General features: G+C 65.8%; 52 protein-coding genes and 1 other RNA gene (2 of these 53 cut by a window edge). 27 read left to right on the forward strand and 26 right to left on the reverse strand.

Features of this window, described 5'->3' with window-relative positions; all coding sequences use genetic code 11:
• Together hyi and gcl are read right to left on the reverse strand one after the other, a co-directional pair.
• Window positions 1–47, reverse strand: partial view of a hydroxypyruvate isomerase gene (gene hyi / locus A3CW_RS0118490; RefSeq protein WP_028204893.1) — the 5' end (the start) only. Its footprint begins 751 nt before the window's first position; 47 of the gene's 798 nt are visible here — the first part of the coding sequence; the start codon lies at window positions 45–47; the stop codon falls past the left edge of the window.
• 126 nt (window positions 48–173) lie between these two features.
• Complete coding sequence (gcl, locus tag A3CW_RS0118495; protein ID WP_028204894.1) at window positions 174–1,958, reverse strand: glyoxylate carboligase; 1,785 nt, start codon at window positions 1,956–1,958, stop codon at window positions 174–176.
• A gap of 225 nt (window positions 1,959–2,183) precedes the next feature.
• Here gcl and A3CW_RS0118500 point away from each other — a divergent pair, with 225 nt between their 5' ends.
• The 10 genes from A3CW_RS0118500 to A3CW_RS0118545 all read left to right on the forward strand — a co-directional run bounded on the left by A3CW_RS0118500 (window position 2,184) and on the right by A3CW_RS0118545 (window position 10,008).
• Window positions 2,184–3,092, forward strand: coding sequence for a substrate binding domain-containing protein (locus A3CW_RS0118500; protein ID WP_028204895.1), 909 nt, complete (start codon window positions 2,184–2,186; stop codon window positions 3,090–3,092).
• A gap of 102 nt (window positions 3,093–3,194) precedes the next feature.
• Entirely contained in the window at window positions 3,195–4,010 is an 816-nt protein-coding gene (locus A3CW_RS46765) for an RNA polymerase sigma factor (protein WP_081771719.1), read from the forward strand.
• Window positions 4,000–4,926, forward strand: a complete 927-nt coding sequence (locus A3CW_RS0118510; protein WP_028204896.1) for an anti-sigma factor family protein — start codon at window positions 4,000–4,002, stop codon at window positions 4,924–4,926. The genes A3CW_RS46765 and A3CW_RS0118510 overlap by 11 nt, the downstream gene beginning before the upstream one ends.
• Before the next feature lie 206 nt (window positions 4,927–5,132).
• Window positions 5,133–5,504, forward strand: coding sequence for a 30S ribosomal protein S6 (gene rpsF / locus A3CW_RS0118515; RefSeq protein WP_028204897.1), 372 nt, complete (start codon window positions 5,133–5,135; stop codon window positions 5,502–5,504).
• A 46-nt stretch (window positions 5,505–5,550) separates the two neighbouring features.
• A complete protein-coding gene (gene priB / locus A3CW_RS0118520; RefSeq protein ID WP_028204898.1) occupies window positions 5,551–5,850 on the forward strand; it encodes a primosomal replication protein N in 300 nt (99 codons plus the stop codon).
• A gap of 2 nt (window positions 5,851–5,852) precedes the next feature.
• Complete coding sequence (gene rpsR, locus A3CW_RS0118525) at window positions 5,853–6,128, forward strand: 30S ribosomal protein S18 (RefSeq protein WP_027797225.1); 276 nt, start codon at window positions 5,853–5,855, stop codon at window positions 6,126–6,128.
• Window positions 6,129–6,155: 27 nt separating this feature from the next.
• Window positions 6,156–6,608 carry a 50S ribosomal protein L9 gene (gene rplI / locus A3CW_RS0118530; protein ID WP_028204899.1) on the forward strand — a complete coding sequence of 151 codons (453 nt, stop codon included), beginning with the start codon at window positions 6,156–6,158 and terminating at the stop codon, window positions 6,606–6,608.
• Between the two features lie 164 nt (window positions 6,609–6,772).
• Window positions 6,773–8,155: a replicative DNA helicase gene (locus tag A3CW_RS0118535; protein WP_028204900.1), complete on the forward strand. Its 1,383-nt coding sequence runs from the start codon at window positions 6,773–6,775 to the stop codon at window positions 8,153–8,155.
• A 205-nt stretch (window positions 8,156–8,360) separates the two neighbouring features.
• Window positions 8,361–8,987 (forward strand): DUF47 domain-containing protein, encoded by a 627-nt coding sequence (locus A3CW_RS0118540; RefSeq protein ID WP_028204901.1) that lies wholly within the window; start codon window positions 8,361–8,363, stop codon window positions 8,985–8,987.
• 10 nt (window positions 8,988–8,997) lie between these two features.
• Window positions 8,998–10,008 (forward strand): inorganic phosphate transporter, encoded by a 1,011-nt coding sequence (locus tag A3CW_RS0118545; RefSeq protein ID WP_028204902.1) that lies wholly within the window; start codon window positions 8,998–9,000, stop codon window positions 10,006–10,008.
• A 63-nt stretch (window positions 10,009–10,071) separates the two neighbouring features.
• Here the strand turns inward: A3CW_RS0118545 and A3CW_RS0118550 are convergent, their stop codons facing one another.
• The 12 genes from A3CW_RS0118550 to A3CW_RS0118605 form a co-directional block, all read right to left on the reverse strand.
• Window positions 10,072–10,878, reverse strand: coding sequence for an SDR family oxidoreductase (locus tag A3CW_RS0118550; protein WP_028204903.1), 807 nt, complete (start codon window positions 10,876–10,878; stop codon window positions 10,072–10,074).
• Between the two features lie 135 nt (window positions 10,879–11,013).
• On the reverse strand, window positions 11,014–12,138 hold the full coding sequence (locus A3CW_RS0118555; protein ID WP_028204904.1) for a C40 family peptidase: 1,125 nt from the start codon (window positions 12,136–12,138) through the stop codon (window positions 11,014–11,016).
• Between the two features lie 234 nt (window positions 12,139–12,372).
• Window positions 12,373–14,214, reverse strand: a complete 1,842-nt coding sequence (locus tag A3CW_RS0118560; protein ID WP_028204905.1) for a PhoH family protein — start codon at window positions 14,212–14,214, stop codon at window positions 12,373–12,375.
• 399 nt (window positions 14,215–14,613) lie between these two features.
• Entirely contained in the window at window positions 14,614–15,075 is a 462-nt protein-coding gene (locus A3CW_RS0118565; protein ID WP_028204906.1) for a peroxiredoxin, read from the reverse strand.
• Between the two features lie 145 nt (window positions 15,076–15,220).
• The gene (locus A3CW_RS0118570) at window positions 15,221–16,117 is read right to left on the reverse strand and encodes a polysaccharide deacetylase family protein (protein ID WP_028204907.1); all 897 of its coding nucleotides are present in this window, start codon (window positions 16,115–16,117) and stop codon (window positions 15,221–15,223) included.
• A 24-nt stretch (window positions 16,118–16,141) separates the two neighbouring features.
• Window positions 16,142–17,191: a bifunctional UDP-4-keto-pentose/UDP-xylose synthase gene (locus A3CW_RS0118575; protein WP_028204908.1), complete on the reverse strand. Its 1,050-nt coding sequence runs from the start codon at window positions 17,189–17,191 to the stop codon at window positions 16,142–16,144.
• Window positions 17,188–18,144 carry a formyltransferase gene (locus A3CW_RS0118580; protein WP_028204909.1) on the reverse strand — a complete coding sequence of 319 codons (957 nt, stop codon included), beginning with the start codon at window positions 18,142–18,144 and terminating at the stop codon, window positions 17,188–17,190. Before A3CW_RS0118580 ends, A3CW_RS0118575 begins: the two co-directional genes overlap by 4 nt.
• Window positions 18,141–19,247: a glycosyltransferase gene (locus tag A3CW_RS46770; protein WP_245623683.1), complete on the reverse strand. Its 1,107-nt coding sequence runs from the start codon at window positions 19,245–19,247 to the stop codon at window positions 18,141–18,143. Before A3CW_RS46770 ends, A3CW_RS0118580 begins: the two co-directional genes overlap by 4 nt.
• A gap of 189 nt (window positions 19,248–19,436) precedes the next feature.
• Window positions 19,437–20,600 (reverse strand): DegT/DnrJ/EryC1/StrS family aminotransferase, encoded by a 1,164-nt coding sequence (locus tag A3CW_RS0118590; RefSeq protein WP_028204910.1) that lies wholly within the window; start codon window positions 20,598–20,600, stop codon window positions 19,437–19,439.
• Between the two features lie 143 nt (window positions 20,601–20,743).
• Window positions 20,744–21,115 (reverse strand): SMR family transporter, encoded by a 372-nt coding sequence (locus A3CW_RS0118595; RefSeq protein ID WP_028204911.1) that lies wholly within the window; start codon window positions 21,113–21,115, stop codon window positions 20,744–20,746.
• Between the two features lie 126 nt (window positions 21,116–21,241).
• Window positions 21,242–22,933, reverse strand: a complete 1,692-nt coding sequence (locus A3CW_RS46775; RefSeq protein WP_035513262.1) for a glycosyltransferase family 39 protein — start codon at window positions 22,931–22,933, stop codon at window positions 21,242–21,244.
• Between the two features lie 157 nt (window positions 22,934–23,090).
• Window positions 23,091–23,465 (reverse strand): Mth938-like domain-containing protein, encoded by a 375-nt coding sequence (locus A3CW_RS0118605; RefSeq protein ID WP_028204912.1) that lies wholly within the window; start codon window positions 23,463–23,465, stop codon window positions 23,091–23,093.
• A gap of 534 nt (window positions 23,466–23,999) precedes the next feature.
• Between A3CW_RS0118605 and A3CW_RS0118610 the strand changes: the two genes are divergently transcribed.
• The 6 genes from A3CW_RS0118610 (at window position 24,000) to A3CW_RS0118635 (ending at window position 30,379) form a co-directional block, all read left to right on the forward strand.
• Window positions 24,000–25,238: a pyridoxal phosphate-dependent aminotransferase gene (locus A3CW_RS0118610; RefSeq protein WP_028204913.1), complete on the forward strand. Its 1,239-nt coding sequence runs from the start codon at window positions 24,000–24,002 to the stop codon at window positions 25,236–25,238.
• Between the two features lie 49 nt (window positions 25,239–25,287).
• Window positions 25,288–26,619: a homoserine dehydrogenase gene (locus tag A3CW_RS0118615; RefSeq protein WP_028204914.1), complete on the forward strand. Its 1,332-nt coding sequence runs from the start codon at window positions 25,288–25,290 to the stop codon at window positions 26,617–26,619.
• A 10-nt stretch (window positions 26,620–26,629) separates the two neighbouring features.
• On the forward strand, window positions 26,630–28,081 hold the full coding sequence (thrC, locus tag A3CW_RS0118620) for a threonine synthase (RefSeq protein ID WP_028204915.1): 1,452 nt from the start codon (window positions 26,630–26,632) through the stop codon (window positions 28,079–28,081).
• Between the two features lie 298 nt (window positions 28,082–28,379).
• Window positions 28,380–29,606 (forward strand): molybdopterin molybdotransferase MoeA, encoded by a 1,227-nt coding sequence (locus A3CW_RS0118625; protein WP_028204916.1) that lies wholly within the window; start codon window positions 28,380–28,382, stop codon window positions 29,604–29,606.
• Between the two features lie 13 nt (window positions 29,607–29,619).
• The gene (gene moaD / locus A3CW_RS0118630) at window positions 29,620–29,877 is read left to right on the forward strand and encodes a molybdopterin converting factor subunit 1 (RefSeq protein ID WP_028204917.1); all 258 of its coding nucleotides are present in this window, start codon (window positions 29,620–29,622) and stop codon (window positions 29,875–29,877) included.
• Between the two features lie 19 nt (window positions 29,878–29,896).
• Window positions 29,897–30,379, forward strand: coding sequence for a molybdenum cofactor biosynthesis protein MoaE (locus A3CW_RS0118635; protein ID WP_028204918.1), 483 nt, complete (start codon window positions 29,897–29,899; stop codon window positions 30,377–30,379).
• 98 nt (window positions 30,380–30,477) lie between these two features.
• Here A3CW_RS0118635 and A3CW_RS0118640 read toward each other — a convergent pair whose 3' ends face one another.
• Entirely contained in the window at window positions 30,478–31,038 is a 561-nt protein-coding gene (locus A3CW_RS0118640) for a group III truncated hemoglobin (RefSeq protein WP_028204919.1), read from the reverse strand.
• Between the two features lie 210 nt (window positions 31,039–31,248).
• Here A3CW_RS0118640 and A3CW_RS0118645 point away from each other — a divergent pair, with 210 nt between their 5' ends.
• Together A3CW_RS0118645 and clpB are read left to right on the forward strand one after the other, a co-directional pair.
• The gene (locus tag A3CW_RS0118645) at window positions 31,249–31,749 is read left to right on the forward strand and encodes an Rrf2 family transcriptional regulator (RefSeq protein ID WP_028204920.1); all 501 of its coding nucleotides are present in this window, start codon (window positions 31,249–31,251) and stop codon (window positions 31,747–31,749) included.
• A 241-nt stretch (window positions 31,750–31,990) separates the two neighbouring features.
• Window positions 31,991–34,588 carry an ATP-dependent chaperone ClpB gene (gene clpB / locus A3CW_RS0118650; protein WP_028204921.1) on the forward strand — a complete coding sequence of 866 codons (2,598 nt, stop codon included), beginning with the start codon at window positions 31,991–31,993 and terminating at the stop codon, window positions 34,586–34,588.
• A gap of 111 nt (window positions 34,589–34,699) precedes the next feature.
• Here the strand turns inward: clpB and A3CW_RS0118655 are convergent, their stop codons facing one another.
• From A3CW_RS0118655 to A3CW_RS0118665, 3 genes are all read right to left on the reverse strand, one after another.
• Entirely contained in the window at window positions 34,700–35,140 is a 441-nt protein-coding gene (locus tag A3CW_RS0118655) for a YidB family protein (protein ID WP_028204922.1), read from the reverse strand.
• Window positions 35,141–35,265: 125 nt separating this feature from the next.
• Window positions 35,266–35,856, reverse strand: coding sequence for a ComEA family DNA-binding protein (locus A3CW_RS0118660; RefSeq protein ID WP_028204923.1), 591 nt, complete (start codon window positions 35,854–35,856; stop codon window positions 35,266–35,268).
• Between the two features lie 218 nt (window positions 35,857–36,074).
• Window positions 36,075–38,084, reverse strand: coding sequence for a sigma-54-dependent Fis family transcriptional regulator (locus tag A3CW_RS0118665; RefSeq protein WP_028204924.1), 2,010 nt, complete (start codon window positions 38,082–38,084; stop codon window positions 36,075–36,077).
• Window positions 38,085–38,561: 477 nt separating this feature from the next.
• On the opposite strand from A3CW_RS0118665, the gene A3CW_RS0118670 reads away from it, so the two are divergent.
• From A3CW_RS0118670 to lipA, 6 genes are all read left to right on the forward strand, one after another.
• Window positions 38,562–39,629 (forward strand): ATP-NAD kinase family protein, encoded by a 1,068-nt coding sequence (locus A3CW_RS0118670; protein ID WP_028204925.1) that lies wholly within the window; start codon window positions 38,562–38,564, stop codon window positions 39,627–39,629.
• A gap of 49 nt (window positions 39,630–39,678) precedes the next feature.
• Complete coding sequence (locus tag A3CW_RS0118675; protein ID WP_028204926.1) at window positions 39,679–40,455, forward strand: SDR family NAD(P)-dependent oxidoreductase; 777 nt, start codon at window positions 39,679–39,681, stop codon at window positions 40,453–40,455.
• Window positions 40,456–40,523: 68 nt separating this feature from the next.
• Window positions 40,524–41,501 carry a thiamine pyrophosphate-dependent dehydrogenase E1 component subunit alpha gene (locus A3CW_RS0118680; RefSeq protein WP_028204927.1) on the forward strand — a complete coding sequence of 326 codons (978 nt, stop codon included), beginning with the start codon at window positions 40,524–40,526 and terminating at the stop codon, window positions 41,499–41,501.
• Window positions 41,502–41,547: 46 nt separating this feature from the next.
• Entirely contained in the window at window positions 41,548–42,552 is a 1,005-nt protein-coding gene (locus A3CW_RS0118685) for an alpha-ketoacid dehydrogenase subunit beta (protein ID WP_028204928.1), read from the forward strand.
• 4 nt (window positions 42,553–42,556) lie between these two features.
• The gene (locus A3CW_RS0118690) at window positions 42,557–43,678 is read left to right on the forward strand and encodes an acetoin dehydrogenase dihydrolipoyllysine-residue acetyltransferase subunit (RefSeq protein WP_028204929.1); all 1,122 of its coding nucleotides are present in this window, start codon (window positions 42,557–42,559) and stop codon (window positions 43,676–43,678) included.
• Between the two features lie 2 nt (window positions 43,679–43,680).
• Complete coding sequence (lipA, locus tag A3CW_RS0118695) at window positions 43,681–44,679, forward strand: lipoyl synthase (RefSeq protein WP_028204930.1); 999 nt, start codon at window positions 43,681–43,683, stop codon at window positions 44,677–44,679.
• Between the two features lie 44 nt (window positions 44,680–44,723).
• Here the strand turns inward: lipA and A3CW_RS0118700 are convergent, their stop codons facing one another.
• From A3CW_RS0118700 to trxA, 8 genes are all read right to left on the reverse strand, one after another.
• On the reverse strand, window positions 44,724–46,091 hold the full coding sequence (locus A3CW_RS0118700; RefSeq protein ID WP_028204931.1) for an MATE family efflux transporter: 1,368 nt from the start codon (window positions 46,089–46,091) through the stop codon (window positions 44,724–44,726).
• 7 nt (window positions 46,092–46,098) lie between these two features.
• The gene (locus A3CW_RS0118705; RefSeq protein ID WP_028204932.1) at window positions 46,099–47,853 is read right to left on the reverse strand and encodes an ArnT family glycosyltransferase; all 1,755 of its coding nucleotides are present in this window, start codon (window positions 47,851–47,853) and stop codon (window positions 46,099–46,101) included.
• Between the two features lie 321 nt (window positions 47,854–48,174).
• Window positions 48,175–48,438 carry a type B 50S ribosomal protein L31 gene (locus tag A3CW_RS0118710; protein ID WP_028204933.1) on the reverse strand — a complete coding sequence of 88 codons (264 nt, stop codon included), beginning with the start codon at window positions 48,436–48,438 and terminating at the stop codon, window positions 48,175–48,177.
• Window positions 48,439–48,596: 158 nt separating this feature from the next.
• The gene (locus A3CW_RS0118715) at window positions 48,597–49,433 is read right to left on the reverse strand and encodes a M90 family metallopeptidase (RefSeq protein ID WP_028204934.1); all 837 of its coding nucleotides are present in this window, start codon (window positions 49,431–49,433) and stop codon (window positions 48,597–48,599) included.
• 35 nt (window positions 49,434–49,468) lie between these two features.
• Entirely contained in the window at window positions 49,469–51,025 is a 1,557-nt protein-coding gene (locus tag A3CW_RS0118720) for an MFS transporter (protein ID WP_028204935.1), read from the reverse strand.
• Window positions 51,022–51,564, reverse strand: a complete 543-nt coding sequence (locus A3CW_RS0118725; RefSeq protein ID WP_028204936.1) for a MerR family transcriptional regulator — start codon at window positions 51,562–51,564, stop codon at window positions 51,022–51,024. Before A3CW_RS0118725 ends, A3CW_RS0118720 begins: the two co-directional genes overlap by 4 nt.
• Before the next feature lie 162 nt (window positions 51,565–51,726).
• Complete coding sequence (gene rho / locus A3CW_RS0118735) at window positions 51,727–52,989, reverse strand: transcription termination factor Rho (protein WP_027818379.1); 1,263 nt, start codon at window positions 52,987–52,989, stop codon at window positions 51,727–51,729.
• 301 nt (window positions 52,990–53,290) lie between these two features.
• Entirely contained in the window at window positions 53,291–53,617 is a 327-nt protein-coding gene (trxA, locus tag A3CW_RS0118740; protein WP_027818380.1) for a thioredoxin TrxA, read from the reverse strand.
• Window positions 53,618–54,072: 455 nt separating this feature from the next.
• Here trxA and ffs point away from each other — a divergent pair.
• The 3 genes from ffs to A3CW_RS0118750 all read left to right on the forward strand — a co-directional run.
• Window positions 54,073–54,171: signal recognition particle sRNA small type (ffs, locus tag A3CW_RS50590), an RNA gene on the forward strand.
• A 219-nt stretch (window positions 54,172–54,390) separates the two neighbouring features.
• Complete coding sequence (gene dnaX, locus A3CW_RS0118745) at window positions 54,391–56,769, forward strand: DNA polymerase III subunit gamma/tau (protein WP_028204937.1); 2,379 nt, start codon at window positions 54,391–54,393, stop codon at window positions 56,767–56,769.
• Window positions 56,770–56,851: 82 nt separating this feature from the next.
• A protein-coding gene (locus A3CW_RS0118750; protein ID WP_028204938.1) for a YbaB/EbfC family nucleoid-associated protein crosses the window boundary here: on the forward strand, window positions 56,852–56,899 show its 5' portion. Its footprint extends 279 nt past the window's final position; the window shows 48 of its 327 coding nt (coding positions 1–48); it begins with the start codon at window positions 56,852–56,854; the stop codon falls past the right edge of the window.

The raw sequence follows: 56,899 nt of genomic DNA on the forward strand, positions 1-56,899 counted from the left end.
GGCACTTCGTTGAACAGCATGGTGAGGTTCGCGGCGAATTTTGGCATGGTGCTGGGTCTCGCTGGTCGGTCAGTAAAGGAAATCACGCGGTAAATCACGCAGTAAATCAGTCAGGCAGCGCGCCGATGCCGTGCGCGCTGCCCGTGCTGCGGTGAGGCGTTGGTCGAGTGTGCTCAGTCGAGGGCATTCAGCGCGCTGATGGCAGTCGGCGCGTGCTCGGGCTTTTCGGCCAGTTCCTCGAACTCGTTGATCGCGTCGATTTCAGCGCCCATCGAGATGTTGGTCACGCGCTCGAGAATCACTTCGACGACGACCGGCACGCTGTGCTCGGCGGCGAGCGCCTGGGCCTGCTTGAGCGCCGGGGCGATCTCTTCCGGCTTGAACACGCGCAGCGCCTTGCAGCCGAGGCCTTCGGCGACCGTGACGTGATCGACGCCATAGCCGTTCACTTCAGGCGCGTTGATGTTCTCGAAGGCGAGCTGCACGCAGAAGTCCATGTCGAACGCGCGCTGCGCCTGGCGGATCAGGCCGAGATACGAGTTGTTCACGACCACATGCACGTACGGCAGCTTGAACTGCGCGCCCACGGCCAGCTCTTCGACCATGAACTGGAAGTCGTAGTCGCCCGAGAGCGCCACGATCGGGCGCGTCGGATCGGCTGCGCGCACACCGAGCGCGGCGGGAATCGTCCAGCCGAGCGGGCCTGCCTGGCCGCAGTTGATCCAGTTGCGCGCCTTGTACACGTGCAGGAACTGCGCGCCGGCGATCTGCGAAAGGCCGATGGTGCTCACGTAGCAGGTGTCGCGGCCAAACGCCTTGTTCATCTCTTCGTACACGCGCTGCGGCTTGATCGGCGTGTTCTCGAAGTGCGTCTTGCGAAGCATCGTGCGCTTGCGTTGCTGGCAGTCGGCCACCCACGCGCTGCGGTCCTTCAGCTTGCCCGCGGCCTTCCATTCCCTGGCGATTTCGACGAACAGTTCGAGCGCGGCCTTCGCGTCCGAGACGATGCCGAGATCCGGGCCGAACACGCGGCCGATCTGAGTCGGTTCGATATCGACGTGCACGAACTTGCGGCCCTTCGTGTACACCTCGACGCTGCCCGTATGGCGGTTCGCCCAACGGTTGCCGATGCCGAGCACGAAGTCGGAGGCGAGCATCGTGGCGTTGCCGTAGCGGTGCGAAGTCTGCAGACCGACCATGCCGGCCATGAGCGGATGGTCGTCGGCAATCGCGCCCCACGACATGAGCGTCGGGATCACGGGCACGCCCACCGTTTCGGCGAACTGCACGAGCAGGTCTTCGGCTGCTGCGTTGAGCACGCCGCCGCCCGAGACGATCAGCGGCTTGTCGCTCGCGTTGAGCAGTCCGAGTGCGGCTTCGATCTGCTTGCGCGTCGCGCGCGGCTTGTAGACCGGCAGCGGCTCGTACGTGTCGATGTCGAACTCGATTTCGGCGAGCTGCACGTCGATCGGCAGATCGACCAGCACCGGACCCGGACGGCCCGAGCGCATCAGATGGAACGCCTGCTGGAACACACGCGGCACGAGCGCCGGCTCACGCACGGTGACGGCCCACTTGGTGACGGGCTTGGCGATCGACTCGATGTCGACGGCCTGGAAGTCTTCCTTGTAGAGGCGGGCGCGCGGCGCCTGGCCCGTGATCGCGAGGATCGGAATCGAATCGGCCTGGGCCGAGTAGAGGCCCGTGATCATGTCGGTGCCTGCGGGGCCCGAGGTGCCGATACACACGCCGATGTTACCCGGCGTGGCGCGCGTAAAGCCCTCGGCCATGTGCGAGGCGCCTTCGACGTGGCGCGCCAGCACGTGCGTGATGCCGCCGGCCTTTTTCATCGCCGAATAGAACGGATTGATGGCTGCGCCCGGCACGCCGAACGCGGTATCGATGCCTTCTTTCTCGAGCACCAGAACAGCGGCGTCGACGGCTCTCATTTTGGCCATGATTGTCTCCTGAATGTCTCGTATGCGAGGAATGGCGATGTGTTGAGGCCCACTTTAGGGGCGCCGGAAAGGTTTGATAAGATCAGTCCAGGTTGTTTATTCCGAAACAAAAAGTATGGAATGCCGGCGGGATGGGGCTTCCGGCTGCGCCGACGCCTGCGGCGCGCGGCATGGGGCATCACTAAGCGCTGAAGCGCCAAGTGCTGCCGACACAGGAGACAAGCAATGGACCGCTTCAAGCAGATCGAAACCTTCGTGCGCGTCGCAGAAGCGGGCAGCCTCGCGGCGGCGGCGCTCGAGGAAGGCGTCTCGCCGGTGATCCTCGGGCGGCGTATCGACGCGCTGGAAAAGCGCCTCGGCGTGAAGCTCATTTACCGTTCCACGCGGCGGCTCGTGGTGAGCGAGGAGGGCGCGGCCTTTCTCGAACGCTGCCGCGGCCTGCTCGCCGACTGGGACCAGGCCGAAAACGAGCTGTCCGCCGGGCGCCAGGTGGTGAGCGGCCATCTGATCGTTTCGGCGCCGGCGGCGTTCGGGCGCAAGCACGTCGCGCCGCTCGCGCCCGAGTTTCTCGCCGACAAGCCCGAACTCCAGGTGTCGTTCAACCTCACCGACCGCGTGGTCGATCTGGTGCGCGAGGGCTACGACCTGTCGATCCGCATCGGCGGCGCGGTGGACCCGAACTTCGTCGCCGTGAAGCTCGCCACGAACCGGCGCGTGGTGTGCGGCACGCCCGAGTATTTCCGCAAGCACGGGCGGCCGAAAACCCTCGAAGATTTGCCGAACCACAACTGCCTCGCGTTCAACCTGCAGGGCGGCCAGAACCGCGGCTGGTACTTCAGCCGCGGCGGCAAGCTCGTCACCGTGCGCGTGGGCGGCACGCTCGACTGCAACGACGGCGAACTGCTGCACCGCTGGGTGACCGAGAGCCTCGGCCTCGGCTGGCGTTCGACCTGGGAGATCGACGCCCAGCTCGCGCGCGGCGAACTGGAAACGGTGCTCGACGAATACGCGCTGCCCGATTACGACATCCTCGCGGTGTATCCGCAGCAGCGCTACGTGCCGGCGCGCGTGCGCTACTTCATCGACTATCTCAAGGAGGTCTACGCGCGGCCGGGGTACTGGACCGGCGCGTAATGGCGCACTTCGAATTATTTTTCGTTTTCGTGTGCAAAGAGCGGGAATAAACTGGCCCGAGCTTCGGTAGTGCCTGTATGCGGCCACGGTCGCGCAAGCCAAATGAAGAGGCGAGGGGACGACGTGGGCGAAACCGCGTACGAGCAGGATGAGGCCGGGCGCAGCCGCCGCTTTCAGGCGCTGGCGCTGCCGCATCTCGATGCGGCCTACAACCTCGCGCGCTGGCTCTCGCGCAACCCGGGCGACGCGGAAGATATCGTCCAGGAGGCGTTTCTGCGCGCGTTCCGCTTCTTCGACGCGTTTCGCGGCGACGAGGCCCGCCCCTGGCTGCTCGCGATCGTGCGGCGCGTCTGGTACGACGAATGGCGGCGGCGCGCGGGCGCGGAAGAGGTGGCGCCGTTCGACGAGTTGCGCGACGACGCGCCGCTCGAAGGCTGGGAAACGGGCGGCGTCGATCCCGAGACGCTCGCGATCCGTGCCGAAGACGCCCGCCACGTGCAGGACGCGCTCAGGCGCCTGCCGGTGGAGTATCGAGAAGTGCTGGTGCTGCGCGAGCTGGAGGAGCTGGGCTACCGCGAGATCGCCGCGATCGCCGATCTTCCCCTCGGCACCGTGATGTCGAGGCTCGCACGTGGCCGCCGACGGTTGGCGACGCTGCTGGCGGCGTACCGCGGCGGCGAGCGCGACCGGGCAGCGGCGGGTAGTGCAGTCAATGAGACTGCAAACGATTCGGTTGTCCGCGCCCACGGCTGCGCGGACGACAGGGCAGGAGTCGGGGGAAGCAATCAAGCCAGGAGACCATCCGGCCCGGGGGGCGGCGGTCGGTTCCGCGAGGAGCCGGCCGCCGACGGCGGAGCGCCGTTGCGCCCTCGCTCTCACAACGAAGGCCGAACGACGGAGGCGCCCGATGAACTGTAACGAAGCGCGCCCGCTGGTCGACGCGAGCGTCGACCGCGAACTCTCCGCCGCCGACGAATGGCGAGTGCGCGAGCACCTCGCGAGCTGCGAGCCATGCCGCCGTGTCGCCGACGATGCGCAGGCCATCTCTCAAATGATCCACTCCGCGCCATACCACCGCGCGCCGGCCGGGCTTGCTGCGCGTATCGTCGCAGCATTGCCGGCGACGGACGTGCCGCCTGCGAAGGCAGCGCCTTCGCCAACCCCCGCGCGCGACTCGGGCGGCTGGCGCGACTGGCTGCGCAACTGGTGGCCGGGCAGTGGTGGCCGGGAGCGAGGCGATGTGGGCGGGCATGGCTGGGGCGCTGCGTCCGTGAACGCGGGTCCGCGCGCGGCCACGTTCGCGTGGTTCGGCTGCGCGGTGCTGATCCTTTGTGCGCTGGCTGTGATCGCCACGTTGCATCTACGCCGCCCGGCCGCTGAGACGGCCTTCGTCGACGATCTCGTGTCGAGCCACGTGCGGGCCCAGATTTCCGGCCGCGATATCGACGTGATCTCGACGGACCGCCATACGGTGAAGCCGTGGTTCAACGGCCGCATCGACTACGCGCCACCTGTCTTCGATCTGGCGCAGCAGGGCTTCGCGCTGGCGGGCGGACGTCTCGATTATGTGGGGCGCGAACGGGTTGCCGTGCTGGTCTATCACTATGGCAAGCATGTGATCGACGTCTATGTGTTCCCGCCGGGCGCGAGCGGACCGGCCGTCTCGGGCATCGCGCCGCCGGGTTCGAGCGAAGGCTACGCGCTCCGGCGCTGGCAGGCGGCGGGCATGACCTGGTGGGCGGTGACCGACGCCGGCGCGGACGCGCTCGACGGCCTGCGCGCGGCGCTCGACGCGAGGCTCGCGGCGGGCGCGAGCGAGGCGGCAGGCAGCTAGGCTGTCGTCTCACACGAGCGCGGCGGGAGCGCTCCGGGCACTTCTCGCCGCGCAAGTCATTGAAAACACGCCCGATTCATCGCCTCAACGCACGATCTGTCTTGCGTGCGTAGCCCATCCGCGCTACAATCTTCGGCTTCTCACTTGCCACACCGGTTCCGACGCCCGGGTGGCTTATATCCACAAGTAAGCACAAGGAGTGATACATGCGTCATTACGAAATCGTCTTCATCGTGCATCCCGATCAGAGCGAGCAAGTTCCCGCCATGATCGAGCGCTACAAGGGCACGATCACCTCGCACGGTGGTCAGATCCACCGCATCGAAGACTGGGGCCGTCGTCAACTGGCCTACATGATCGAGAAACTCGCGAAGGCTCACTACGTCTGCATGAACATCGAATGCGACCAGACCACGCTCGACGAACTGGAACACGCGTTCAAGTTCAACGACGCTGTTCTGCGTCACCTCATCGTCAAGATGAAGAAGGCCGAAACCGGCCCGTCGCCGATGATGAAGGAAGTGCAGCGCGAAGAAGCCAAGAAGGCGGCTGCCCAGCCGACCGAAGCGCAGGCTTAAGTACACAAGCCATCAGGATTCAAGCTCATTTGCCTGAGTTAGCCCCGTGAACAGGCTGCAGCTTACGGCTAGCGTCGTCGAACGCGAACCGGTGCGGTACACCCCCGCCGGCGTTCCGATCGCAAGCGTCACGTTGCAGCACCGTACGGAGGTCGTCGAAGCCGGCATTCCCCGCTTCGTCGAGCTCACGATGCCCGCGGTGGCGGCCGGCAAGGCCTGCGGTCTCGTGGAAAGCTGTGAGATGGGCGTGGAAGCGCTCTTCACCGGTTTTCTGGCGAAAAAGCACCGCAACGCGCGAACCCTGGTGTTTCACATCACCGAAATGCAAGGCACAGGAAAGGACTAATCATGCCCCGCCCGACTGGTAAGAAATTCGACAAGCGTCGTCAGCAACAAAACCCGCTCTTCAAGCGCAAGAAGTTCTGCCGCTTCACGGCTGCAAACGTCGAACAAATCGACTACAAGGACCTCGACACGCTGAAGGACTTCATCGGCGAAAACGGCAAGATCACGCCGGCTCGTCTGACGGGTACGAAGGCCCACTATCAGCGTCAGCTGGACACGGCTATCAAGCGCGCGCGTTTCCTCGCGCTGATGCCGTACACCGACCAGCACAAGGCCTAATAAGACGACGCGATAAGGAGCAATAGAATGCAGATCATTCTTCTGGAAAAAGTCGTCAACCTGGGTAACCTCGGCGACATCGTCAAGGTGAAGGACGGTTACGCACGTAACTTCCTGATCCCGAACAAGAAGGCACGCCGTGCTACGAAGGACGCAATCGCTGAATTCGAAGTCCGCCGCGCAGAACTCGAAAAGGTCGCCGCTGAAAAGCTGGCAGTAGCGCAAGCCGAAGGCGAAAAGCTCAACGGCCTGACCGTCCAGATCGGCCAAAAGGCCGGCGTGGACGGCCGCCTGTTCGGTTCGGTCACGAACGCGGACATCGCCGCTGCGCTCACGAAGCAAGGCTTCGCAGTGGAAAAGGCGCAAGTGCGTCTGCCGGAAGGCCCGCTGAAGATGGTGGGCGACCACCCGGTGCACGTTGCGCTGCACACCGACGTCCTCGTCGACGTTACGGTGTCGGTGCTGGGCGAGCACGCCTAAGTACCCACGTGCGGCCCTCGCGGGCCGCGCGGTTTGACGCAAGACTCAGGAAGGGCAGGAGCCGCAGGGCTTCTGCCTTTTTTGTTGTGCGCTGCCTGGACGCTCCGCTCGTTGCAAGTTTTCAAGCTTGTTCGAGGCACCCCCATGTCCGATAATTGCCCTCCATGAACGCTCCGAAAGATCCCCAACTCGACTCGCTGAAAGTCCCGCCGCATTCGATCGAAGCCGAGCAATCGGTGCTCGGCGGCCTGCTGCTGGATAACGCGGCCTGGGACCGGATTGCCGACTTCCTCTCGCAAAGCGACTTCTATCGCTACGACCACCGCATCATCTTCGAGCACATTGGCCGGCTGATCGCTGCCACGCGCCCGGCCGACGTGGTGACGGTGTACGAGGCACTCGGCACCTCGGGCAAAGCGGATGACGTGGGCGGCCTCGCGTACCTGAACGCGCTCGCGCAGAACACGCCGAGCGCGGCGAACATTCGCCGCTACGCGGAAATCGTGCGTGACCGTGCGGTGCTGCGCCGGCTCGTTTCCGTCGCCGACGAAATTTCCGCCGACGCCTTCAACCCGCAGGGCAAGGAAGTGCGCCAACTGCTCGACGAGGCCGAGTCGAAGGTGTTCTCGATCGCCGAAGACGGCGCGCGCGGCACCCAGGGCTTCCTCGAGATCGGGCCGCTGCTCACGCAGGTCGTGGAGCGCATCGACACGCTCTACCACACGGCCAACCCGAGCGACGTGACGGGCACGCCCACGGGCTTCGTGGACCTCGACCGCATGACCTCCGGCATGCACGGCGGCGAGCTGATCATCGTGGCGGGACGCCCGTCGATGGGTAAGACGGCGCTCTCGATGAACATCGGCGAATACGTGGCCGTGGAGTACGGCCTGCCGGTCGCGGTATTCTCGATGGAAATGCCGGGCACGCAGCTCATCATGCGTATGCTCGGCTCGGTGGGGCGCCTCGATCAGCACCGCATGCGCACGGGGCGGCTTACCGACGAGGATTGGCCGAAGCTCACGCACGCCGTGCAGAAAATGAGCGAGGCGCAGATCTTCATCGATGAAACGGGTGGCCTGAACCCGATGGAATTGCGCTCGCGCGCGCGGCGTCTGTCGCGCCAGTGCGGCAAGCTCGGGCTCATCATCATCGACTACCTGCAACTCATGAGCGGCTCGTCCACGGGCGAGAACCGCGCGACCGAAATTTCGGAAATTTCGCGCTCGCTCAAGAGTCTCGCCAAGGAACTGGACGTGCCGGTCATCGCGCTTTCGCAGCTCAACCGAGGGCTGGAACAGCGGCCGAACAAGCGTCCCGTGATGTCGGACCTGCGCGAATCGGGCGCTATTGAACAGGATGCGGACGTGATCCTGTTCATCTATCGCGACGAAGTCTACAACCCCGACAGCCCGGACAAGGGCACGGCCGAAGTGATCATCGGCAAGCAGCGTAACGGTCCGATCGGGCCCGTTCGCCTGACGTTCCACGGTCAATACACGAAGTTCGACAACTTCGCCGGGGCGCAGAACTTCTACGCCGAATAACTCGAAACGTTGCGCGGCGTGCGCCAAAGTGGCGCAAACGCCGCGTTGGCGGCTGCCGATCCATGCGGCAGCTCTCGCCTGGCGATACAATGTTGCCGTTTTATGACAGTCATCTCTGTCGCCTATTTTGCCGCCCGATTGCCGCGAAGTGACCACGAAGTCACCGCTTCGTGACGGCAATCCGAGACCAATTTCCGGGATACCAATGTTCGGTCGATTCATGCCCACCGAGGGCAAGTTCTTCGAAATTTTCAATGCGCATGCGAAATGCATCGTTTCCGCGAGCCGCGAACTCGAACTCCTGATCGATAACCTCGCCGACGCCGAGATCCACAAGCAAAACGTGCAGGCCTCCGAAAAGGCCGCTGACAAGCTGACGCACGAGGCGATCGACCTGCTGCACAAGACCTTCATCACGCCGCTCGACCGCGACGAGATCCACAAGCTGATCACGACGATGGACGACTGCCTCGACCTCATGGAGGACGTCGCCACGGCCATTTCGCTCTACGACGTGCAAGCCGTGACGGCCGAGGCGAGCCAGCTGGCGCACGTGGTGACGGCCACGGCCGAGCGCGTGCAGCTGGCGGTGGGCCTCCTCTCCGACATGAAGCAGGCGCGCGAGATCCTGCAGGCCTGCGAAGACATCGACCGCCTCGAATCCGACGCCGACCGCTTGCTGCGCGGGGCCATTTCGAAGCTCTTCCGCGAGGAAGACGACGTCAAGAACCTGATCAAGCTGAAGGCGATCTACGAGCTGCTCGAAGCGATCACGGACAAGTGCGAGGATGTCGCGAACATCATCGAAGGCATCGTGCTAGAGAACGCCTGAGCTCACTGCGATGCAATCGATACAACTCGCTCTCTGGGCGGTCGCGACGCTGGTCGCCATCGCTCTCGTCTTCGACTTCATGAACGGTTTTCACGACGCGGCGAATTCCATCGCCACGGTCGTGTCCACGGGTGTTCTGAAGCCGCAGCAGGCGGTGGCGTTCGCCGCCATGTTCAACGTGATCGCCTATTTCGTGTTCCACCTGAAGGTGGCGCAGACGGTAGGCAAGGGCACCATCGACCCCGATATCGTCGACCACTACGTGGTGTTCGGCGCGCTGATGGGCGCGATCGGCTGGAACGTGCTCACCTGGTACTACGGCATTCCATCGAGTTCGTCGCACGCGCTGATCGGCGGCCTCGTGGGCGCGGCGCTCGCGAAGTCGGGCTGGGCCTCGCTCAACTTCGACGGACTCATGAAGACCGTGGCGTTCATCTTCATCTCGCCGCTGCTCGGATTCGTGCTGGGTTCGTTCTTCATGCTCACGGTGTCGTGGCTGTACTTCCGCACGCCGCCAAGCAAGGTCGACCGGCGCTTCAGGCGCCTGCAGCTGATTTCCGCTGGCCTCTATAGCCTCGGCCACGGCGGCAACGACGCGCAGAAGACCATCGGCATCATCTGGATGCTGCTGATCGCAACGGGCTACTCGGCGATCGGTTCGGACGCGCCGCCTATCTGGGTGATCGGCGGCTGCTATCTGTCGATGGGTCTGGGCACGCTGTTCGGCGGCTGGCGCATCGTGCGCACGATGGGGCAGAAGATCACCAAGCTCAAGCCGGTGGGCGGTTTCTGCGCGGAGGCGGGCGGGGCGCTCACGCTCTTCACGGCTTCGTCGCTGGGCATTCCCGTTTCGACCACGCACACGATCACCGGCGCGATTGTCGGCGTTGGCGCGACGCAGAAGCTCAGCGCGGTGCGCTGGGGCGTGGCGGGCAACATCGTCTGGGCCTGGGTGCTGACCATACCGGCCTCGGCCACGCTGGCCGCGGCCGCGTGGTGGCTTGGTCACCGCTTCATGTAAAAGCTGCGGCGCCTTCGGGCGCCGCAGTGCTTTTGAGGCCTCGCCCGCGCGCTAACGCGCGCTTCAGATCAGCGGCGTGCTGGCCCCATCCATCGGAATGAGCGCGCCCGTGACGTAGCTCGCGCGGCGGCTCGCGAGGAAGAGTGCGACATCGGCAATTTCCTCAGGCTTTGCGTAGCGCCCGAGCGGCACCTTCGATTCGCCGCTCGCCAACGCCTCCTGCGCGCCGACGCCCGTGCGTTGCGCTTCCAGTTGAACGGCCTCCTGCAGCCGCTCCGTAAGCGTGGCGCCGGGGTTGATCGCGTTGATGCGGATGCCGTAGCGCGCGTGGTAGTGCGCGAGGCCCACGGTCGCGAGCATCAACGCCGCGTTGGCCGCGCCGCCCGCGATATGGATGTCGCTCGCGAACTTGCCGCCCATGCCGATGATATTGACGATCGCCCCAGGCTCCATGCTCTCGCCCGACTTGATCCGCTGCACCATGCGCCGCAGCACCTCCTGCTGCGGGTAGATGTAGGGGAAGTATTTCGCCTCCATCGTGGCCCTGAACGCGTCGGCATCGAGCGTTTCCGGGTCGTAGCGGCGTGCCGCGCCCGCGCTGTTGATGAGGATATCGATGGGGCCGACCGCGGTGGAGACTTCTTCGACTACGTCGGCCGCGCTATGCGCTTCGTGCAGGTCTGCGCGCGTGAGGTGCACATGCAGGCCTTCGCCCGCGAGTTGCTCGCGGGCGCGCGCGAGATTGGCGGGGTCGCGCGAGACGATCGCCACGCGCGCGCCTTCCTGTGCAAAGGCGCGCGCGCAGGCAAGGCCAATGCCCTTGCTGCCGCCCGTCACGAGTACCACCTTCTTGCTGAGTCCAAGATCCATCGTCGCCTCGCTGCGCGAAAGTATGAAAACGGTCCCAAAACGATAGCAGAGGCGCGCGGCCCCGCAAACCGCTGCAAGCATGCTTAGCCGTGCGGCCAGGGGCAACGTGCCGCTCAGCGCCGCGGCGGGGCCGCTTTAGTCGCCGCTGTTGGCAAAGCGCGCGATGGGGTCGTCGCTGGACTGGGTCGGGGCCGGCGAGGCCGGGCCGGCTGTCGAGGCGCGTATGACCTGCGCGCCACCCGCGGCCGGCGACGCCGCCTGGATCGGCGTCGAGCCCACCTGGCCGGCCTGGCGCGCCGCTGCGCTTGCCGTGGGCGGCGGGGGCTCGAAGGCGTCGGCGGCGGCGTCGATGGCGTCGCGCGGGGCGCTGGCGGCGGGGCTGGCGGCGTAGGCAGCCGTGTTGTTGCCGGGCGCCACCGCGGGTGCGAGCGCGCCCGCGTCGCGTGCCTGCGTCTGCGCCGCGCCGAGCGAGGCGGGCGGCGGCTCGAATGCGTCGGCCGGGGCGGAGGCCGTGGCAGCCGTCGGCGTGTTGGCCGGCGTTGCCGCATAGGCGGGTTGCGGCGCGGCGACGATGCGGTTCTGGCTCGCGGCCACGGCTCGCGGCGCGGGCTGCGCCGCCGCAGCCGGCGCGACGCTCGCCATTGCGGCCGCCGGTGGCGCGGCGTTCGCGCCAGGCACGCGTTCAGCCGGCGCAGACGCTTCCCAGGTCGGCGTCTCGAAAGGCGTGCGCTTGGGCGCCGCCATGCGGCGAATCCCGTCGAAGCGCTTCGCCCAGTAGGGGTTGGTCAGATAGTCGAGTCGCACCGTGCCGCCGGTCGAAGGCGCGTTAACGAAGCGCAGGTTGCCGACGTAGATCCCGACGTGCGAATGCGGCCGCCCCGTCGTATTGAAGAAGACGAGATCGCCGGCGGCAATCTCGTCGGGCTCGATGGTTTCGCCGCGCGTGCTCATTTCGGCCGTGGTGCGGGGCAAGTCCACCGAGGCCGAGCGCGCTAGCACGTATTTGACGAGACCGCTGCAATCGAAGCCACTATCAGGCGTATTGCCGCCCCAGCGATACGGAATGCCGACGAGCCCCATCGCCTGGATCGAGATTTCCTCGCGGCCCACGCTGTGATCGACGAAATTGGGAAAGCCCGGGGGCCTTGTGCGCCCTCCGTTTTCGCTGGCAGACGAACCGCTGCGCGATACCCTTTGCGGCGCGCTGGAGCACGCGGCAAGCAGGACTACGATCAGAAGCGGAAGCCAGAGTCGACGCATGAAGCGGATGTGGCGCGCGCGACGCTTGCGCCATCGGGAAAACGGATCATGGGCGGATGGTAGCCCGCCCGTCAGGGCTTTCGCAAGAATTCTTCACAACTTACTTGAAGTTCGTGCGCCAACTGTTGTGCGTGGGGGACGCCCGGCCAATAAAAAAGGACCGTATCCGGTTCCCCGGATACGGTCCTCGCCATGTGCATGGGCGCCCCCGGAAGGCGGCGCCCAGCGAATGGATTACAGGATATCGGACGCGTAATCGGCAAGCCGCGAGCGTTCGCCGCGTGCGAGCGTCACGTGGCCGCTGTGCGCCCAGCCCTTGAAGCGGTCCACCACGTAGGTGAGGCCGGAGCTGCCTTCGGTCAGATACGGCGTGTCGATCTGCGCGATATTGCCGAGACACACGATCTTCGTGCCCGGGCCCGCGCGCGTAACGAGCGTCTTCATCTGCTTCGGCGTGAGGTTCTGCGCCTCGTCGATGATCAGATACTTGTCCACGAACGTGCGGCCGCGCATGAAGTTCATGCTCTTGACCTTCAGGCGCGAGCGGATCAGCTCCTGGGTCGCCGCGCGCCCCCATTCGCCGGCGGCGTCATCGGTCTTCTGGAGCACTTCGAGGTTGTCGTCGAAGGCGCCCATCCACGGCTGCATCTTTTCCTCTTCGGTGCCCGGCAGGAAACCGATGTCCTCGCCAACCGGCACGGTCGCGCGCGTGACGATGATCTCGTTGTAGCGCTTCTCGTCGAGCACTTGCGAGAGGCCCGCCGCGAGCGCGACCAGCGTCTTGCCCGTGCCGGCCTGGCCGAGCAGCGTGACGAAGTCGATCTCCGGGTTCATCAGCAGGTTCAACGCGAAGTTCTGCTCGCGGTTGCGCGCCGTGATGCCCCACACGTTGTTCTTGTGGTGGCCGTAGTCGCGCAGCGTCTGCAGGAGCGCCGTCTTGCCGTTGAGCTCGCGCACGATCGCATGGAACGCCGGTTCGCCGTTCTGCGGCTCGAGATAGACGAACTCGTTCACGAGCATCGAGAGGCACTCGGGACCCGTCACGCGGTAATACGTCGTGCCGGTCTTGGTGTCCTGCCAGGACTCCATGCCCTTGGCGTGCTTCGACCAGAAGTCCTGCTGGAGCGCGCGCACGCCCGAGTAGAGCAGGTCCTTGTCTTCGAGAACCTGGTCGTTGAAGTAGTCTTCCGCGGGCAGGCCGAGCGCATGGGCCTTGATGCGCATGTTGATGTCTTTCGACACCAGCACGACGAGGCGGTCCGGCCGGTCACGCTGCAGCGCGCGCACCACGCCGAGGATCTGGTTATCGGCTTTGCCCTGGGGCAGGCCGTCGACCGGATCGATATGCGTGAGCGTGGTCTGGAAGTACAGGCGCCCAAGCGCCTCGCGGCTGCCGAGGCGGCCGAGCGAAATGCCTTCCGAGATCGGGCCCGCGTTGGCGACCAGCTGGTCGAGCGTGCGGCTCACCTGGCGCGCGTTGCGCGCGACTTCCGACATGCCCTTCTTGTGGTTGTCGAGTTCTTCCAACGTCATCATCGGCAGATAGACGTCGTGCTCCTCGAAACGGAACAGGCAGGTCGGGTCGTGCATCAGCACGTTCGTGTCGAGCACGAAGAGCTTCTGGACTTCGGTGCTCTCTTCGGGATGCACGCGTTTTTTCGCCCCGGCGCGCGTGGCGGGCACAGCGGCGCCGCCGGAGGCTTTTGCCGAGGCGGGTTTGCCGCCGCGCGCCACGGGTGTGTCGTCGGCGCCGGTGCGGGCCTCGAGAGGCTGCAGCAGCGCGGCCCTCACTTGCTTGCTGTTGTTGCGCTTGTTCCGCGCGGGCGCCGGGGCGACCGGTTCGAGCGCAGCCAGTTCGGCGCTGGCGCTCGAAAGCGGCACCGTGCGCAAGGTGGTCGCGGCGTTGGCGGCCAGCGTCATCGGCTCGGCGACACTGCCGGGGCCGTATTCTGCAACGTCGGCCGCGTCGTTCTCGCTCGCGGCCTTGCGTGTGCTGCGCGTCGTGCGGGCACGCGCCTTGTATTCTTCGGGCGGCAGCAGGTTGCCGAGCTTGCTGGGGGGAGTAGGCAAAGGCATGGTGTCCCTCGAAAAAATCGGGTCGAGTGGTCGCGGGGTTACCCAGTAAGGCGCGCTTTCGGGCGGTGCGTGCGGGTGCCGGGTAGGCCTCCGCCGTTACTGCGCAAGGTGCGCGCTCAGGTCAGAAAATGCCGGTTCGCCTGGTTTTCGATCAGCTCCTTGACGTTTGCGCGCGCCGGGTCGCAAAGCCGGCACGAACGGGGAGAAAAGCGGGAGGGAACAGCATGGAACAAACAAAAAAGCCGCCGCCCCGGATGACGAGGCAAGCGGCTTCACTTCGGTGTTGTCCCGTTGCCTCGGATACGCATTTCCGGTCATTCCATGACCGGCTGCGAAACCGCCGCAACGCGACGTAAAAAGGGTTGGACAGGCACTCATTGCAGCCCAATATAACGCTCCTCAAAGCGCTTGTACAGCCTCCAGAACTTCGTCGACATGGCCCGGGACCTTGATGCCGCGCCACTCCTGGCGCAGTACGCCGGTCGCGTCGATCAGGAAGGTCGAGCGTTCGATCCCTCGTACCTGTTTGCCATACATTTTCTTCAATTTGATGACGTCGAAGAGCGTGCACAGCGCTTCGTCGGCATCCGATACCAAGGTAAACGGCAGTTCGAGCTTGGCCTTGAAGTTATCGTGCGAGCGCACGCTGTCACGCGACACGCCGACGATCTGCGCGCCGGCCTTTTTGAACTTCGGATAGAGATCGCGGAACTGCAGGCCTTCGGTCGTGCAGCCCGGCGTGTTGTCTTTCGGATAGAAGTACAGCACCACCTTGCTGCCCTTCAGGCTCGACAGCGTGAAGTCGCCGCCGGTAGCGGGGGCGGTGAAGTCCGGAACGGGGTGGTCGACTGCGATGGTCACGTCAGGCACGTGGCTCTCCCTTTGTTATTGGCTGGCATTGCCGCTGCGCACGGTGCCGTTTCGCCGGGACGGCGTGCCGCCCGCGGCGGGGGCGTTGCGCGGGCGAGGGTCCTGGCAGGCACTGAGCGGCGCGCAGGCGGCGGATTCAGTCGGGCTGAACGATCAGCTGGCCGGAGCGGCCGGCGATCTCGCCCCAGGTGACAGGGTACGATGGCAGCGAATCCGGGTCCAGCGTCGCATGATAGTCGCCCATCGTGGCAAACGTGTGGCCTTGCGCGCGCCAGCCGGCGAGCAGCTGCTCGAACACCGGTGCGAGCTTCTGGCCTTCGAGTTCGGCGTGCAGCGTGAAGACCTGGTCGTGCGGGTTGTTTTCGGTACGCTTGAGCATCCATGCCGCAACCGTATCGGTATCGACGCCATCGACGCCGAGCACCTCGTCGAGCGTGGGCAGCGTGGTGGGCATTTGCACGTGATTCAGCGTGCGGCCCGCCACCACCGGACGGTAGGGCGAATGACCGCGCCCGTCGGAGGCGTAGCGCATGCCCCACGTGTCGATCTGCTCGAAGGCGGCCTCGTTCATCTGCCAGCCCGCCGCGCCGTGCGTGACGGGCGGCGTGCCGAAGATGCGCGTGAAGCGGTCGTGGCTCTTCTGCATCTGGCGCGCGGTCCATTGCGCGTCACGCTTGCGCACGTTGTCCTGCCAGTACACGTGATCCCATGTATGGATGCCGCATTCGAAGCCGGCTTCGTGAATCGCGCGCATTTCCGCCGCGGCTTCCACGCCGATGTCGGGGCCCGGCAGCAGCACGCCGTACATCAGCTGCTTCACGCCGTAGTGCTCGACCACCGACGTGCGCGAGACCTTCTTGAGAAAGCCCGGCCGCAGCACGCGGCGCAGCGCCCAGCCCGTGTGATCGGGGCCGAGGCTGAACAGGAACGTGGCGCGCGCCTTGTAGCGGTCGAAGATGCGCGCGAGATTCGGCACGCCTTCGCGCGTGCCGCGCAGCGTGTCGACATCGATTTTCAGGACGATGCGGGCCAAGTGGCGAAGTCCTTTCTCTAGCGCTTAATGTTGCTCGACGAGCGCACGCGCTTCGGCCACGTGGCCGCGGTACGCTTCGAAGATCTTGCGCAGCGCTTCGTCGAACGTCGACTTCGGCGCCCAGCCGAGTTCCTGCTTCGTGTTGTCGATCTTCGGCACGCGGTTCTGCACGTCCTGATAGCCCGCGCCGTAGTACGCGCCCGACGACGTTTCGACGAGTTGCACCTTCTTCGCCATTTCCGCGTATTCCGGGAATTCGGCGGCGAGCGCGAGCATCTTGTGCGCGAGTTCGCGCACCGAGAAGTTGTTGGTCGGGTTGCCGATGTTGTAGATCTTGCCCGTGGCGACGCCGTCCTTGTTCTCGATGATCTTCATGAGCGCTTCGATGCCGTCGTCGATGTCGGTGAACGCACGCTTTTGCGCGCCGCCATCCACGAGGCTGATGTTCTCGCCGCGCACGATATGGCCGAGGAACTGCGTCACGACGCGCGACGAACCTTCCTTCGGCGTGTAGATCGAGTCGAGGCCCGGGCCGATCCAGTTGAACGGACGGAACAGCGTGAAATTCAGGCCTTCCATGCCGTAGCCCCAGATCACGCGGTCCATGAGCTGCTTCGAGCACGCGTAGATCCAGCGCGGCTTGTTGATCGGGCCGTAGGTCAGCGCCGAGGCGTCCGGGTCGAACTGCTCGTCCGGGCACATGCCATAGACTTCCGACGTCGACGGGAAGACGAGGTGCTTGCGGTACTTCACGGCCGAACGCACGATCGGCAGGTTCGCTTCGAAGTCGAGCTCGAACACGCGCAGCGGCTGCTGCACGTAGGTGGCGGGCGTCGCGATGGCGACCAGCGGCAGGATCACGTCGCACTTCTTGACGTGGTACTCGACCCACTCCTTGTTGATCGTGATGTCGCCTTCGAAGAAGTGCATCCGCTCATGCTTGACGAGGTCGCCGAGGCGATCCGTCTGCATGTCCATGCCGAACACTTCCCAGTTCGTGGTTTCGAGGATGCGTTTGGAGAGGTGGTGGCCGATAAAGCCGTTCACACCCAGGATCAGAACTTTTTTGGTCATGGACGGGGGACAGATGAAATGAGTTCGGAGAACGCGGCGGGGCTGATGACGGTCTCCTGACCGTCATGCGCATGCCGCAGTTCGTGGATCGCGATGGCGCGTGCGTCGCCGCAGACGGCGAAAAGCGCATTATCGCTTACGTGGATGCCGGCGGGCAATCCGGCGAGGGGGCGGACCCTTTCGGCGTCTTGCGAGCCGGGGCGCACGAGACGCGCGCGGGCAATCACGAAACGCTCGTTGCCGATGTCGGTGAACGCGCCCGGATAGGGCGGCGCGACGGCGCGGATCAGGTTGTACACATGCTGCGCGCTTTCGCCGAAATCGATGCGGCCGTCCTCGGGCTTGCGCCCGCCGTAGTAGCTGCCCCGGGTGAGATCGTTCGGCAGATGCGGCGCCTCGCCCGCGATCAGCGCAGGCAGCACGCGCCAGAGCGTCTGCTCGGCGGCGACCGTCACCTTGTCGAAGACCTGCGCGGCGGTGTCGTCTGGCAGGATCGGCACCGGGGTTTGCGCGATGATCGCGCCTGCGTCGGGCTTCGCGGCCATTTCATGCAGCGTGGCGCCCGTTTCGGTTTCGCCGTTGAGCACGGCCCAGTTCGTAGGCACGCGGCCGCGGTATTTCGGCAGCAGCGAGCCGTGCACGTTGTACGCGCCGCGCCCGGCGAGGGCGAGCAGGTCCACGGGCAGCATGTGCCGGTAGTAGAACGAGAAGATGAAGTCCGGGCGCGCCGCGGAAACGGCCGCACGCAGTTCGGCGCTCTTCGGGTCGGCGGGCGTGACGACCTCGATGCCATGCTCTTCGGCCACCGACTTCACGCTGCCGAACCAGATGTTTTCAGTCGGGCTGTCTTCATGCGTGACGACGAGTGCAACGTCGACGCCGCCCGCGAGCAACACCTGCAGACAGCGCACGCCCACGTTGTGATACGCGAAGACTACGGCGCGCGGTTTCATTGGCCGGCTCCTTCGTTGGCCGGGTTCGTGGTCGCGGGCCGTGCAGCAGCGCCTGCCGCTCGCGCGGGTTCAGCCGGCTGCGCGAATGCGGCGGCCTGCATGAAATCCTGGCGCGGCGTCTCGGCGACGGCGCGGCCATTGCGCTCCTCGAGGATCGTCTGGATCAGGTAACGCGGACGCGCGCGCACCTGCTGGTAGATGCGGCCGATGTACTCGCCGAGCAGACCGAGCGCGAAGATGATCACGCCGAGCAGGAAGAACGTGATGGCGAAGAGCGTGAACACGCCTTGCACTTCCGCGCCGAGGATGAAGCGGCGAATCAGCAGCAGCAGGAAGAGGCCTGCCGAGCCGAGCGAGAGGATCACGCCGATGAACGAGAGCCACTGCAGCGGCACGACGGAGAAGCCCGTCACGAGGTCGAAATTCAGGCGGATGAGGCTGTAGAGCGAGTACTTCGATTCGCCCGCGAAGCGCTCCTCGTGCGCCACTTCGACCTCGACCGGGTTCTGCGAGAACGTGTAGGCGAGCGCCGGGATGAAGGTGTTGATTTCGCCGCAGCGGTTGATCGTGTCGATGATACGGCGGTTGTACGCGCGCAGCATGCAGCCCTGGTCGGTCATCTTGATGCGCGTGATGCGCTCGCGCAGACGGTTCATCGCCTGCGAGGCCTTGCGCCGCCAGAGGCTGTCCTGGCGCTGCTTGCGGATGGTGCCGACGTAGTCGTAGCCCTCGCGCATCTTCTCGACGAGCTTGCCGATTTCCTCGGGCGGATTTTGCAGGTCGGCGTCGAGCGTGATGACGATCTCGCCGCGGGCCTGCTCGAAGCCCGCGAGAATCGCCATGTGCTGGCCGTAGTTGCCGTTGAGCAGGATCGCGCGCGTGGTATCGGGCCGCGCGCGGAACTGCTCCGCGAGCATCGCGGCCGAGCGGTCGCGGCTGCCGTCGTTGATGAAGATCACTTCGTACGAGGTGCCGAGCTTGTCGAGCGCCGGATACAGGCGCGCGAACAGCGCGGGAAGGCCAGCTTCCTCGTTGTAGACCGGAATGATGACCGAGACTTCCGGCGTGTCCGGGGTCAAGGTGACTTGTTCCGTTTGACTCATGTGTGCGTCGATTCCGTTATTGGATGCTTCGGTTTGCTGCATGCGCAAATCGGCGGCGCGTGCGCTGCGCCGTCCGCCTGCGTTTCCCCTGTGTCGACCAGCGTTGGCGCTTTAGCGCTTATTCTGGTCCCATGCCCGTCAGGGCGGCTCCATCCAGTCCCCGACTTCCGTTACTGCCTGTTTTGCCAGTTACCTGGCAAACTTTGTGCAGATCTCATTCACTGCACTGCACACGCGCGCCACGTCGGCTTCGCTCATCTGCGTGAAGAGCGGCAGCGTGACCGTGCTCGCGCCGAAGCGCTCCGCGTGCGGGAACATGCCCGCCCTGAAACCACGCTCGCGGTAGAGCGTGAAGAGGTGGATGGCCGGGTAATGCACGCCCGAGCCAATCCCGCGCTCCTTGAGTTCACCCATGAAACCGGCGCGGTCGATCGCGAGCTTGTCGAGCGGCAGCGTGATCTGGAACATGTGCCAGTTGCTGTTGGCGAAATCGGCGAGCGGCAGGCCGACACCGAGCTTAACCGCCGCGCCGCCTTCGAAGCCCGCGAAGTAAGCCCGCGCAAGCTCGCGGCGCTGCCGGATGAAGCGCTCGATGTGCTTGAGCTGGCCGAGCCCGACACGCGCCGCCACATCCGTGAGATTGTACTTGCCGCCAAGCACGTCGCAGTCCATACCGTCGAAGCCCGTGCGTGTAATGCCCTGGAGGCGGTACTTCTGCGCGAGCACGGCCTCGGCTTCNTCGTTGAGNACGAGCGCGCCGCCTTCGATCGACGTGAGGTTCTTGTTGGCGTGGAAGCTGAACGAGACGATGTCGCCGATCGCGCCGATGCGCTTGCCGTTCCAGCTCGAGCCGAACGCCTGTGCGGCGTCCTCGATCACGCGCAGCTTGTGCTGGCGGGCGATCGCGTAGAGCCGGTCCATGTCGACGGGCAAGCCCGAGAGATAGACCGGGATGATGGCTTTGGTCTTCGGCGTGATGGCGGCTTCGAGCTTGTCGAGGTCGATGTTGCGCGTGACGGGATCGATGTCGGCGAACACCGGCGTCGCCCCGACTTCATAGACCACATTGCTGGTCGCGACCCATGAGGCGGGCGTGGTGATGACTTCGTCGCCGGGACCCACGCCGGCAATGCGCAAACCGACTTCGAGCGTGGCCGTGCCCGAGTTGAAGGTGCGCACGGGACGGCCGCCGCAGTATTCGGAGAGCGCCGCCTCGAACGCCTGGTTCTGCGGGCCGGTCGTGATCCAGCCCGAGCGCAGCACGTCGGCGACGCCCTGGATGGTTTCCTCGTCGATTTCGGGGCGCACGAACGGCAGGAACGGAAGGGTCGACTGCGGGGATGACTGGGTCATGAGTGCCTTGCTCTTTGTTCGTCAGAAAGTGGGGCCGGGCAGCAGGGCTGCCGCGGCGCATCTTACGAAATGCTTATATGGGCGCAATGCGCCGCACTGCAAGCGGCCTTGCCACGCGCGCCGGAAGCGCGCGCCGCGGCGCGTTAGCTGCGCGCCAGCACGAACACGCCGATCAGGATGATGCCGATACCCACGAGCCGCTGCACGCTCAGCACCTCGCCGAACAGATACCACGCCGCGAACGCGTTGACCACGTAGCCGAGCGAGAGCATCGGGTAGGCGATCGAGACGTCTACGCGCGAGAGCCCGACGATCCACACGACCACGCTGAATACGTAGCAGGTGAGGCCGCCGAGAATCGGCACTTGTGTCGCGAGCTTCAGGCCAATGGGCAAGATGTTCGCACGGCTGAATTCGAAGTGTCCAACGGCATTGACACCCGCTTTCAGCAACAGTTGCGCACACGCGTTGAGGCCGACGCCGGCGAGGATGCAGATGAGGGAAATCGGATTCATCGGAAAGGGTGGTTCAACGGGTTATCGGGTTGGGGCGGGCGCAGGCCCGCGCCGGCGCGGGCCTGCGCGGCCGGCCCAATTATCGCCCATGCGTCAATCGGGGCCAGGAAGGGGGCCAGCAAGCGCTCAGGATTGCGGCTTTTCGACGATCACGCGCCGCGCGTCGCGGGCGATCACCTGCATCGGCAGGCCTTGCGCGGCCAGTTCTTCGTAGCGCTTCACCGGAATCAGCGCGAGCGCATAGCGGTCGGACTTCCAGCGCGCCTCCCAGTCGGCAATGGTCGGCACCCATTTTTGTGGCTCCTCGGAGATGCCGAAGGCCAGCTCGTCGGTGACCTCGACCATCGTCATCGTATGGCGCACGTAGAAGGGCATGGTGTGGTCGAGCACGCCCACCGAGTAGAACGGCGTGTCGGGCGGCAGCTTCGCAATGGCGGCGCGCACCGCGGGCGCGAGCGGCGCGCCGGAACTCAGCGTGCCGAACACGTCGTGGCCCGTGCCCGCAATGGTCGCGAGCAGCAGCCACGCGGTGCCGAGCGCAATCGCCGGCACCCGCGCGCCGGTTTCGGGCGTGCGCTTCGCGCGGTTCAGGCGCAGGCCGACCATGGTGACGACGAAGGCGACCGCGGCCGCGGCGAACACCCACACCTGGAACGCCCGGTAGAGCGCGTTCGGATTGCGCGCGTCGCCAAGCCGCGTGAGCACGAACGAAGCCGCCATCAGCACGACGGCGAACAGCGCGTAGCCCGCGAGGTGCCTGTTCCACTGGGCGCGCGTCATGACCGGCAGATACATGCCGATGATGAGCGCAATGGGCGGCGCGATGGGCAGGACGTAGGAGACGAGCTTCGAGTGCGAGGCGCTGAAGAACAGGAAAATGAACACCGTCCACACGAGCATCAGCATGACGGGCGAGAACCCGTTGGGCTGACTCGGCGCGCGCAGCGCATGGCGCACACTCTGCACGCTCACCGAAAGCCACGGCAGGAAGCCCACCAGCATGACCGGCACGAAGTAGTAGAACGGGCCGGGGCGGTTCTGCGCGGGCGTGAGGTAGCGCTGGAACTGCTGGACGATGAAGAAGAAGTTGAAGAACTCCGGGTTGCGCTGCTGCACGAGGATGAACCACGGCGAAACGATCGCGAAGAACACGATCAGGCCGCTCACGAGATAGAGGCGCTTCCAGAGCGCCCAGTCGCGCGAGACCGCCGTATAGAGCACCAGCACGGCGCCCGGCAGGATCAGGCCGACGAGGCCCTTGGACAGCACCGCCATCGCCATGGCGGCCCAGCACACCCACATCCACAGGCGCGCGTGCGTCGTGGGCAGGTTCGGGCGCTGCGCGAGCAGCAGCGCGCACAGCGTGAGCTGCATCCAGAACGCGAGGCCCATGTCTAGCGTGTTGAAGTGGCCCATCAGGTTCCAGTACGGCGCGCAGGCGAGCACGACCGCGGCGAAGAAGCCCGTGGCGGCGTTGAATACGCGCGCGCCGGTGAAGCCGATCACCAGTACGCCCGCGAAGCCGGTGAGCGCCGTGTAGAGACGCGCCTGCCACTCGCCGATGCCGAACCACGCGAACGTGAGCGCGTTCATCCAGGTTTGCAGCGGGGGCTTTTCGAAGTACTTGTAGCCGTTGTAGCGCGGCGTGATCCAGTCGCCGCTCGCGAGCATTTCGCGCGCCATTTCGGCGTAGCGGCCTTCGTCGCTCGGCAGCAGGTGGCGCCAGCCGAGCGGCAGGAACCAGATCACGGCGAGGGCGAGGATCAGGAGCAGGATCGCGCTGCGGTTGAGCGGTAGCCTCGATGGCGTATCGTTCATGGGTTTCAGCCTGTTCTTGTTGCAGTCGTTGCGGTCGAGGTGCGGAGCGCGCATTGGCCGCGCGCGGCATGCGGGCCAGGTCCGGCGCGCGCTTCACACGCGGCGCGCAAGTGTACTACGCCGCTGCGCGGCGACCTGATGGCAAGCTTAAGGCGCGTCAGCTTTCGATCAGAAGCGCGGCCGCCACGCGGCGGCCTTCGGCCATGAGGATGTTGTAGGTGCGGCAGGCGGCCTTGAAGTCCATCGCCTCGACGCCGATACGCTTCGCGGCGAGCGCCGCAGTCAGGCGCGGATGCGGGAAGCGCAGCCGCTCTCCGCTGCCGAAGACGACCACTTCGGGGTTCAGCGGGAGAAGCATCTCGAAGAGTTCGGGCGTGAGGGCGTCGAACGCCTGCACCGGCCAGGGGGTGACCGGCGATTGGGGCATCACGATGATGCTGCCCGTATGGCGTTCGAGGTTCACTTCGACATAGTCGGCGCCGTAACCGGTCACGGTGTTCAGCGCGGCGCTGGAGTCCTGGTGTAGTTTCAAAACGGGGTTCCGGGGTAAGGGCAGGTCGGGTGCGCAAGCGAGGGGGCGCATATCCTGTGCCGACGCCGGACTCGGCGCGAACGGCTTTGCAGCCCGCCTTGTCACCCGCTTCGCGACCCGCCTCCTGGCCGATTGCGCATTGCGGAAGTTGGTCAAAATCCGCTAAATTATAGCTTTTTAGCCGCCGCTGCGGCGGCGCCCGCGGGTAGACCGCGCCGGCAGGCCGCTACGTGCGCCATCCGCGCATCGGGCGAGGGCAGCCACAAGCTGCCGGGGCGGTATTGGGGGTGGTCGGGTTGGCCAGCGCACGCTTTGTTCCGAAGCGTCGTGTGCACTCCGCACTCCCCTCGCAATCGTGCACGGCTTTTGTCCCGCAGGGGGCTCCCTCCGGCTCCCTTGCCTGTCTTGTCCGCCAAGGCGCCATCCGCCGGCCGGCCAACGGCATTTCAGCCTGTTCCAGCCCTTTTACCGCGTCTGACTCGCCTCTGACGCCCTGACTGATTCTCTGACCGCTTCTCTGACCGATAGCCCGCCGTGAAACCGATTCTCAAATCCAACAAGCTGCAGAACGTTTGCTACGACATCCGCGGGCCGGTGCTCGAGCACGCGAAGCGCCTCGAAGAAGAAGGCCATCGCATCATCAAGCTGAACATCGGCAATCTCGCGCCGTTCGGTTTCGACGCGCCCGACGAGGTCATTCAGGACATGATCCTGAACCTGCCGGGCTCCTCGGGGTATTCGGATTCGAAAGGCGTGTTCGCCGCGCGCAAGGCGATCATGCATTACGCGCAGCAAAAGGGCGTCAAGGGCGTCGAGCTGGACGACATCTACATCGGCAACGGCGCGTCCGAACTGATCGTCATGGCCATGCAGGCGCTCCTGAACGACGGCGACGAAGTGCTGCTGCCCGCGCCCGACTATCCGCTGTGGACGGCGGCGGTGAGCCTCTCGGGCGGCACGCCCGTGCACTACATCTGCGACGAGTCGAACGCGTGGATGCCGGACCTCGACGACATCCGCTCGAAGATCACGCCGAACACGCGCGCGATCGTCGTCATCAACCCGAACAACCCGACCGGCGCGCTCTATTCGGACGACCTGCTGCGCGGGCTCGTGGCGATCGCGCGCGAGCACGGCCTGATCCTGTTCGCCGACGAGGTCTACGACAAGATCATCTACGACGACAAGACGCACACGGCGCTCGGCTCGCTCTCGGAAGACGTGATCACCGTCACGCTCAACAGCCTTTCGAAGAGCTATCGCGCGTGCGGCTACCGCGCGGGCTGGATGTTTCTCTCGGGCATGACGGGGGAAAACCGCCGCCGCTCGAAGGACTACACGGAAGGGCTCGGCATTCTCGCCTCGATGCGCTTGTGCGCGAACGTGCCGGGCCAGTACGCGATCCAGACGGCGCTGGGCGGCTACCAGAGCATCAACGAGCTGATCCACCCGGGCGGGCGCCTGTATCGCCAGCGCGAACTCGCATACAACATGCTCACGGCCATTCCGGGCGTGACCTGCGTGAAGCCGGAGGCGGCGCTGTACATGTTCCCGCGCCTCGACCCGAAGCTCTATCCGATCGAGAACGACCAGCAGTTCATCCTCGATCTGCTCCTGCAGGAGCGCGTGCTGCTCGTGCAGGGCACGGGCTTCAACTGGAAGCAGCCGGACCACTTCCGCGTGGTGTTCCTGCCGAACGTCGACGACCTGACCGATTCGATCAACCGCATCGCGCGCTTCCTCGACGGTTATCGGCAGCGGCACGGCACCTGAGCCAGTCACACGCATTCCCTTTTCAAACACTTGGACGAACACACGCTGCATGGATCCGATCAAAGTAGGTCTCTTGGGCTTCGGCACGGTGGGCAGCGGCACCTTCACGGTACTGCGCCGCAACCAGGAAGAAATCAAACGCCGCGCGGGCCGCGGCATCGAGGTGGCGCGCATTGCCGTGCGCAACCCGGCCAAGGCCACGGTGGCGCTCGGCAGTGAAGCCGGCAGCGTCGAGCTGACGACCGACTTCAATGCCGTGGTCGACGATCCTTCGATTTCGATCGTCGCCGAAATGATCGGCGGCACGACGCTCGCCAAGGATCTCGTGCTGCGCGCCATTGCCAGCGGCAAGCATGTCGTCACGGCGAACAAGGCGCTGCTGGCGGTGCACGGCACCGAGATCTTCGAAGCGGCGCGCGCCAAGGGCGTGATGGTCGCGTTCGAGGCGGCGGTGGCGGGCGGCATCCCCATCATCAAGGCGCTGCGCGAAGGCCTCACGGCCAACCGCATCCAGTACATCGCCGGCATCATCAACGGCACGACGAACTACATCCTCTCGGAAATGCGGGAGCGCGGGCTCGACTTCGCGACCGCATTGAAAGCCGCGCAGGAACTGGGCTACGCCGAAGCCGATCCGACCTTCGACATCGAAGGCGTGGACGCCGCGCACAAGGCCACGATCATGAGCGCGATCGCGTTCGGCGTGCCCGTGCAGTTCGACAAGGCCTACGTGGAAGGCATCAGCAAGCTCGACGCCATCGACATCAAGTACGCGGAAGAACTGGGCTATCGCATCAAGCTGCTCGGCATCGCGCGCCGCACCGATCGCGGCATCGAGCTGCGCACGCATCCCACGCTGATTCCGGCCAAGCGCCTGCTCGCCAACGTGGAAGGCGCAATGAACGCCGTGGTCGTACACGGGGACGCCGTGGGCACGACGCTGTACTACGGCAAGGGCGCGGGCGCCGAGCCAACGGCATCCGCCGTGGTGGCCGATCTCGTCGATGTGACGCGCCTGCACACGGCCGACCCCGAGCACCGCGTGCCGCATCTGGCGTTCCAGCCGGACAGCCTCTCGAACACGCCGATCCTGCCGATCGACGAAGTCACGAGCGGCTACTACCTGCGCCTGCGGGTGGCGGACCAGACCGGCGTGATGGCGGCCATCACGCGCATTCTGGCGGACAGCGGCATCTCGATCGACGCGCTGCTGCAAAAGGAAGCCGAGCAGGTCGACGCGCAAGGCAAGGCGGAAACCGACATCATCCTGATCACGCACGAGACGCTCGAGAAGAACGTCAACGCGGCGATCGCGCAGATCGAAAAGCTCGCGACGGTGAAGTCGCAGGTCACGAAGCTGCGTATGGAAGGACTGAACTAAGGCAAGGGCTATGAATTACGTATCTACGCGCGGCGCGGGCGCCGGCGAGCATCATTCGTTTTCCGACATCCTGCTGGGCGGCCTCGCGCGCGACGGCGGCCTGTATCTGCCGGCCGACTATCCGCGGATCAGCAAGGAAGAACTGGCGCGCTGGCGCGGCCTGTCGTACGCGGATCTCGCGTTCGAGATCCTCTCGAAGTTCGCCGGCGACATTCCGGCCGAGGACCTGCGTGACATCACGCGCCGCACCTACACGGGCGAGACGTACCGCAACGTGCGCCATGGCGAAGACGCGAGCAAGATCACGCCGCTCACCACGCTCGGCGAGGAAAACGGCGCGCAGCTTTCGCTGCTCGAACTCTCGAACGGTCCGACGCTCGCGTTCAAGGACATGGCGATGCAGCTGCTCGGCAACCTGTTCGAGTACGCGCTCGCGAAGGCCGGCCAGGAGCTGAACATTCTCGGCGCGACGTCGGGCGACACCGGCAGCGCGGCTGAATACGCCATGCGCGGCAAGAAGGGCGTGCGCGTGTTCATGCTTTCGCCGCACAAGAAGATGAGCGCGTTCCAGACGGCGCAGATGTTCAGCCTGCAGGACCCGAACATCTTCAACCTGGCCGTGGAAGGCGTGTTCGACGACTGCCAGGACATCGTCAAGGCGGTTTCGAACGACCACGCGTTCAAGGCGCAGCAGAAGATCGGCACGGTCAACTCGATCAACTGGGCGCGTGTCGTGGCCCAGGTCGTGTACTACTTCGCCGGCTACTTCGCGGCGACGACGTCGAACGACGAGCGTGTCTCGTTCACGGTGCCCTCGGGCAACTTCGGCAACGTGTGCGCGGGCCATATCGCGCGCATGATGGGCCTGCCAATCGAAAAGCTCGTGGTCGCGACCAACGAGAACGACGTGCTCGACGAGTTCTTCCGCACCGGCATTTATCGCGTGCGCGGCTCGGCCGAGACGTATCACACGACGAGCCCGAGCATGGACATCTCGAAGGCGTCGAACTTCGAGCGCTTCGTGTACGACCTGCTTGGCCGCGATCCGGCGCGCGTGACGCAGCTGTTCCGCGACGTCGAGGAGAAGGGCGGTTTCGATCTCGTGGCGAGCGGCGACTTCGTGCGCGTGAAGCAGTTCGGCTTCGTTTCGGGCCGCAGCAGCCACGACGACCGCATCGCCACGATTCGCGACATCTACTCGCGCTACAAGACGATGATCGATACCCATACGGCCGACGGCGTGAAGGTCGCCCGCGAACACCTGCAGCCGGGTGTGCCGATGATCGTGCTCGAAACCGCGCAGCCGGTGAAGTTCGGCGAGACGATTCGCGAAGCGCTGGACCGTGAGCCGGAGCGTCCGGCGGCGTTCGAAGGCCTCGAGGCGCTGCCGCAGCGCTTCGAAGTCGTGCCTGCCGACGCCCAGCGCGTGAAGGACTATATCGCCGCTCACACGGCGGACTGATCGACGCGGCCGGGGCCGGATCGGCTCGCGGTCCCGGCGCGTCGACATCGCTTCGGGTCTTACGCGGCGTCGGATCGCCCGAATCCGCCCGCGGCACCACGCCAGCCGATCCTGCGCACCCGCACGGATTGCGCGCCAGGGATATCCACGGCATCAGGCGCAGCGCGCCGGTCGCGCCGCTACAATAACGACAGACCAACCGCTGCTGGCGGCCCCGCCGCCCAAGTCCGAGACGACCTCGATGTCCACGCCTACGTCCCCGTCTTCCGCTGCGCCGGCACCCGTGCCGCGCGCGCCGATGCTCTCCACCGCCGACGCCCTTGCCGCGCTGCTTGCCGCGGCGAAGCCGCTCGCCGGCACCGAAACGATTTCGACGTTCGACGCGTTGAACCGCGTGCTCGCCGCGGACGTCGTCTCGCCGCTCGACGTGCCGCCGATGCATACGAGCGCAATGGACGGCTACGCGGTGCGCGTGGCCGATCTCGCGCAAGGCAGCCGCCATCTGCCGGTTTCGCAGCGCATTCCCGCGGGCCACGCGCCACAGCCGCTCGCGGCGGGCACGGCGGCGCGCATCTTCACGGGCGCGACGGTGCCGCCGGGCGCGGACGCCGTGGTGATGCAGGAGCAGACCGAGGCCGCGCAGGGCGCCGTCACCTTTCTGCACGCGCCCAAGGCGGGCGAATGGATCACGGCGCAGGGCGCCGATATCCGCAAGAACACGGTGATCCTGCCGGCGGGCACGCGCCTCACGCCGGCGGCACTCGGGCTCGCGGCGTCGGTTGGGTGCGCCACGCTGACCGTCGTGCGCCGCGTGAAGGTCGCGGTGTTCTTCACCGGCGACGAACTGACGATGCCAGGCGAGCCGCTCAAGCCCGGCGCGATCTACAACTCGAACCGCTTCACGCTCACGGGCCTCTTGCGCAACCTCGGCTGCGAAGTCACCGACTACGGCATCGTGCCGGATCAACTCGACGTCACGCGCGCAACGCTGCGCGAGGCGGCCGCCGCCCACGATCTCATCCTTACCTCGGGCGGGGTCTCGGTCGGCGAGGAGGATCACGTGAGGCCCGCCGTCGAGGCCGAAGGCCGCATCAACCTGTGGCAGATCGCCATGAAGCCGGGCAAGCCGCTCGCGTTCGGCGCGGTGCGTCGGGTGCAGGGGGCGGCGGACGCGGAAGCCGGCGAGGCGTTTTTCATCGGGCTGCCGGGCAACCCGGTGTCGAGTTTCGTCACCTTTCTGTTGTTCGTGCGCCCGTTCCTGCTGCGGCTCGCGGGCGCGACGCAGGTGAGCCCGCGCGCGCTCTCGCTGCGCGCCGACTTTACCCAGGCGAAGAGCGACCGCCGCAACGAATTCCTGCGTGCGCGCGTGAACCCGGCTGGCGGTCTCGACCTGTTCTCGAACCAGAGCTCGGCGGTCCTCACCTCCACGGTCTGGGGCGACGGTCTCATCGACAATCCGCCCAATCATGCGATCAGCGCCGGCGAGACCGTGCGCTTTATTCCGTTCACCGAATTGCTGTTCTGAAAAGCCTCGAGCGATGAAGATCCAGTTGAAATTTTTTGCGAGTGTGCGCGAGGCGCTGGGCGTCGCGGACGAAACGGTCACGCTGCCGGACGGCATCGCGACAGTCGGCGACGTGCGCGGCTGGCTGCGTACGCGCGGCGGTGTGTGGGCCGAGACGCTGGCGGAAGGCCGCGCGCTGCGCATGGCCTGCAATCACGTGATGACGGATCCGCGCACGCGTATCACCGAGGGCTGCGAAGTGGCGTTTTTCCCGCCGGTGACGGGCGGCTGAGCGCCACAGGAGACTCACGATGCCCGTGCGCGTACAAACGGAAGATTTCGACCTCACTAGCGAGGTGGCGCAGCTGCGCGCGCGCAATCCGGCGATCGGCGCGGTGGCCTGCTTCGTCGGCACGGTGCGCGATCTGAACGACGGCAGCACGATCGCCTCGCTCGAACTCGAGCACTACCCGGGCATGACCGAGAAGGCGCTGGAGGCGATCGTCGGGCAGGCGCAGCGGCGCTGGGCGGGCATCGAGGTGCTGATCGTGCACAGGGTGGGCAAGCTCGCGCCGCTCGACCAGATCGTGCTGGTCGCGACCACCTCGAAGCATCGCGGCGACGCGTTCGCGTCCTGCGAGTTCGTCATGGACTACCTCAAGACCGAGGCGCCGTTCTGGAAGAAGGAAGAGACGGAGCAGGGCGCGCGCTGGGTCGATGCCCGCGAGAGTGACGACACGGCGCTGGCGCGCTGGGGCGTGGCCTCGGGGAATGCTTCGCGGGAATCCAGCTAGTGTTCGACCACCGGAGTGAAGCGACGGATTTAACTCACCCGCGCCCTGTCTAACGCAACTAACCGCCTATTCCGGCCTTTCGCTTGAAGCAGATGCACTCACTCTGCCGGCGTGCTCTCGTCGACATCCATCTGGCGGCCAACGAAACGGGCCGGAAACCGCTCGCCGGTCGGGCGCGTGGGCAAGTCATGGCCGTGCCCGGCGGGGCGCCTGCGCGGCGCTACGCGATCGAGAAGCGCCTGTTGCTCAGGCGGAATCGTGTAATCCCAGCCAAAGCGGCTCAGTTGCAGGCTTTGTGCAATACGCAACGCGGGTTCCATGAACTGCACGGCCGCAGCGGGCTCGTAGCGAGCCTGAACCGTATCGAGGAAAAGATAGAGCCAGCGGCTGAAATGCCGCGGCTCGACGCCGGGCACCGGATCGTGCGCCTGCTGCACATTGCCGCGGTAGTTTTTGGTGCCGAGCACGAGGCTCGACCAGAAGCGGCACATCTTGGGCAGATGTTCGTCCCAGCGCCCGGCGAGCGCGCCGTCGAACACCGGGCCGAGCATGGCGTCGTCGCGCACGCGGTCGTAGAACGCGTAGACCAGTTCACGGATGTTCTCTTCAGTCGGCTGGGCGTGCAGCGCGGCAGCGGGGCGGGTGTCGGGGCGAGTCATTTGGGGCCTGGGTGATACCTGGAGTGCCTGGAGTGTAGTCGGCGGCGAGGCGCCGGCCCGATGCAGCAATGGGCCGCATGCAAGCTGCCAGGCACTGCGAAGCGTCCGTCGAAGTGACAATCATACCCAGTCCGGGCAAAACCTGCATGCTACCTGCATGTTATTGTATGGGTTTCTGTCACCCGCACCACCTCTGTCATTGCGACCGCCATGAGACTGACCGACTACACCGACTATTCGTTGCGCGTGATGCTGTATCTCGCGCTGCGTCGCGACAGCCTGGCCACGATCCAGGAGATTTCGGACGCCTACGGCGTGTCGAAGAATCATCTGATGAAAGTCGTGCAGCGCCTTGGCGAGCTTGGCTGGGTCGACACCGTTCGCGGGCGTAATGGGGGCTTGCGGCTCGCGCCGGCTTCGCTCGATCTGAGCGTTGGCGCGGTGGTCCGTGAGACTGAGAGCGACTTCTCGCTCGTCGGCTGCTTTCCGGATGAGCATGGCGACCGGCGTAGCTGCGTCATCGAGCCGCAGTGCCGGCTCAAGCACGCACTGGCCGCGGCGCGCGATGCGTTTCTCGCGGAACTCGACCGCCATACCATCGGCGAGCTGGCGCAGCCGGCAGGCGAACTGACCGGGCTGCTTGGCCTCGCGCCGATCCAGTTCATGCCGCGCGCGCAGGCGGCTCGACCCGCGCCTTCGCGCGAGCATTGAAGGGCGCGTCAGCGTCACCTCTTCGTTTTTTCTTCTCTTTTGTGCCGCGGCGCGCTGCCTCGCGCGGCTGCGGCCGCCTCGCAAGCTTTCCCCGTTTTCTCGCGCCTCGGCAGGAATTGACGACGGACGCTGCCCGCGCCTGAATCCAAAAAATCGGAAAAAATGACGCCAGAGCGCTTGAAACCGGCGCGTCCCCCCTCAAATTTGGTGACAGTCTAGAAATCTGGAGGTCTCGCATCAAATGAGAATCGACAAACTCACCACCAAGTTCCAGGAAGCCATCGCCGACGCGCAAAGCCTCGCGGTGGGCCACGATAACCAGTACATCGAACCCGTTCACCTGCTGGCTGCGCTCGTCGCGCAGCAGGACGGCTCCGCGCGCTCGCTCATGTCGCGGGCGGGCGTGCAGGTCCAGGCGCTGCAGAACACGCTGAACGACGCCATCAATCGCTTGCCGCAGGTGCGGGGCACCGACGGCAACGTGCAGATCGGCCGCGAGCTCACGGGTCTGCTCAATCAGGCCGACAAGGAAGCGCAGAAGCTCAACGACACCTACATCGCGAGCGAGATGTTCCTGCTCGCCGTTTCCGAGGACAAGGGCGAAGCGGGTCGTCTCGCGCGCCAGCACGGCCTGACGCGCAAGGCGCTCGAAGCCGCGATCGTCGCGGTGCGCGGCGGCGCGCAGGTGCACAGCCAGGACGCCGAGAGCCAGCGTGAAGCGCTCAAGAAGTACACCGTCGACCTGACCGAGCGCGCGCGCTCGGGCAAGCTCGACCCCGTGATCGGCCGCGACGACGAAATCCGCCGCTCGATCCAGATCCTGCAACGCCGCACCAAGAACAATCCGGTGCTGATCGGCGAACCCGGCGTGGGTAAGACGGCCATCGTCGAAGGCCTCGCGCAGCGCATCGTCAACGGCGAAGTGCCCGAGACGCTCAAGGGCAAGCGGGTGCTTTCGCTCGACATGGCCGCACTGCTCGCGGGCGCGAAATATCGCGGCGAGTTCGAGGAGCGCCTGAAGGCCGTGCTCAACGACATCGCCAAGGACGAAGGCCAGACCATCGTCTTCATCGACGAAATTCACACGATGGTCGGCGCGGGCAAGGCCGAAGGCGCGATGGACGCGGGCAACATGCTCAAGCCGGCGCTTTCGCGCGGCGAGCTGCACTGCATCGGCGCGACGACGCTCGACGAATATCGCAAGTACATCGAAAAGGACGCCGCGCTCGAACGCCGCTTCCAGAAGGTGCTCGTCGATGAACCGTCGGTCGAGGCGACCATCGCGATCCTGCGCGGCCTGAAGGAGAAGTACGAGCTGCACCACGGCGTGGAAATCACCGATCCGGCGATCGTCGCGGCGGCGGAGCTTTCTCATCGCTATATCACCGACCGTTTCCTGCCGGACAAGGCCATCGACCTGATCGACGAAGCGGCTTCGAAGATCAAAATGGAAATCGATTCGAAGCCCGAAGCCATGGACAAGCTCGATCGCCGCTTGATCCAGTTGAAGATCGAGCGCGAGGCCGTCAAGAAGGAGAAGGACGAAGCGTCGCAAAAGCGTCTGCAGCTGATCGAGGAAGAGATCGATCGCCTGAGCCTCGAATATAAGGACCTCGAAGAGATCTGGACCACCGAGAAGGCCGCGGTGCAGGGCGGCGCGCAGATCAAGGAAGAGATCGACCGCGTGCGCGCGGAGCTCAATCGCTTCCAGCGCGAAGGCAAGCTCGAGAAGGTTGCGGAACTGCAGTACGGCAAGTTGCCGGAACTCGAAGCGCAGCTCAAGCAGGTGACGCTAGCCGAGGCGAACGAGCAGAACAACCCCACGCGTTTGCGCTTGCTGCGCACGCTCGTGGGCGCCGAGGAAATCGCGGAAGTCGTGTCGCGTTCGACCGGCATTCCCGTTTCGCGCATGATGCAGGGCGAGCGCGAAAAGCTGCTGCAGATCGAAGAGAAGCTGCACGAGCGCGTGGTGGGCCAGGACGAGGCCATCACCGCCGTTGCCGATGCGATTCGCCGCTCGCGCGCCGGTCTCTCGGACCCGAACCGGCCGTACGGCTCGTTCCTGTTCCTCGGGCCGACGGGTGTGGGCAAGACCGAACTGTGCAAGGCGCTGGCGGGCTTCCTGTTCGATTCGGAAGATCACCTCATCCGCATCGACATGAGCGAGTTCATGGAGAAACACAGCGTGGCGCGTTTGATCGGCGCGCCGCCGGGATACGTGGGCTACGAAGAGGGCGGCTATCTGACCGAGGCCGTGCGTCGCAAGCCGTATAGCGTGATTCTGCTCGACGAAGTCGAAAAGGCGCACCCGGACGTGTTCAATGTGCTGCTGCAGGTGCTCGACGACGGCCGCATGACCGATGGCCAGGGCCGCACCGTCGACTTCAAGAACACCGTGATCGTGATGACGTCGAACCTCGGTTCGCACCTGATTCAGGCGATGGCGGGCGAGCCGCAGGAAGCGGTGAAGGACGCCGTGTGGAACGAAGTGAAGCAGCAGTTCCGCCCCGAGTTCCTGAACCGGATCGACGAGGTCGTGGTGTTCCATGCACTCGATCGCTCGAATATCGAGTCGATTGCGAAGATCCAGCTGCAGCGTCTGCGCGAGCGTCTGGAGAAGCTCGACATGGAACTCATGGTGTCGGACGAGGCGCTGGGCCAGATCGCCAAGGTCGGTTACGACCCGCTGTTCGGTGCACGGCCGCTCAAGCGCGCGATTCAGCAGGAGATCGAGAACCCGGTCGCCAAGCTGATCCTCGCGGGCAAGTTCGGACCGAAGGATGTGATTCCGGTCGGCGTGCACGACGGCAAGTTCGTGTTCGAGCGCGTGGTGCACTAAGGCGAGCAGCAAGCCTCGGCTGAGACGCATGCCGGCAGGCGCGCGCTGAGCCGAAACGAAAAGGGCAGCGGAGTGATCCGCTGCCCTTTTTTCATTCCCGCAACGAAGCGCTTATGCCTGCTTGTTGCCGCCGCCGAACAGCGACGCCAGTCCGCCAAGCGTGCCGAGCACACTCTCGGTGTTGATCTGGCCGCCTTGCGGCACTTCGCCAGTCGGCGTGCCCGCGTTGACCACGTGCGGCAGCACCTGGGCGAGCAGGCCGCTCACCTGGTCGGGCTGCATGCCGACCTTCTGGGCGAGACCCGAAACGACATCCGAGCCGAGCACGTTGTGCAGTTGATCCGCCGAAACAGGCTGGTTCTCGCCGTTGCCGACCCACGACTGCACGATGTCGCCGAGGCCGCCTTGCTGGAACTTCTCGATAAGGCCGTTCAGCCCGCCGGGCTGGTTGTTGACGAACTCCATCGCCGCGGCGAGGAGCTGGGCCTGGCCGCCGCCTTGCTGTTGCGACTGCGAACCGAGCAGGGAACCGAGGGTATCTAGCAGACTCATGACGATCTCTCTGAGTGATGGCCGCGACGGGAGACGCGGCCGGTAAATCGGACGGCGCACGCGAAGGCGGCGCCGCGTTTTCGAGGTCCGGTGCCCGGCTTGCGCGCGCCGGACGATGGCGGCAATCAGGCGCCGGAAGCGGCCGCGGCGGAAGCGGCCTTGTCCTTCTTCGACTTCCTGGGCTTTTTCGCCTTCGTATCGGATGCGGTGGCCGGCGCAGCCGCAGCGGAGCCCGCTTCGGGCGCGCTTGCAGCCGCGGCTGCCTTGTCCTTCTTGCTCTTGTGCTTCGACTTGCCCGCGGCCGTCTCCGAGGCGGCTTGCGCCGTGGTCGCGGCCGCCGGCGTCTGCGCCGTCATCGGATTGGCCGTGGTCGCAGCGGGCGCGGCGCTCGTGGCAGCGGCGCTCTTGCCGCTCTTCGCGCTAGCCGTCTTGCCCGCCGGCGGCGCCGAGGAGCCGTTGATCGTGAGCCCTGCCGCCTCGAGGTTTTGCACCGACTTCGGGCCAATGCCCTTGACGCGGCTCGCGAGGTCGTCGGCGTCCTTGAACGGGCCGTTCTTCGTGCGTTCGTCGATGATCGCCTTGGCGTGGACGGGGCCGATGCCCTTGACCGATTCGAGCGCGGTTTCGTCGGCGGTGTTCACTTCCACGGCTGCGGCGAGCACGGCGGACAGCGACAGGCCGATGGCGAGGAACAGCATCAGCAGCTTCTTGAGCATGGCAATCACTCCATTGAGGGCATTTCAGTTAGCCGGGAACGGACGACGCATCCAGCGGAGGGGGCTGCGGTACAAGAATAGGCCAGATGGCATATCCGTGGATCGCGAGCGCTCGATTTATACCGGTCGATGTGTGGCAAGTAAATCGCGCCGCACAATATTTAATACTTCTGTGCAATCTGGCGACGCGAAACGCGGGGTTGTCGGCGCAATCCGGCTCAAACGCGATGAGGCCCGACGATGGCGAGCTTCGCCATGCGCCGGTAGAGCGTCGCGCGCGAGATGCCTAGCGCCTGCGCGGCGGCGTTTGGACGCCAGCGGTGCGCCGTGAGCGCCGCGACGATGCGTGCGCGCTCGTCTTCGTCGGAGAGCGGCGACGTTGGCGGAATGCCGGCTGGGCGGCCGGACGCAGCGGGCGCAGCGAGTTCCGGCAGGCGCGCCGCGAGGTCGGCGCTCAGGTGCCGCGCTTCGACCAGCACGGTGTCGCATACGGCGCATGCGTAGCGCATCGCATTGCGCAGCTGCCGCAGGTTGCCGGGCCACGCGAACGCCGCGAGCCGCACCGCGAGCGTGGCGTCGAGCGCGAGCGGGCGGCCAGCGGCCTGCGCTTCTTCCGCGAAGACCGTGTCGATGAGCATCGCGATGTCGCGCCGCTCGCGCAGCGGCGGCAGCGTGAGCACCGCGCCGCTCAAGCGATAGTAGAGATCGTCGCGGAATGCACCCGCGCTGGCCATCTGCGCGAGGTCCCGGTGCGTTGCGCAGACTACGTCGATGTCGACGCGCACCGGCGTTTCGCACCCGAGCGGCAGGACTTCGCCCTCGGCCAGCACGCGTAACAGGCGGGTCTGCAGCGCGAGCGGCATGTCGCCGATCTCGTCGAGAAAGAGCGTGCCGCCGTCGGCCATTGCGATCTTGCCGCGCGCGCCGTGGCGGCGCGCGCCCGTGAACGCGCCCGGCGCATAGCCGAACAGTTCGCTCTCGATCAGCGACTCGGGCAGCGCCCCGCAATTCACTGCGATGAACGGGCGATTGCGTCGCGCGCTGGCGTCGTGAATGGCGCGTGCGAATACTTCCTTGCCGGCGCCGGTTTCGCCGAGCAGCAGGATCGGCAGGCGCTTGCCCGCCACACGCTGCGCGATGCGCGCGTTTTCGGCCACGCGCGCGTCGGCGCTGCGCAGGAAGGGGCCGAGCGCGCTGCGATCGTATCCGTGCGCGTCGGCGGCGTCGCGCCGCAGCGGCATGGCGCCATGCGCCGCGCTGCCGCCGCTGTGGCCGCTCCGTACGCTGTGTCCGCCGTAACCGTTCGCCCCGAGCGGCGCGCGAATGCGCGCATACAGCATCGAGCCGTTCGCGCGCAGGCGCAGCGCCGCGATGGTTTCGATGCGCCCGATGTCGCGCAACTGCACGTGCGACGAATCGAAGATCTCGTCGATATGACGCGGGCCGTCCAGGCACGGCATGCATTCGCGCGCGCGCCGGTTCGCGGCGACCACGTTGCCGTTCTCGTCGAAGGCGATCAGCAACTCGGGCTGCGCTTCCACGTAATTGCGATTCTGGTGACCGAAGAGTATCCAGCACGACGCGAGACGATGCAGGAAATAGCCGTCTTCGATCAGCGTGGCGCTCTGACGCACGAGCTGGTTGACGATGCGCTGGCTCTCGCGATTGTCGGGCGACTGCACGGCTGAAGCATCGAGTACGCCGATCAGCTCGCCGCCCGGCGCGAAGATCGGCGCGGCGCTGCACGTGAGCGTGGTGAACGCGGCTCGGAAATGGTCGGTCTTGTGCACCGTGATGGGCGCGAGATCGGTGAGCACGTTCGCGATGCCGCAGGTGCCTTCCTCGCTCTCGGACCAGCACGAGCCGATATAGAGCCCCGCGTGCTTGAAGTCGTTGCGGCGCTCGCGGTCGAGGCGGTAGTCGATGGTCACGCCGTGCGCGTCGGTCAGCATCACGCAGTAATCGGCTTCGCGCACCATGTCGTGCAGCCGCGTGAGGCATTGGCCCGAGGCGCGCAGAAAGGACTCCTCGCGATCGCGGATCTCGCGCAGCTCGGCGGCGCTCAGCACGCGCGGGCCGATCACGGAACCGGGGTCCAGCTGATAGCGCTCGAACGAGCGCTGCCACGACGAGACGAGGCGCGGCGAATCGGACGGCGCGGGCAGCCGGCCTTCGACGGCGCCACGCACGCGCTCGGCGTGCCGGGTAGACGCAAGGGCGTAGGGCATGAGCGATTCCAGACGGTGGCGCGCGGTGAGCGTCGGGATAACGTCGGGTTACGTCGGACCGGAAAGCGTTCGGCGGGAGTCTTTTGTAGCACATCCTTTGCGCGCGATCACACCGCAGCGCAGCATGCGAGACGGCTGAGACGAACGTCTCAGCGGCTCGTGTCTCGCATTTCGGTGCGGCGGATGGGAGCGTTCAGTCGCCGCTCAGGCAGGCCACGCGGGGCTGTGCGCGTTTTCCTTCATGCGGACGGCTGACCGTGCGACCGGTGCGTCGCTCATGCGAGACGACGGGTGAGACGCCGCGCGCGACGCAGAGCGTGCCGGCGCCACGGCGTGCATTTGCCGCGCAACCCCGCCACGCGGCCTTCTGCGCGGACGCGACGCTTCGTCGACGTCATTGGCATGACGCTTGCAGAGTCTGCTGGCAAAAGCGGCGCACGGCCATTTACGGTGCGACGCCAACAGGAGACAAGACCCGTGACGACGCCCGTGACCGTAGGCGTGATCGCGAACCCCGCATCGGGTCGCGACATCCGCCGTCTCACTTCCCATGCATCCGTCTTTCCCACGGCCGAGAAGGCGAACATGGTCGTGCGCCTGCTCGCAGGCCTGGGCGCGCTCGGCGTGGCGCGCGTGCTCACCTTGCGCGACAACACCGGCGTGGCCGCGCTGCTCCTGCGCGCGATCGAGACGCACGCGGCCATTGCTGCGCACGAGCCCTGGCCCGAGGTCGTGTTCGTCGATCTGCCGGTGAGCGAAAGTGTTGCCGATACGCACGCCGGCGTCGCTCACATGGTGCGCGAGGAGGTGGCGCTGATCGCGGTGCTGGGCGGCGACGGCACCCATCGCGCCGTCGCGGCGCATTGCTGCGCGACGCCGCTGCTCGCGCTCTCTACCGGCACCAACAACGCCTTTCCCGAACTGCGCGAGGCCACCGTGGCGGGCCTCGCTGGCGCGCTCGTCGCGACCGGCGCGGTGCCGGCCGAGTCGGCGCTCTCGCGCAACAAGCGGCTCGTCGCGCGCTGCGTAGAAGGGCCGTCGCGCGGGCGCGAGGAAATCGCGCTGGTCGACATTTGTGTGGCGCGTCAGCCGTTCATCGGTGCGCGTGCGATTTCGGAAAGTTCGGATATCGAATCACTTTTTCTGACCTTTGCGCCGCCCGACGGTATCGGTCTCTCGTCGATCGGCGGGGCATGGGCGCCGGTCGGGCGCGACGCGGCACACGGCCTGCATATGACGTTCGCTCAGGCGGGCGCGCCTGAGGGCAGCGGCGCGGGCGTGCCGTTGCTCGCGCCGATCGCGCCGGGCCGGGTCGAGCGTCTGACGATGCGCACCTGCCAGCGCCTCGAAGTCGGCGTGGCGCTGCCGCTCGAAGCGGACCACGGCACGCTCGCGTTCGACGGCGAGAGAGAGATCGAACCGGCGCGCGGCGACCGCTATGAAGTGACGCTCGACTGGCACGGTCCGCTGACGGTCGATGTCGCGCGCACGCTGCGTTACGCGGCGTCGCATCAGTTGTTGCGCGAGGCCGCCGCGCGCGCGTAGCGATCTGGCTTGCTTCCTCCACGCTTAACCGAAACAAGGAGACATTGGCATGGACACACCCTTGAAAGGCCAGGTCGCGATCGTGACCGGCGGCGCGCGCGGCATCGGCCGCGGCATTGCGCTCACGCTCGCGCAGGCCGGCGCGGACGTGCTGCTCGCGGATCTGCTCGAAGCACCACTTGCCGCGACTGCGGATGAGATACGGGCTCTGGGCAGACGCGCCGCCTTCGCCAAGGTCGACGTCACCCAGGCCGTCCAGCTCGAAGGGATGGTCTCGCAGGCGCTCTCGGAATTCGGTGGCCTCGATATTCTCGTGAACTGCGCCGGTGTGATTTCCATTAGTCCGGTATCCGAATTAACGGAGCGGGACTGGGACTTCGTAATGGGCGTCAACGCGAAAGGCGTGTTCCTCGGCTGCAAGGCCGCATTGCCGCATTTCCGTACGCAAAAGCGCGGGCGGATCATCAACGTCGCGTCGATCGCGGGCAAGGAAGGGTTCCCGAATCTCGCGCACTACAGCGCCTCGAAATTCGCGGTGGTCGGCTTCACCAACGCGCTCGCCAAGGAAGTCGCGCGCGAGGGCATCACCGTGAATGCGATTTGCCCTGGCATCGTGCGCACGTATATGTGGGACCGGCTCTCCGACGAATGGAAGACCGAAGGCGAGAGCGTCGAAGAGTCCTGGCAGCGCCATCAACTCACGCTGATCCCGCAGGGGCGCGCGCAAACGCCTGAGGACATGGGGCGGCTCGCCCTGTTCTTCGCGACGATGGACAACGTCACGGGCCAGTCGGTGAACGTCGACGGCGGCTTCACTTTTCATTAGGAGCAGTGGCATTCCCCGCAGCGGGCTTTATCCAGAGCGGTACAGCGTCATACACCCAGGAGACAACCATGTCAGTTCAGTTGAACAAGGAGCAGTTGCTCACCGCGTATCGCTCGATGCGCACGATTCGCGAGTTCGAGGAACGGTTGCACGTCGAGTTCGCGACCGGCGATATACCGGGTTTCGTGCACCTGTACGCGGGCGAGGAGGCCTCCGCGGTCGGCACGATGAGCCATCTGAGCGATGCCGACTACGTCGCCACCACGCACCGCGGCCACGGCCACTGCATCGCCAAGGGCGTGGACGTGCGCGAGATGATGGCCGAGATCTATGGCCGGGCCACGGGTTCGTGCCGTGGCAAGGGCGGCTCGATGCATATCGCCGACCTGTCGAAAGGCATGCTGGGCGCGAACGGCATCGTGGGCGCGGGTGGTCCGCTTACGTGTGGGGCCGCGCTCGCCGCCAAACAGAAGAAGACGGGCGGCGTGGGCGTGTGCTTCTTCGGTGACGGCGCGTCGAACCAGGGGGTGATCTTCGAGTCGATGAATCTCGCCTCCGTGTGGCGCTTGCCGGTGATCTTCGTCGCGGAAAACAACGGCTACGCCGAGGCGACGTCGTCCACATGGTCGGTCGCGGCCGACAACATCGCCGACCGCGCGAACGGCTTCGGCATGCCGGGCGTGATCGTCGACGGCTTCGACTTTTTCGCCGTGCACGAGGCGCTGGGCGAAGCCATTGCACGCGCACGCAGCGGCGGTGGCCCGACGCTCGTGGAGATGAAACTCTCGCGCTATTTCGGCCACTTCGAAGGCGACGCGCAAACCTACCGCGCCCCTGGCGAGGTGCAGAAGCTGCGCGAAGAAAAGGACTGTCTGAAGCGCTTCGAGGAGCGCGTGGTGCGCGCCGAACTCGCGAGCAGCGACGATCTGCGCAAGGTGGACGCCGAAGTGATGCAGCTGATCGACGATGCCGTGACGCAGGCCAAGGCCGCGCCGCTGCCGCCGGCCGAGGCGCTGCTCACGGACGTGTACGTGTCGTACCCTTAAGCGCTGCGCACTCAGGTCATCAGGATTCCAGATCAAGGAGACGGAAATGGCACGGAAAATCACCTATTCGCAGGCTATCAACGAAGCGCTTGCCCAGGAAATGGGCCGCGACGAGAGCGTGATCGTGATGGGCGAGGACAACGCGGGCGGCGCGGGCGCGCCTGGCGAGCAGGACGCGTGGGGCGGCGTGCTCGGCGTGACGAAGGGCCTTTACGGCAAGTTCCCCGGGCGCGTGCTCGATACGCCGCTCTCGGAAGGCGGCTTTATCGGCACGGCAGTGGGCGCCGCGGCGTGCGGCATGCGGCCGGTCGCGGAGCTGATGTTCATCGATTTCATGGGCGTGTGCTTCGACCAGATCTTCAACCAGGCGGCGAAGTTCCGCTACATGTTCGGCGGCAAGGCGGTCACGCCGGTCGTGATTCGCACCATGTACGGCGCAGGCTTGCGCGCGGCCGCGCAGCACTCGCAGATGCTCACCTCGCTCTTCACGCATATTCCGGGGCTGAAGGTCGTGTGCCCGGCCACGCCCTATGACGCCAAGGGCCTCATGATCGAGGCGATTCGCGACAACGACCCCGTGATCTTCTGCGAGCACAAGCTGCTCTACACGATGGAAGGCGACGTTCCGGAGGAATCCTATTCGATTCCGTTCGGCGAGGCCAACATCGTGCGCGATGGCGACGACGTCACGATCGTCACGTATGGACGCATGGTGCACTACGCGCTCGATGCGGCGCAGAAGCTCGCGAAAGACGGCATCGAGGCGGACGTGATCGACCTGCGCACGACCTCGCCGCTCGACGAGGAAACGATCCTCGAAAGCGCGCGCCGCACGGGCCGGGTCGTGGTCGTGGACGAAGCCAATCCGCGCTGTTCGATCGCGACCGATATTGCCGCACTCGTTGGCCAGAAGGCGTTCAAGGAACTGAAGGCCCCGGTCGGCATGGTCACCGCACCGCATACGCCGGTGCCGTTCGCGGCATCGCTCGAAGACCTCTACATCCCGTCGGCGGAGAAGATCGCCGAAGCCGCACGCGCAGCAAGGAGCTGAAGTCATGCCGATTCACATGATCACGATGCCCAAATGGGGCCTGTCGATGGAGCAGGGCCAGGTGAATGACTGGCTCAAGTCGCCCGGCGACAAGGTCACCAAGGGCGATGAGTTGCTCGACGTGGAGTCCGACAAGATCGCGTCGGGCGTGGAGTGCGCGTTCGAGGGCGTGTTGCGGCGGCAGATCGCGCAGGAGGGCGACACGCTGCCGGTGGGCGCGCTGTTGGGCGTGGTCGCCGATGCCGAAGCGGCCGACGCGGATATCGATGCCGCGGTGGCCGAGTTTCAGCGCGACTTCGTGCCTGCGCAGGCGGGCGACGCCGACGCGGGACCGCAGCCGGAAAAGTCGCAGATTGGCGGCAGGACCGTGCGCTACCTGAAGCAGGGCGAAGGCGAGGGCGTGCCTGTCGTGCTGATCCACGGCTTCGGCGGCGATCTCAACAACTGGCTCTTCAACCACACTGATCTCGCGGCAGAGCGCACCGTCTGGGCGCTCGATCTGCCGGGTCACGGCGAGTCGGGCAAGGCGCTCGAGAGCGGCAGCCTCGACGAGCTTGCGCAAAGCGTGATCGCGTTCCTCGACGCGCAGAAGATCGACCGTGCGCATCTCGTCGGGCACTCGCTGGGCGGTGCGGTGGCCATGGCGGTGGCCGAACAGGCGCCCGGGCGCGTGGCTTCCCTTGCGCTGATCTCGAGTGCGGGGCTTGGCAGCGAGATCGATGGAGCATATATCGAGGGCTTCGTCGCGGCGGGCAATCGCAATGCGCTCAAGCCGCACGTGACGAAGCTGTTCGCCGATCCCGCGCTGGTCACGCGCCAGCTCGTCGAGGACCTCGTGAAGTACAAGCGGCTCGAAGGCGTGCAGGCCGCGCTCGGCAAGATCGCGGGGCAGGCGTTCGAAGCCGGCGCGCAGCGGCGCGTGTTCCGCGAGCGTGTAGCATCGCTCGCGCCGCGCGCGCTCGTGATCTGGGGCGAAGCTGACCAGATCATTCCGGCGCGCCATGCGCAGGGGTTGCCGTCGCAGGTGCGCGTGGAGGTGATTGCGGGCAAGGGGCACATGGTGCAGATGGAGGCGGCGCAGGAGGTCAATCGCCTGCTCAAGGCCTTTTTCGACGAAGGAGCCTGAGCATGGAGGCCGCCACGTCCCGAACGCCCCATTCGTCGAGTACGGCGCTGGGTCAGGAAGGCCTGCGCAGCCGCGAGAAGCTCGCGCGCATTCCGGTGAAGATCGTGCCGCCAACCGGCGCCGACGCGGTCTTGCCGAAGCCGCCCTGGCTGCGCGCGCGTCCGCTCATGAGCGAGACCGTAGCGGGCGTGGCGGCTGTACTGCGCGAGCATCGGCTTCATTCGGTGTGCGAAGAAGCGATGTGCCCGAACATCGGCGAATGCTTTGCCCAGCGCACCGCGACCTTCATGATCATGGGCGGCCTTTGCACGCGACGCTGTCCGTTCTGCGATGTCGCTCACGGGCGCCCCGCGCCGCTCGACGAGGACGAGCCCGCGCACCTTGCGGCAGCGGTCGCGGCGCTGGGCTTGCGTCACGTCGTCATCACCTCGGTCGATCGCGACGACTTGCGCGACGGCGGCGCGACGCACTTCGCGCGTTGCATCGCGCAGGTGCGCGAGCGCGTGCCGGGGATCGGCGTCGAGGTGCTGACGCCCGACTTCCGCGGCCGTATCGCGCGCGCGCTCGAGGCGCTTTCGCACGCATGGCCCGACGTGTTCAATCACAACATCGAGACCGTGCCCTCGCTGTATCGCGCGGCGCGGCCGGGCGCGGACTATCGCGGCTCGCTCGACCTGCTTGCGCGCGCGAAAGCGGCCAACGGCGCGCTCGTCACGAAGTCGGGGCTGATGGTGGGTCTGGGCGAAACCGATGAGGAGTTGCTCGCGACGATGCGCGACTTGCGCGAGCATCGCGTAGAAGTGCTGACGATCGGGCAATATCTCGCGCCGTCGCGGTTTCATCTGCCGGTGAAGCGCTACATGCATCCCGACGCATTCGCCGCGTTGCACGCGGCGGGGCTGGCAATGGGATTTAGCGAAGTCGTGGCCGGGCCGCTGGTCCGCTCGTCGTATCACGCGGCGCAGACCGTGGAGGCGGCGCGGCAGGCCGATGCGGGGTGATCTGCGTTTGCAACTAACCGCCTAACGTCTCCGTTGCCAACGGGCTAGGCACTTTCCCGCGCAAACCGCGTGCTCACCCGTGAGAGATAAAACAGGAGCCCAGCACCGGCAATCAGGAGGCTCGCCATGTTGGCGAGCCAGAACCCGCGCGCGCCCGTCGCCCAGGCGGGCATCGTGCCGGTCACGTCGAAGCCGAGCGCGTAGCCGCCGCCCAGCCCCACGCCCCAGAGCGCGAGCGCATAGATGATGGTCGGCACGACCGCGACCTTGTAGGCGCGTAACGCGAAGGCCGTGGTGATCTGCAGGGCGTCGAACACGTGATAGCAGGTGACGATGGCGACGAGCGGCATGGCCGCGACCGCCACGGCAGGGTCCGGCGTATAGCCGCCGATGATGAGCGGCCGCAGCACGAACACAATCGCGCCGTAGCAGCAGGCAATTGCCACGGCTGTCGCCACGCCGTGCCGCGCGAGCGTGCGCGCTTCGGCCGGGCGATTGCCGCCCAGCGCCTGGGCGACGAGCGTCGAGGTTGCCACGCCGATCGAAAGCGGCGTCATGTAGAGCACGGCACCGATGTTGCCGGCGATCTGATGTCCGGCGAGCGTGGTCGTGCTCATCCGTGCGATGAAGATCGCCATGAACGTGTACGACGTCACTTCGATGAGGTACGAAAGCCCCATTGGAATGCCGAGCTTGAGCAGTTCGGCCTGGCGTTTCCACTCGGGCCAGCAGAAGTGCCTGAAGATTTCGAACGGCGCGAACACGTCCACACGCGTGAGCGCGACGGCCGCGCACAAGGCGAGCGCCCAGTTGATCGAGGTGCTTGCGAGCGCGCAGCCCGGGCCGCCGAGCGCCGGCACGCCGAGACCGCCGAAGATGAGCCACGTGTTGAGCGGCACCTTGAGCACGAGCGCGCCGACCTGCAGGAACATCACGAGGCGCGGGCGCCCCACGGCATTGGCGAGCGAGCTGTAGATGCGAAAGGCCAGTGCCGCGGGCAGCCCGAACGATAGCAGCCGCAGATAGCCGACGGTGCGCTCGCGCAGCGCCTCGGGCGCGTGCGCGAGGTCGAGCAGCGGGCCGGGAAAGTAGAGGATCGCGAAGCCGATCATCATCAGCACGAGCGCGAGCCAGAACGCCTGGCGCACTTCGAGGCCGATTTCCGTGTCCTTGCGCGCGCCATAGAGCTGCGCCGCAACGGGCTGCAGCGCGCTGAGAATGCCCGTGAGGGCGATATACACCGAAATGTAGATCGACGAACCCAGTCCGAGCGCGGCGAGATCGAGCGCCGAGTAGCGGCCGACCATCGCGGTGTCGATCACGCCGAACGCGATGATCGCGAGCTGCCCGATCAGCACCGGCCACGCGAGCGCGGCGATGCGCCGGACGTCGCCCGCGAACGTCGTCGTCACCGCGGCCTCAGTCCGGACGCTTGCGCCAGACATGTTTCTTGAGCGGCGGCGTCGGACGGTCGATGCGCACGTACAGGCGGAAGCGCTCGTCGCGGTCGGCGGCGCGGCGGCCTTCCCACACGAGCTTCCATACGTAGTCCGGCATCGAACTGGGCTCGCCGTAGTCCTGCGTGTCCTGGCGCAGGATCACGTCGCAGTCCTCGTTGAACGCAAAGTGCATCCTGCCGAAGTACGCGAAGGTGGCGATCTGCGCGTCGCCGAGGCGCACGGGCGAGATGCACTGATAGTCGGCGGGCAGGTGCGCGGCGATCTGCTCGGCCACGTCCTTGTAGGTCCGGCTGTAGTTGACGACCGGCAGCCACAGCGTCATGAGCAGCACCCACATGAGCGTGGTGCCGCCGCTCGAGAGTACGACGCTGCGCCACAGCACCTTCGGATGGCGCGCCACGCGCCAGCGCACGAGCACCATCCAGCATACGGTGACGGCCATCGCGCACACGAACGAAAGAATCTTGAACTGCGGTACGAAACCGGGCGCGAGGCGCGCGAGGTTGCGCGCGAGCGGCGCCGGGAAACCGGTCATGCCCGCGAGCCACACGAGCCACACGAAGGTGCTGAGAATCGTGAAACTCAGCACCGCGAACCAGTCGATCGCGTTGATCGCGCCGCGCTTGAGCGTGGGCAGCGCGAACGTCGCGAGCACCGCCAGCGCGGGCAGCACGAGCATGAAGAGCCGGTTCGATTCGTGGCTCTGCACGACCACGAGGATGAGCAGCGGCACGATCACCGACAGCGGAATCGCGATGTGCGGCTTGCGGCGCAGTCCGGCCCAGCTCACGAAGGCCCAGATCGCGAGTGGCCACGCGGGCCAGGTGAAGAGCGGCAGGTTCTTGGCGGCGTAGCGCAGCACGTAGCCAGGCGGGCCGGCGAAAGCGTTGACGTTGGTGTGCGCCCACTGGTTGAGGAACCAGACGGCGTCGTCGGGATACAGGTGCAGCGCCAGCAGCGGCCATGAGGCCGAGACCACGAGCGCCACGGGCAGGCCCGCTACGAGCAGCCAGCGCGAGCGCGTTTCGGGGGCGATGGCGAGCATGGCGAGCGTGCCGATGAGGAGCGCGCCGACGAGCACGGGGCCGCTCGACAGCATCACGATGCCGAGCGCGAGGCCCCACCAGAGGGCGCCCTGGACCGGCTTGTCGATGGCGCGCACGACGCCGTACAGCAGCATGGCGATGCCCACGAACTGCATGAGCTGCGGCGTGGTTTCGTGGCCGCGCTCGGCGAGGCCGAAGCAGCCCAGCAGAACGAGCAGGGCGCCGTCGCCGAGGGTGCGGCCGTAGTCGCGCGGCTCGGGTTCGCCGCCGAATGCGTACTTGAACGGCTGCACTTCGGGGCGGCGGCCGAGCAGATACGCGCTGTACCAGACGAACGCGCATGCGAGACAGAACAGCACGCCCGTGGCGATGCGCGACGCGTTGCTGGCGTCGACCCACGGCGCGAAGACACGGATGCAGGCGGCGCCCAGCCAGTAGCCGAGCGGACCGTTTTCGGTCACGTACTTGCCGACGAGATTGGGCAGCAGCCAGTCGTGCGAGGTGCCGCCCGCCATCGTCCACATCACGCCGAAGCCAGCCGCATCCTCGTTCTTCCACGGGTCGCGGCCAAAGAGGCCGAACGCCGCGAAGACGATACAGATGGTCAGCAACAGCCAGCGCGGCAGGGCGCTGGTGGCGGAGGCGGTCAGTCGAATGGCTGGCTTCATGCAGTACGAAGGGAGACGGATAAACCGGGCGTGTTCGAGCGGGTGGCTCACACACGGAGGTCAAGCGGGCATGCGCGACAGACGGGACACCCGGCAGTGCGCCGCGGAGCAATCCGGCATTCTAGCCGGGCCGGCGACCGCGCGTCACGGCGTTAGCCGCGGGTTAATCCACGGAAACATCCGAAAAGGGACGGTAAGTCGCACCCGCCTCGCCGCCCGGACGGCGCAACGGTGGCGCAGGCAACAAAAAAGGGCAGCGTATGCTGCCCTTTTTGTGCACGTTCAATGCGGGACCGGCCAGAAGCCGGCGCGGCGAGGTGCTTACTTGCCGGCCTTGCCCGAGGCGCGTGCGCCGAACTTCTTGTTGAACTTCTCGACACGGCCTGCCGTGTCCATGATCTTTTGCGTGCCCGTGTAGAACGGATGCGATTCCGACGACACTTCGATCTTGGCGAGCGGGTAGGTCTTGCCGTTGAATTCGGCGGTTTCGCGCGTCTGGATGGTCGAGCGGGTCACGAACCTGAAGTCGTTCGAAACGTCGATGAACAGGACTTCGCGGTAGTTCGGGTGAATGCCTTCTTTCATGGTTATTCCTTAAATCTGGCGGTAGCCAACCCGCGTGCCTGCAACACCATGTTGCCGACTTTGCTCGCGCGAGCCACTTACCAAAGGGTCGAAAAACCGCGATTATGCCAGATAATCAGCCGGTTGGCGAATTTTTGAGGCTCCCGCGCGGCAGGTTTTCAGGCCGGCTGGCCGGCCAGTGCGCCCACGCGCGCCGGGTCCTGGCGGTAATAGCGCGCGAGCAGTCGGTAAAGCTCGGGATATTCCGCCTCGAACGCCTTCGGCTTGACGAAAAGCGCCTCGCTGCACACCGCGAAGAACTCCGAGGGGTGGTCGGTGGCATAGGGATCGATCAGCGAGTCGCGCTCGAAGCGCGCCCAGCGGCGCTCCGGCACGGCGTCTACCTTGTCGCAGAACTGGTCGTAGGCGTTGTCGAACACGTCGGCCCAGGCCTGCGCGTCGAGCGGGGCGTGCCAGCGCCGAAAGAGGGGCGGATGCCCGTCGGCCTCGCCGTTGAGCATATCGATCTTGTGCGCGAACTCGTGGATTACGACGTTGTACGCGTCGCTGCCATCGGTCATCTGCGCGTCTTCCCACGAGAGGATCACGGGGCCGCCTTCCCACGCCTCGCCGCTCGCATCGTGCTCCACCTCGTGGACCACGCCGTCCTCGTCCTCGACGGTCTTGCGGATCACGAATTCGCCCGGATACACGACCACGCCTACCCAGCCCTTGTAGAGGTCGAGCGAAAGGTTGAGCACCGGCAACGACGCCTGCGCGGCGATCGCCACGGTCATCGGGGCGGTCAGCTCGAGATCGTGCGCCGTGGAGAACTCCTTTTGCGCGATGAAAAGGCTCGTCAGCTCGCGCAGGCGCACGAGGTCGGCGGCGTCGAGATGCTTGAGAAAGGGCAAGCCCGCGAGCGTGGCCAGCCAAAGCGCGTCGTCGATCGCGTAGGTGCGCAGCGCCTTGTCGCGGCGGCGCGCGTCGAACCAGTGAGAGAGTTTCGAAAGCATCGCTGGGTGCGGTTTCCCGTGCGTCTGGATGGGGTTCAGTCGATCTGCTTTTGCCACGCGGCGAAGATCCCGCCGCACACCGCCACGCCGATCAGGAAGTAAAACCCGTCGAGCGAACTCAGAAAGCTCGCCTGCTGCGCGACCATGCGGCTCACCTGCGCGAGGGCGAGTCCGTGCGCTTCGCTCGCGGACCGGCCCATCAGCTTGAACGAATGCGTCAGCGCGGCGTAGGTGCTCTGGAACGCCGGGTTGAACGGATTCACGAACTCGGCGAGCCGCGTCTGGTGCAGCGCGAGCCGGTGCTGCTCGACGATGATAACCGTGGCCGTGGCGAACGATATCGTCAACTGCCGGACGATGTTTTTCAAGCGGTAACCGTGCGTGAATTCTTCGATCGCGAAGATGCGGAACGTGAGATTGGCGACGGGCAGCACGATGAAGAGCAGCAGCAGGCCACGCAGCAGCAGCGGCGGGATGAGCCAGGCTTCGCTTGCCTGCGGCGTGAGCCGTGTCATCCAGAACGAGATGAACGCCGAGAGCACGAAGCCGGGCACGATGATCCACTTCTTGTGCGTAATGAGCTTCGCGTAGCGGAAATAGAAAAAGAGCGCGCCTGCCGAGATGAGCGACGTGATGCCGGTGAGGCGGCCGGCGTTTTCGACGGGGTAGTTGAAACCGCCTTCGAGCAGCCGCGAGACCAGGTAGCTGAGCGCCGTGCTCAGGTAGTAATAGACCATGTAGAGCAGCAGGCCCACCTGGAACGGCTTCTCGCGCAGCGCGTGCAGGCGCATGAGCGGCTTGGGATGATGCCACTGGTGCCAGCCGAACCAGGCGAGCGCCGTGATCCCGACGAGCGTGAGCAGAATGATTCCCGGCGACGCGCTGAACAGTTCGAAGCGCACCTGCTGCATGGCGATTTGCAGCGCGCCCTGCGCAAACGCGAAGATGATGTACGGCCAGAAGTGTGCTTCGCCGCGCTCCTCGGGCAGCAAGTGGCCCGTATCGGGCAGTGCGAGCAGGGCCAGCACGGCATAGAGGACGCCCGCGGGCGCGGAAAACGCGAACAGGGCGCGCCAGTCGAAATGCGCGACGAGCTGGCCGCCCACGAGCGGCGCCAGCGCGCTGGAGAGCACGATGAGAATGAGGAACGCGCGCGTCGCGACCGGACGCTGCTGCGGCGTGAAGCTGATCTGGATGAGGATGCGGCAGGTGCCCATCATCGGGCCGATGAAGTAGCCCTGGAAGCCGCGCGCGAACGCAAGCTCGATCGACGATTCGCACAGTGCCGCCGCGATCGCGCCGACGGCATAGAGCAGCAGGCCGCTACCCACGTAGCGGCGGTAGCCCATGCGCTCCACCCACCATTGCTGCTGCAGGATGCCCAGAACGGCGCACACGGCGTAGGCGCTCGACGACCAGACGAGTTCGTCGGGCGACGCGTTGATGCCGCCCGCGATATGGCTCGTGAAGAACGAGAAGATTGCGTTGTCGTAGTAGTCGAGCCCGGTCGCGAGGGCGAGCACCCACGGGAAAAAATCGCCGCGCAGGCGCGCCGCGCTGAAGATCGGCTCGCGGGGCTGGGCCGTGCTCATGCCGATTCGTCGTCCTCGCGTGCCTTGCCCGCAGGCTCTGCCGGCTTGCCCGCCATGCCCGCCTTGCGGCGCCGCGTGGCGGCGAGGCGCTGCTCGATCAGCTGATCGGACGGTTCTCCCGCGAGGCGCCGCTGCAGGTAGTCGAGGTCGTCGGCAAGCTCCGCGCGCACCGTCTGCGCTTCCTTCAACTCGCGGCGCACGGCCGCGATGCGCGTGTCGAGCGTCTCGATCTGCTGCGCGAGCGCGTCGGCGATCTGCTGGAGCGACTCCTGCGAATAGCGCCGGCGGCCTTCGCCGACCTGCTCGAGCGGCCGCTTGAGCATTTCGGTGATGCCGTGCAGCGAGAAGCCGAGCGCGCGCAGTCGCAGGATGCGCGAAAACTGCTCGAGGTCGTGCTCGTCGTAGAGCCGGTAGCGGCCTTCGCTGCGGGAGGGGCTGACGAGCCCACGCTCTTCGTAATACTTGAGCGTGCGCGGCGTGACATTCAGGCGCTCGGCGGCGTCGCGCACCGTGAGCAGCGCCGGGGAATCCTTGGGCATAGGGAACTCTTTTTTCGCCGTCGGGCGATCAAGGCATGCGGCGCATTATAGTTCGACGTGAACGTTCACGTACAGGTTGTGGCGCGCAACGATCCGCTGCCGGAAAAGAAAAACGCCCGCGAAGTCGCGGGCGTTTTGCGGTGATTCGAGCGGGCGAGGGCTTTAGCCGCCGCGGCGCATCATGTCGAAGAACTCGGAGTTGTTCTTCGTCTGGCGAATCTTGTCGAGCAGGAATTCCATCGCTTCGACTTCGTCCATGTCGTGGATGAACTTGCGCAGCACCCAGATCTTCTGGAGGATGTCCGGCTTGATCAGCAGCTCTTCGCGGCGCGTGCCCGACTTGTTCAGGTTGATCGACGGGTAGACGCGCTTTTCCGCGAGACGGCGCTCGAGGTGCACTTCCATGTTGCCGGTGCCCTTGAACTCTTCGTAGATCACGTCGTCCATGCGGCTGCCGGTTTCGATCAGCGCCGTGCCGATGATGGTGAGCGAGCCGCCTTCTTCGATATTGCGTGCGGCGCCGAAGAAGCGCTTCGGACGTTGCAGCGCGTTGGCGTCCACACCGCCCGTGAGCACCTTGCCCGATGCGGGCACAACGGTGTTGTAGGCGCGCGCGAGACGCGTGATCGAGTCGAGCAGAATCACGACGTCGTGCTTCATTTCGACGAGTCGCTTGGCCTTCTCGATCACCATTTCGGCGACCTGCACGTGACGCGCAGCCGGTTCGTCGAAGGTCGAGGCGATCACTTCGCCTGCCACCGAACGCTGCATTTCGGTCACTTCTTCAGGGCGCTCGTCGATCAGCAGCACGAACAGGACCACGTCGGGGTGGTTCTGCTTGATGGCGTGCGCGATGTGCTGGAGCATCACGGTCTTGCCGGACTTGGGCGAAGCGACCAGCAGGCCGCGCTGACCCTTGCCGATGGGCGCGATCATGTCGATGATGCGGCCCGTCACGTTCTCCTCACCGCGCATTTCGCGCTCGAGCAGCAGCACCTTGTTCGGGTGCAGCGGCGTGAGGTTCTCGAACATGATCTTGTGCTTCGAGGCCTCCGGCGGCTGGCCGTTGACCTTGTCCACCTTCACGAGCGCGAAGTAGCGTTCGCCGTCCTTCGGCGTGCGCACTTCACCTTCGATCGTGTCGCCGGTGTGCAGGTTGAAGCGGCGGATCTGCGACGGGCTGATATAGATATCGTCCGTGCTGGCGAGATACGAGGTTTCTGGCGAGCGCAGGAAGCCGAAGCCGTCGGGGAGCACTTCGAGCGTGCCGTCACCGAAGATCGTTTCGCCCGTCTTGGCGCGCTTTTTGAGGATCGCGAACATGAGTTCCTGCTTGCGCAGGCGGTTCGCATTTTCGATCTCGAGGCCATTGGCCATCTCGATCAATTCGGACACGTGCAGAGACTTGAGCTCGGAAAGATGCATACGGAGAACCCGTCGGGGAGGAGTGCGACGAAAAGGATGGGGGAAAAGAAGCGAGCGGAACCGCTCAAGGACTTTTGGTTGAAACTTTGCTTCAAGCTTGCTTGAAACTTTTATAAGGGCGCCGGTAGACGCTTTATGAATTCTAGCATAGCACACGCCAGAAACCGTCGGTGACGACCGACTGCAAGTTTCGGCGTGTTTTATGGTGCGTGTTGTCGCGTGACAACACGCACCTTTGCATGGCTCATCCCTTGCTGGCCGGGCGATGCGCCCGGGCGGGGAGGGGCGGCCAGCGAGGACGTTACAGGTGGCTGTCCAGGAACGCGGTGAGCTGCGACTTCGACAGCGCGCCGACCTTCTGCGCCGCCACGGCGCCGTTCTTGAAGAGGATCAGCGTGGGGATGCCGCGCACGCCGAACTTTACCGGCGTCGACTGGTGCTCGTCGACGTTGATCTTCGCGACCTGAAGGCGGTCGCCATAATCTTTCGCGACTTCATCGAGAATCGGCGCGATCATCTTGCACGGACCACACCACTCCGCCCAGAAGTCCAGCAGCACGGGCTTGTCGGATTTCACGACGTCCTGTTCGAACGATGCGTCGCTGATATGCTTGATTTGTTCGCTCATTGTATGAATACCTCTTTCGATTCGAGGCTGAGTAAATTGCTCGCCACGATACACCAAAACTGAAAATTCATCCGGGGCCGCCTTGGCGGCCAGACCGAACCCGAGTCATACGTCCGAATCACACGCCATTCGCACGCAAACCGCGTGGCCCAGCCGATTGCCGACGCCAGTGTAGCCTAAATCCCTATGCGTTGCCGACGGTGATAGTACTCATGCCGCAAGCAGGGTTTCCGTCTTGCAGACCACATTCGGCGGGACATACGGGCCGTGGCACGGGCAATTTCGCGGGGCCTTTTCGTGCGATACCTTGTGCTCCTGCACGCTATCTGGAGGCGGCGCGGGGCATTGCAAGAGGGTGGCTACCCATGCCGCGCAACGATGTCTGGAGCGGCTCGGCGCGTTTTTTCGCACCGCAGCAGTCGCATTGGCGCGCGACCGATGTTAGAATGCGCCGTGACGGGCCTCCTCGCATGGAGGGGCGGTCAACCTGGTCAGGTCGGGAACGAAGCAGCCACAGCCGTTTTCCGCCAGTGCCGAGGGTCAGGCTCGTCACCTTCCTCTTTTTTCTTCCGCTTCCCCCCAGATACGAGTTTGACGCCGCGCCATTGATTGCGCGACGCGGCTCTTCGTTCGTCGTATTTGCCACGCCTGCATCGCCACTGTTTTCGTCGTCTGTAATCGCCGGCTCGCGCCATTGCGCGGCGGCCGCGAACCGGGCATTGGCCGCCTTTCGATTCATCTGGACGCGCGGGCGTTGCTGATACAATTTCCCGATGACCTATCAAGTTCTCGCACGCAAGTGGCGACCGAAGGATTTCGCTTCGCTCGTCGGACAGGAGCACGTGGTGCGCGCGCTCACGCATGCACTCGACGGCGGCCGCCTGCATCACGCGTACCTCTTCACAGGCACGCGCGGCGTGGGCAAGACGACGCTGTCGCGTATCTTCGCCAAGGCGCTCAACTGTGAGACTGGCGTGACGTCGAAGCCCTGCGGCGTGTGCCGCGCGTGCCGGGAAATCGACGAAGGGCGCTTCGTCGATTACGTCGAGATGGATGCGGCGAGCAATCGCGGCGTGGACGAAATGGCCGCGCTGCTCGAGCGTGCGGTCTACGCGCCGGTCGATGCGCGCTTCAAGGTCTACATGATCGACGAAGTGCACATGCTCACGAACCACGCCTTCAACGCGATGCTGAAGACGCTGGAAGAGCCGCCGCCGCATGTGAAGTTCATCCTCGCGACGACGGACCCGCAGAAGATTCCGGTCACGGTGCTCTCGCGCTGCCTGCAGTTCAATTTGAAGCAGATGCCGGCGGGCAACATCGTCGAGCATCTCACGCATATTCTCGGTGAGGAGAAGGTCGAGTTCGAAGCGCAGGCGCTGCGCCTGCTCGCGCGCGCCGCCGACGGCTCGATGCGCGACGCGCTTTCGCTCACCGACCAGGCCATTGCTTATTCGGCCAACCAGGTCACCGAGGAAGCGGTGCGCGGCATGCTCGGCGCGCTCGATCAAAGCTATTTGATCCGCCTGATCGACGCGCTCGTGGCCGGCGACGGCGCGAGCGTGCTCGCCATCGCCGATGAAATGGCGCTGCGCAGCCTGTCGTTTTCCACGGCGCTGCAGGACCTCGCGAGTCTGTTCCATCGCATGGGCTGGGCGCAGTTCGCGCCTGCTTCGGTGCTCGACGAGTGGCCCGAAGCCGACGACATTCGCCGTTTTGCAGAAGCCGTGAGCCCGGAGCAGGTCCAGCTTTTCTATCAGATCGCGACCCTCGGCCGCAGCGAACTCGGCCTGGCGCCCGACGAATACGCCGGCTTCACGATGACGCTGCTGCGCATGCTCGCGTTCGAGCCCTCCGTGAGCGCGGGCAGCGTGGGCAGTGCGCCGGCGTCGAAGCCCGCTGCGGCGGGCATGGGCACGCGTGCGGCGGCTCCGGTAGCGGCGTCGGCGCGCAGTGCGTCGCCTGCCGTTGCGCAGCCGGTCGTGCCGAAGCCGGCAGCGCCGGTGCCGCAGCCGATAGAAGCCGCACCGGCGAAGTTGCCCGTTACCGAGCCGCAAGCGAGTGCGCCTGCGCCGCTCGCGACGCCTGCAGCCGAAGCGCGCGTCGTCCCGCCCTGGGAAGACGCGGGCGAGCCCGCGCCGAACCTGGGCACAGCGCCGCAAGCTGCGCCTGTGGCCCCGGTCGAGCCGGCGGCGGCCGCTCCTGCTGCGCCAGAAGAGACGCAATCTGTGCAGAGCGTGGCCGCCGCGCCCACACCCCAATTCGAATCTCGTGAGGAACCCGCCGCTGCGGCGTCCGCACGGGGTGGCGCAAGCGCTGCGCTCGACGTGCTGCGCAGCAAGGGCATACGCGCTGCCACGGGCCGAGGTCCGGCTGCCGCTGCCGGCGTGGCCGCTCCTGCGCCCGCGCCGAAGGCCGCACCGCGCATGGAAGTGAAGGTGCCGACGCCCGATCCGGCTCGCCGCGCCGCCGCCGCGCAGGAAGCGCAGGCGCGCCAGCCGGCGCGCAACGCAAACGCGCAGCAGGACGCCTCGGGCGCGCCGCCGTGGGACGATATCCCGCCCGACGACTACGTGCCGCTCGGCGCCGATGATGCATACTTCGCGCCCCCCGACGACGGCTTCGTGGCCGCCTACGACAGCGAGCGGTCCGCACCGCGCGCCGCCGCTTCGGTGCCGACGCCGTCGCCGGCCGTGGTCGACGTGAGCAAGCTGCCGCCGGGCATTGCGCTCGATCCGATCGGTTTCGAGGGCGACTGGCCCGCGCTCGCCGCCACGCTTTCGCTCAAGGGCATCTCGTACCAGCTCGCATTCAACAGCGAGCTGACGGCGCTCGAAGGTACGCTGCTCAAATTGAGCGTGCCCGTGCCGCAGTACGCCGAAGCCTCGCAGGTGGCGAAGCTCAAGACGGCGCTCGCCGAGCGTCTTGGCAAAACCGTTGAAGTGAGCGTGGAAGTCGGCCCCGCGCGCCGCACGGCGGCCGCGCTCGACGCCGCCGTGCGCGCCCAGCGTCAACGCGAAGCCGAGCGCGAGATCGGCGCCGACCCCTTCGTGCAGCAACTGATTCGCGACTTCGGCGCGAGCATCGTGCCGGGCTCGATCCGGCCGGTCGCGCCGGAAGCCGCATCGGGCGGCGCTCAGGCCGCCCACTGAATTGCGCCGCGCGGCGCGGCAAGCGTCGCGCGCTTTTGAGCGCATCGATTCGAACGACTACGATCCAGAAGGAGCAGTGACTATGTTGAAAGGCCAACTCGCAGGGCTCATGAAGCAAGCCCAGCAGATG

The organism is Paraburkholderia nodosa DSM 21604 (assembly GCF_000519185.1).
In the GTDB taxonomy this organism is placed as follows: Bacteria; Pseudomonadota; Gammaproteobacteria; order Burkholderiales; family Burkholderiaceae; genus Paraburkholderia; species Paraburkholderia nodosa.

Excerpts from the sequence above, each read along its gene's own strand:
- A3CW_RS0118635 (WP_028204918.1), top strand. The coding sequence starts at position 29,897 with ATGCCCGTGCGCGTACAAACGGAAGATTTCGACCTCACTAGCGAGGTG.
- A3CW_RS0118645 (WP_028204920.1), top strand. The coding sequence starts at position 31,249 with ATGAGACTGACCGACTACACCGACTATTCGTTGCGCGTGATGCTGTAT.
- A3CW_RS0118675 (WP_028204926.1), top strand. The coding sequence starts at position 39,679 with ATGGACACACCCTTGAAAGGCCAGGTCGCGATCGTGACCGGCGGCGCG.
- A3CW_RS0118625 (WP_028204916.1), top strand. The coding sequence starts at position 28,380 with ATGCTCTCCACCGCCGACGCCCTTGCCGCGCTGCTTGCCGCGGCGAAG.
- A3CW_RS0118510 (WP_028204896.1), top strand. The coding sequence starts at position 4,000 with ATGAACTGTAACGAAGCGCGCCCGCTGGTCGACGCGAGCGTCGACCGC.
- A3CW_RS46770 (WP_245623683.1), bottom strand. The coding sequence starts at position 19,247 with ATGAGTCAAACGGAACAAGTCACCTTGACCCCGGACACGCCGGAAGTC.
- dnaX (WP_028204937.1), top strand. The coding sequence starts at position 54,391 with ATGACCTATCAAGTTCTCGCACGCAAGTGGCGACCGAAGGATTTCGCT.
- A3CW_RS0118580 (WP_028204909.1), bottom strand. The coding sequence starts at position 18,144 with ATGAAACCGCGCGCCGTAGTCTTCGCGTATCACAACGTGGGCGTGCGC.
- trxA (WP_027818380.1), bottom strand. The coding sequence starts at position 53,617 with ATGAGCGAACAAATCAAGCATATCAGCGACGCATCGTTCGAACAGGAC.
- A3CW_RS0118655 (WP_028204922.1), bottom strand. The coding sequence starts at position 35,140 with ATGAGTCTGCTAGATACCCTCGGTTCCCTGCTCGGTTCGCAGTCGCAA.
- rpsR (WP_027797225.1), top strand. The coding sequence starts at position 5,853 with ATGCCCCGCCCGACTGGTAAGAAATTCGACAAGCGTCGTCAGCAACAA.
- rho (WP_027818379.1), bottom strand. The coding sequence starts at position 52,989 with ATGCATCTTTCCGAGCTCAAGTCTCTGCACGTGTCCGAATTGATCGAG.
- A3CW_RS0118500 (WP_028204895.1), top strand. The coding sequence starts at position 2,184 with ATGGACCGCTTCAAGCAGATCGAAACCTTCGTGCGCGTCGCAGAAGCG.
- moaD (WP_028204917.1), top strand. The coding sequence starts at position 29,620 with ATGAAGATCCAGTTGAAATTTTTTGCGAGTGTGCGCGAGGCGCTGGGC.
- A3CW_RS0118595 (WP_028204911.1), bottom strand. The coding sequence starts at position 21,115 with ATGAATCCGATTTCCCTCATCTGCATCCTCGCCGGCGTCGGCCTCAAC.
- A3CW_RS0118710 (WP_028204933.1), bottom strand. The coding sequence starts at position 48,438 with ATGAAAGAAGGCATTCACCCGAACTACCGCGAAGTCCTGTTCATCGAC.
- A3CW_RS46765 (WP_081771719.1), top strand. The coding sequence starts at position 3,195 with ATGAAGAGGCGAGGGGACGACGTGGGCGAAACCGCGTACGAGCAGGAT.
- lipA (WP_028204930.1), top strand. The coding sequence starts at position 43,681 with ATGGAGGCCGCCACGTCCCGAACGCCCCATTCGTCGAGTACGGCGCTG.
- A3CW_RS46775 (WP_035513262.1), bottom strand. The coding sequence starts at position 22,933 with ATGAACGATACGCCATCGAGGCTACCGCTCAACCGCAGCGCGATCCTG.
- rplI (WP_028204899.1), top strand. The coding sequence starts at position 6,156 with ATGCAGATCATTCTTCTGGAAAAAGTCGTCAACCTGGGTAACCTCGGC.
- A3CW_RS0118615 (WP_028204914.1), top strand. The coding sequence starts at position 25,288 with ATGGATCCGATCAAAGTAGGTCTCTTGGGCTTCGGCACGGTGGGCAGC.
- A3CW_RS0118725 (WP_028204936.1), bottom strand. The coding sequence starts at position 51,564 with ATGCCCAAGGATTCCCCGGCGCTGCTCACGGTGCGCGACGCCGCCGAG.
- rpsF (WP_028204897.1), top strand. The coding sequence starts at position 5,133 with ATGCGTCATTACGAAATCGTCTTCATCGTGCATCCCGATCAGAGCGAG.
- A3CW_RS0118640 (WP_028204919.1), bottom strand. The coding sequence starts at position 31,038 with ATGACTCGCCCCGACACCCGCCCCGCTGCCGCGCTGCACGCCCAGCCG.
- A3CW_RS0118720 (WP_028204935.1), bottom strand. The coding sequence starts at position 51,025 with ATGAGCACGGCCCAGCCCCGCGAGCCGATCTTCAGCGCGGCGCGCCTG.
- A3CW_RS0118680 (WP_028204927.1), top strand. The coding sequence starts at position 40,524 with ATGTCAGTTCAGTTGAACAAGGAGCAGTTGCTCACCGCGTATCGCTCG.
- A3CW_RS0118535 (WP_028204900.1), top strand. The coding sequence starts at position 6,773 with ATGAACGCTCCGAAAGATCCCCAACTCGACTCGCTGAAAGTCCCGCCG.
- A3CW_RS0118560 (WP_028204905.1), bottom strand. The coding sequence starts at position 14,214 with ATGCCTTTGCCTACTCCCCCCAGCAAGCTCGGCAACCTGCTGCCGCCC.
- A3CW_RS0118660 (WP_028204923.1), bottom strand. The coding sequence starts at position 35,856 with ATGCTCAAGAAGCTGCTGATGCTGTTCCTCGCCATCGGCCTGTCGCTG.
- gcl (WP_028204894.1), bottom strand. The coding sequence starts at position 1,958 with ATGGCCAAAATGAGAGCCGTCGACGCCGCTGTTCTGGTGCTCGAGAAA.
- thrC (WP_028204915.1), top strand. The coding sequence starts at position 26,630 with ATGAATTACGTATCTACGCGCGGCGCGGGCGCCGGCGAGCATCATTCG.
- A3CW_RS0118575 (WP_028204908.1), bottom strand. The coding sequence starts at position 17,191 with ATGACCAAAAAAGTTCTGATCCTGGGTGTGAACGGCTTTATCGGCCAC.
- A3CW_RS0118545 (WP_028204902.1), top strand. The coding sequence starts at position 8,998 with ATGCAATCGATACAACTCGCTCTCTGGGCGGTCGCGACGCTGGTCGCC.
- A3CW_RS0118715 (WP_028204934.1), bottom strand. The coding sequence starts at position 49,433 with ATGCTTTCGAAACTCTCTCACTGGTTCGACGCGCGCCGCCGCGACAAG.
- A3CW_RS0118685 (WP_028204928.1), top strand. The coding sequence starts at position 41,548 with ATGGCACGGAAAATCACCTATTCGCAGGCTATCAACGAAGCGCTTGCC.
- A3CW_RS0118550 (WP_028204903.1), bottom strand. The coding sequence starts at position 10,878 with ATGGATCTTGGACTCAGCAAGAAGGTGGTACTCGTGACGGGCGGCAGC.
- A3CW_RS0118665 (WP_028204924.1), bottom strand. The coding sequence starts at position 38,084 with ATGCCCTACGCCCTTGCGTCTACCCGGCACGCCGAGCGCGTGCGTGGC.
- A3CW_RS0118540 (WP_028204901.1), top strand. The coding sequence starts at position 8,361 with ATGTTCGGTCGATTCATGCCCACCGAGGGCAAGTTCTTCGAAATTTTC.
- A3CW_RS0118690 (WP_028204929.1), top strand. The coding sequence starts at position 42,557 with ATGCCGATTCACATGATCACGATGCCCAAATGGGGCCTGTCGATGGAG.
- clpB (WP_028204921.1), top strand. The coding sequence starts at position 31,991 with ATGAGAATCGACAAACTCACCACCAAGTTCCAGGAAGCCATCGCCGAC.
- A3CW_RS0118555 (WP_028204904.1), bottom strand. The coding sequence starts at position 12,138 with ATGCGTCGACTCTGGCTTCCGCTTCTGATCGTAGTCCTGCTTGCCGCG.
- A3CW_RS0118705 (WP_028204932.1), bottom strand. The coding sequence starts at position 47,853 with ATGAAGCCAGCCATTCGACTGACCGCCTCCGCCACCAGCGCCCTGCCG.